This window comes from Pseudomonas fluorescens (assembly GCF_002837185.1).
Lineage (GTDB): Bacteria > Pseudomonadota > Gammaproteobacteria > Pseudomonadales > Pseudomonadaceae > Aquipseudomonas > Aquipseudomonas fluorescens_AM.
On sequence record NZ_KZ477985.1, the window covers coordinates 56413 to 111600 of the forward strand.

Annotated in this window: 54 protein-coding genes, 4 tRNA genes and 1 pseudogene (2 of these 59 cut by a window edge); 34 read left to right on the forward strand and 25 right to left on the reverse strand. The window is 60.6% G+C overall.

The features are described from left to right. The 5 genes from prfA to CIB54_RS00305 form a co-directional block, all read left to right on the forward strand. Positions 1-951 carry the 3' portion of a peptide chain release factor 1 gene (gene prfA, locus CIB54_RS00285; RefSeq protein WP_065950605.1) on the forward strand. The gene continues 132 nt to the left of window position 1, outside the view, so only the last 951 of its 1083 coding nucleotides appear in the window; its start codon lies beyond the left edge, outside the window; it ends in the stop codon at positions 949-951. After that, complete coding sequence (gene prmC, locus CIB54_RS00290) at positions 952-1782, forward strand: peptide chain release factor N(5)-glutamine methyltransferase (RefSeq protein ID WP_101218176.1); 831 nt, start codon at positions 952-954, stop codon at positions 1780-1782. Next, positions 1776-2531 carry a molybdopterin-synthase adenylyltransferase MoeB gene (locus CIB54_RS00295; protein WP_101218177.1) on the forward strand — a complete coding sequence of 252 codons (756 nt, stop codon included), beginning with the start codon at positions 1776-1778 and terminating at the stop codon, positions 2529-2531. Before prmC ends, CIB54_RS00295 begins: the two co-directional genes overlap by 7 nt. Next, complete coding sequence (gene murI, locus CIB54_RS00300) at positions 2524-3318, forward strand: glutamate racemase (protein WP_101218178.1); 795 nt, start codon at positions 2524-2526, stop codon at positions 3316-3318. Before CIB54_RS00295 ends, murI begins: the two co-directional genes overlap by 8 nt. Before the next feature lie 99 nt (positions 3319-3417). Beyond that, the gene (locus tag CIB54_RS00305; RefSeq protein ID WP_065888032.1) at positions 3418-3936 is read left to right on the forward strand and encodes an acyloxyacyl hydrolase; all 519 of its coding nucleotides are present in this window, start codon (positions 3418-3420) and stop codon (positions 3934-3936) included. Positions 3937-4083: 147 nt separating this feature from the next. Here CIB54_RS00305 and CIB54_RS00310 read toward each other — a convergent pair whose 3' ends face one another. The 12 genes from CIB54_RS00310 to CIB54_RS00365 all read right to left on the reverse strand — a co-directional run bounded on the left by CIB54_RS00310 (position 4084) and on the right by CIB54_RS00365 (position 14094). After that, the gene (locus tag CIB54_RS00310; RefSeq protein ID WP_065950609.1) at positions 4084-4389 is read right to left on the reverse strand and encodes a YkgJ family cysteine cluster protein; all 306 of its coding nucleotides are present in this window, start codon (positions 4387-4389) and stop codon (positions 4084-4086) included. A 54-nt stretch (positions 4390-4443) separates the two neighbouring features. Then, positions 4444-4953 (reverse strand): DUF2878 domain-containing protein, encoded by a 510-nt coding sequence (locus tag CIB54_RS00315; protein WP_101218179.1) that lies wholly within the window; start codon positions 4951-4953, stop codon positions 4444-4446. Further along, positions 4946-6217 carry an SAM-dependent methyltransferase gene (locus tag CIB54_RS00320; RefSeq protein ID WP_101218180.1) on the reverse strand — a complete coding sequence of 424 codons (1272 nt, stop codon included), beginning with the start codon at positions 6215-6217 and terminating at the stop codon, positions 4946-4948. Before CIB54_RS00320 ends, CIB54_RS00315 begins: the two co-directional genes overlap by 8 nt. Next, the gene (locus CIB54_RS00325) at positions 6204-7013 is read right to left on the reverse strand and encodes a DUF1365 domain-containing protein (RefSeq protein WP_065950612.1); all 810 of its coding nucleotides are present in this window, start codon (positions 7011-7013) and stop codon (positions 6204-6206) included. The genes CIB54_RS00320 and CIB54_RS00325 overlap by 14 nt, the downstream gene beginning before the upstream one ends. Continuing rightward, positions 7010-8257, reverse strand: coding sequence for an NAD(P)/FAD-dependent oxidoreductase (locus CIB54_RS00330; RefSeq protein WP_101218181.1), 1248 nt, complete (start codon positions 8255-8257; stop codon positions 7010-7012). The genes CIB54_RS00325 and CIB54_RS00330 overlap by 4 nt, the downstream gene beginning before the upstream one ends. After that, a complete protein-coding gene (locus CIB54_RS00335; protein ID WP_065950614.1) occupies positions 8254-9036 on the reverse strand; it encodes an SDR family NAD(P)-dependent oxidoreductase in 783 nt (260 codons plus the stop codon). Before CIB54_RS00335 ends, CIB54_RS00330 begins: the two co-directional genes overlap by 4 nt. Then, positions 9033-9455, reverse strand: coding sequence for a nuclear transport factor 2 family protein (locus tag CIB54_RS00340; RefSeq protein WP_101218182.1), 423 nt, complete (start codon positions 9453-9455; stop codon positions 9033-9035). The genes CIB54_RS00335 and CIB54_RS00340 overlap by 4 nt, the downstream gene beginning before the upstream one ends. Next, on the reverse strand, positions 9448-10890 hold the full coding sequence (gene phrB, locus CIB54_RS00345) for a deoxyribodipyrimidine photo-lyase (RefSeq protein WP_101218183.1): 1443 nt from the start codon (positions 10888-10890) through the stop codon (positions 9448-9450). The genes CIB54_RS00340 and phrB overlap by 8 nt, the downstream gene beginning before the upstream one ends. Then, the gene (locus CIB54_RS00350; protein WP_065950617.1) at positions 10891-11820 is read right to left on the reverse strand and encodes a MerR family transcriptional regulator; all 930 of its coding nucleotides are present in this window, start codon (positions 11818-11820) and stop codon (positions 10891-10893) included. Positions 11821-11823: 3 nt separating this feature from the next. After that, complete coding sequence (locus CIB54_RS00355) at positions 11824-12783, reverse strand: YbgA family protein (RefSeq protein WP_101218184.1); 960 nt, start codon at positions 12781-12783, stop codon at positions 11824-11826. Between the two features lie 112 nt (positions 12784-12895). Further along, positions 12896-13111, reverse strand: a complete 216-nt coding sequence (locus CIB54_RS00360) for a TIGR02450 family Trp-rich protein (protein WP_101218185.1) — start codon at positions 13109-13111, stop codon at positions 12896-12898. Next, positions 13108-14094 carry an NAD(P)/FAD-dependent oxidoreductase gene (locus tag CIB54_RS00365; protein WP_065950620.1) on the reverse strand — a complete coding sequence of 329 codons (987 nt, stop codon included), beginning with the start codon at positions 14092-14094 and terminating at the stop codon, positions 13108-13110. The genes CIB54_RS00360 and CIB54_RS00365 overlap by 4 nt, the downstream gene beginning before the upstream one ends. A gap of 213 nt (positions 14095-14307) precedes the next feature. Here CIB54_RS00365 and CIB54_RS00370 point away from each other — a divergent pair, with 213 nt between their 5' ends. Beyond that, positions 14308-15207 (forward strand): TIGR01777 family oxidoreductase, encoded by a 900-nt coding sequence (locus CIB54_RS00370; protein WP_101218186.1) that lies wholly within the window; start codon positions 14308-14310, stop codon positions 15205-15207. Positions 15208-15221: 14 nt separating this feature from the next. Beyond that, positions 15222-16247: a ferrochelatase gene (hemH, locus tag CIB54_RS00375; protein ID WP_101218187.1), complete on the forward strand. Its 1026-nt coding sequence runs from the start codon at positions 15222-15224 to the stop codon at positions 16245-16247. 298 nt (positions 16248-16545) lie between these two features. Here hemH and CIB54_RS00380 read toward each other — a convergent pair whose 3' ends face one another. Together CIB54_RS00380 and algW are read right to left on the reverse strand one after the other, a co-directional pair. After that, on the reverse strand, positions 16546-18642 hold the full coding sequence (locus CIB54_RS00380; protein WP_101218188.1) for a TonB-dependent siderophore receptor: 2097 nt from the start codon (positions 18640-18642) through the stop codon (positions 16546-16548). Between the two features lie 111 nt (positions 18643-18753). Then, a complete protein-coding gene (gene algW / locus CIB54_RS00385; protein WP_057725862.1) occupies positions 18754-19914 on the reverse strand; it encodes a Do family serine endopeptidase AlgW in 1161 nt (386 codons plus the stop codon). A gap of 101 nt (positions 19915-20015) precedes the next feature. Here algW and CIB54_RS00390 point away from each other — a divergent pair, with 101 nt between their 5' ends. The 4 genes from CIB54_RS00390 (at position 20016) to cysN (ending at position 24337) form a co-directional block, all read left to right on the forward strand. Continuing rightward, the gene (locus CIB54_RS00390) at positions 20016-20774 is read left to right on the forward strand and encodes a Nif3-like dinuclear metal center hexameric protein (protein ID WP_065950624.1); all 759 of its coding nucleotides are present in this window, start codon (positions 20016-20018) and stop codon (positions 20772-20774) included. A gap of 247 nt (positions 20775-21021) precedes the next feature. Continuing rightward, positions 21022-21939, forward strand: coding sequence for a sulfate adenylyltransferase subunit CysD (gene cysD, locus CIB54_RS00395; protein ID WP_017529888.1), 918 nt, complete (start codon positions 21022-21024; stop codon positions 21937-21939). Positions 21940-22043: 104 nt separating this feature from the next. After that, positions 22044-22385: a four helix bundle protein gene (locus tag CIB54_RS00400; RefSeq protein ID WP_065950625.1), complete on the forward strand. Its 342-nt coding sequence runs from the start codon at positions 22044-22046 to the stop codon at positions 22383-22385. Between the two features lie 53 nt (positions 22386-22438). Continuing rightward, a complete protein-coding gene (gene cysN / locus CIB54_RS00405; protein ID WP_101218189.1) occupies positions 22439-24337 on the forward strand; it encodes a sulfate adenylyltransferase subunit CysN in 1899 nt (632 codons plus the stop codon). Between the two features lie 113 nt (positions 24338-24450). On the opposite strand, the gene CIB54_RS00410 is transcribed toward cysN, so the two are convergent. The 3 genes from CIB54_RS00410 to CIB54_RS00420 form a co-directional block, all read right to left on the reverse strand. Beyond that, on the reverse strand, positions 24451-25350 hold the full coding sequence (locus CIB54_RS00410) for an acyltransferase (protein ID WP_101218190.1): 900 nt from the start codon (positions 25348-25350) through the stop codon (positions 24451-24453). Continuing rightward, positions 25351-27450: a phosphate acetyltransferase gene (gene pta, locus CIB54_RS00415; protein WP_065950628.1), complete on the reverse strand. Its 2100-nt coding sequence runs from the start codon at positions 27448-27450 to the stop codon at positions 25351-25353. A gap of 79 nt (positions 27451-27529) precedes the next feature. Continuing rightward, a complete protein-coding gene (locus tag CIB54_RS00420) occupies positions 27530-27820 on the reverse strand; it encodes a DUF3565 domain-containing protein (RefSeq protein ID WP_101218191.1) in 291 nt (96 codons plus the stop codon). Here CIB54_RS00420 and CIB54_RS00425 point away from each other — a divergent pair. After that, complete coding sequence (locus tag CIB54_RS00425) at positions 27819-28304, forward strand: FKBP-type peptidyl-prolyl cis-trans isomerase (RefSeq protein ID WP_065950630.1); 486 nt, start codon at positions 27819-27821, stop codon at positions 28302-28304. The two genes, CIB54_RS00420 and CIB54_RS00425, sit on opposite strands and share 2 nt — an antisense overlap. 271 nt (positions 28305-28575) lie before the next feature. Here CIB54_RS00425 and rpsT read toward each other — a convergent pair whose 3' ends face one another. Continuing rightward, positions 28576-28854, reverse strand: coding sequence for a 30S ribosomal protein S20 (gene rpsT / locus CIB54_RS00430; protein WP_003171647.1), 279 nt, complete (start codon positions 28852-28854; stop codon positions 28576-28578). Positions 28855-29107: 253 nt separating this feature from the next. On the opposite strand from rpsT, the gene murJ reads away from it, so the two are divergent. The 6 genes from murJ to ispH all read left to right on the forward strand — a co-directional run bounded on the left by murJ (position 29108) and on the right by ispH (position 36587). Continuing rightward, on the forward strand, positions 29108-30646 hold the full coding sequence (murJ, locus tag CIB54_RS00435) for a murein biosynthesis integral membrane protein MurJ (RefSeq protein WP_101218192.1): 1539 nt from the start codon (positions 29108-29110) through the stop codon (positions 30644-30646). Positions 30647-30765: 119 nt separating this feature from the next. Continuing rightward, positions 30766-31704: a bifunctional riboflavin kinase/FAD synthetase gene (gene ribF, locus CIB54_RS00440; RefSeq protein ID WP_065888011.1), complete on the forward strand. Its 939-nt coding sequence runs from the start codon at positions 30766-30768 to the stop codon at positions 31702-31704. A 14-nt stretch (positions 31705-31718) separates the two neighbouring features. After that, positions 31719-34550 carry an isoleucine--tRNA ligase gene (gene ileS / locus CIB54_RS00445; RefSeq protein ID WP_101218194.1) on the forward strand — a complete coding sequence of 944 codons (2832 nt, stop codon included), beginning with the start codon at positions 31719-31721 and terminating at the stop codon, positions 34548-34550. Further along, positions 34543-35055 carry a signal peptidase II gene (gene lspA / locus CIB54_RS00450; protein WP_065950633.1) on the forward strand — a complete coding sequence of 171 codons (513 nt, stop codon included), beginning with the start codon at positions 34543-34545 and terminating at the stop codon, positions 35053-35055. The genes ileS and lspA overlap by 8 nt, the downstream gene beginning before the upstream one ends. Before the next feature lie 7 nt (positions 35056-35062). Beyond that, entirely contained in the window at positions 35063-35500 is a 438-nt protein-coding gene (locus CIB54_RS00455) for an FKBP-type peptidyl-prolyl cis-trans isomerase (RefSeq protein WP_175413270.1), read from the forward strand. Positions 35501-35639: 139 nt separating this feature from the next. Beyond that, positions 35640-36587, forward strand: a complete 948-nt coding sequence (gene ispH, locus CIB54_RS00460) for a 4-hydroxy-3-methylbut-2-enyl diphosphate reductase (protein WP_065950635.1) — start codon at positions 35640-35642, stop codon at positions 36585-36587. Here ispH and CIB54_RS00465 read toward each other — a convergent pair. Next, positions 36541-37122 (reverse strand): annotated as a pseudogene (locus CIB54_RS00465) (GspH/FimT family pseudopilin). The gene ispH and the pseudogene CIB54_RS00465 overlap by 47 nt on opposite strands. A gap of 206 nt (positions 37123-37328) precedes the next feature. On the opposite strand from CIB54_RS00465, the gene pilV reads away from it, so the two are divergent. The 5 genes from pilV to thiO all read left to right on the forward strand — a co-directional run bounded on the left by pilV (position 37329) and on the right by thiO (position 40638). Then, the gene (gene pilV / locus CIB54_RS00470; RefSeq protein ID WP_101218196.1) at positions 37329-37814 is read left to right on the forward strand and encodes a type IV pilus modification protein PilV; all 486 of its coding nucleotides are present in this window, start codon (positions 37329-37331) and stop codon (positions 37812-37814) included. Next, entirely contained in the window at positions 37811-38518 is a 708-nt protein-coding gene (locus CIB54_RS00475) for a PilW family protein (protein ID WP_101218197.1), read from the forward strand. Before pilV ends, CIB54_RS00475 begins: the two co-directional genes overlap by 4 nt. A 4-nt stretch (positions 38519-38522) precedes the next feature. After that, positions 38523-39053, forward strand: a complete 531-nt coding sequence (locus tag CIB54_RS00480) for a pilus assembly PilX family protein (RefSeq protein WP_101218198.1) — start codon at positions 38523-38525, stop codon at positions 39051-39053. 11 nt (positions 39054-39064) lie between these two features. After that, on the forward strand, positions 39065-39466 hold the full coding sequence (locus CIB54_RS00485) for a type IV pilin protein (protein WP_065950640.1): 402 nt from the start codon (positions 39065-39067) through the stop codon (positions 39464-39466). A 62-nt stretch (positions 39467-39528) separates the two neighbouring features. Then, positions 39529-40638 (forward strand): glycine oxidase ThiO, encoded by a 1110-nt coding sequence (gene thiO, locus CIB54_RS00490; RefSeq protein ID WP_101218389.1) that lies wholly within the window; start codon positions 39529-39531, stop codon positions 40636-40638. Here the strand turns inward: thiO and CIB54_RS00495 are convergent. Together CIB54_RS00495 and CIB54_RS00500 are read right to left on the reverse strand one after the other, a co-directional pair. Then, the gene (locus CIB54_RS00495) at positions 40625-40858 is read right to left on the reverse strand and encodes a PP0621 family protein (protein ID WP_101218199.1); all 234 of its coding nucleotides are present in this window, start codon (positions 40856-40858) and stop codon (positions 40625-40627) included. The genes thiO and CIB54_RS00495 overlap by 14 nt on opposite strands. A 126-nt stretch (positions 40859-40984) precedes the next feature. Further along, positions 40985-42010: an outer membrane protein assembly factor BamD gene (locus CIB54_RS00500; RefSeq protein WP_065932408.1), complete on the reverse strand. Its 1026-nt coding sequence runs from the start codon at positions 42008-42010 to the stop codon at positions 40985-40987. Between the two features lie 149 nt (positions 42011-42159). Here CIB54_RS00500 and rluD point away from each other — a divergent pair, with 149 nt between their 5' ends. From rluD to CIB54_RS00535, 7 genes are all read left to right on the forward strand, one after another. Continuing rightward, positions 42160-43122, forward strand: coding sequence for a 23S rRNA pseudouridine(1911/1915/1917) synthase RluD (gene rluD / locus CIB54_RS00505; protein WP_003188422.1), 963 nt, complete (start codon positions 42160-42162; stop codon positions 43120-43122). Beyond that, positions 43119-43844 carry a peptidoglycan editing factor PgeF gene (gene pgeF, locus CIB54_RS00510; RefSeq protein ID WP_065950642.1) on the forward strand — a complete coding sequence of 242 codons (726 nt, stop codon included), beginning with the start codon at positions 43119-43121 and terminating at the stop codon, positions 43842-43844. The genes rluD and pgeF overlap by 4 nt, the downstream gene beginning before the upstream one ends. 135 nt (positions 43845-43979) lie before the next feature. Continuing rightward, positions 43980-46544, forward strand: coding sequence for an ATP-dependent chaperone ClpB (gene clpB, locus CIB54_RS00515; protein WP_057725840.1), 2565 nt, complete (start codon positions 43980-43982; stop codon positions 46542-46544). Positions 46545-46847: 303 nt separating this feature from the next. Further along, positions 46848-46923: transfer RNA gene (locus tag CIB54_RS00520), tRNA-Asn, on the forward strand. Between the two features lie 9 nt (positions 46924-46932). Then, a tRNA-Pro gene (locus CIB54_RS00525) sits at positions 46933-47009 on the forward strand. Between the two features lie 5 nt (positions 47010-47014). After that, positions 47015-47090: transfer RNA gene (locus tag CIB54_RS00530), tRNA-Lys, on the forward strand. 94 nt (positions 47091-47184) lie between these two features. Further along, positions 47185-47261 (forward strand) — tRNA-Pro (locus CIB54_RS00535). A gap of 116 nt (positions 47262-47377) precedes the next feature. On the opposite strand, the gene CIB54_RS00540 is transcribed toward CIB54_RS00535, so the two are convergent. From CIB54_RS00540 to CIB54_RS00550, 3 genes are read right to left on the reverse strand one after another with little or no spacing between them, the layout of a single operon-like run. Next, on the reverse strand, positions 47378-48676 hold the full coding sequence (locus CIB54_RS00540) for an NAD(P)/FAD-dependent oxidoreductase (protein WP_065950643.1): 1299 nt from the start codon (positions 48674-48676) through the stop codon (positions 47378-47380). Between the two features lie 60 nt (positions 48677-48736). Then, on the reverse strand, positions 48737-48910 hold the full coding sequence (locus tag CIB54_RS00545) for a DUF3094 family protein (RefSeq protein ID WP_065950644.1): 174 nt from the start codon (positions 48908-48910) through the stop codon (positions 48737-48739). 53 nt (positions 48911-48963) lie between these two features. Next, complete coding sequence (locus tag CIB54_RS00550; RefSeq protein ID WP_065950645.1) at positions 48964-49593, reverse strand: DUF1780 domain-containing protein; 630 nt, start codon at positions 49591-49593, stop codon at positions 48964-48966. A 304-nt stretch (positions 49594-49897) separates the two neighbouring features. On the opposite strand from CIB54_RS00550, the gene CIB54_RS00555 reads away from it, so the two are divergent. From CIB54_RS00555 to CIB54_RS00565, 3 genes are all read left to right on the forward strand, one after another. Continuing rightward, on the forward strand, positions 49898-50812 hold the full coding sequence (locus CIB54_RS00555; protein WP_101218200.1) for a LysR family transcriptional regulator: 915 nt from the start codon (positions 49898-49900) through the stop codon (positions 50810-50812). 332 nt (positions 50813-51144) lie between these two features. Continuing rightward, complete coding sequence (locus CIB54_RS00560; RefSeq protein ID WP_101218201.1) at positions 51145-52257, forward strand: ornithine cyclodeaminase family protein; 1113 nt, start codon at positions 51145-51147, stop codon at positions 52255-52257. Between the two features lie 17 nt (positions 52258-52274). Further along, a complete protein-coding gene (locus tag CIB54_RS00565; protein ID WP_232790510.1) occupies positions 52275-53165 on the forward strand; it encodes a DMT family transporter in 891 nt (296 codons plus the stop codon). A 40-nt stretch (positions 53166-53205) separates the two neighbouring features. On the opposite strand, the gene CIB54_RS00570 is transcribed toward CIB54_RS00565, so the two are convergent. Further along, the gene (locus CIB54_RS00570) at positions 53206-54204 is read right to left on the reverse strand and encodes a fatty acid desaturase family protein (RefSeq protein ID WP_101218203.1); all 999 of its coding nucleotides are present in this window, start codon (positions 54202-54204) and stop codon (positions 53206-53208) included. 315 nt (positions 54205-54519) lie between these two features. Between CIB54_RS00570 and CIB54_RS00575 the strand changes: the two genes are divergently transcribed. Continuing rightward, positions 54520-55188: the 5' portion of an energy-coupling factor ABC transporter permease gene (locus tag CIB54_RS00575; protein WP_065950650.1), read on the forward strand. 21 nt of this gene lie beyond the right edge of the window; the window shows 669 of its 690 coding nt (coding positions 1-669); the start codon lies at positions 54520-54522; the stop codon falls past the right edge of the window.

Here is a 55188-nt window from a genome sequence, read left to right on the forward strand (position 1 = left end):
GTTGAACCGGTCGTGACCACCTACAAAAACCTGCTGAAAGTGCAGGCCGACCTTGAGGGCGCCCAGGCGCTGCTCAAGGACAACGACCCGGACATGCGCGAAATGGCCGTGGAAGAAGTGCGCGAGGCCAAGGAAAAACTCGCTGAACTGGAAGGCGACCTGCAACGGATGTTGCTGCCCAAAGACCCTAACGATGGGCGCAACGTGTTCCTCGAAATCCGTGCCGGCACCGGCGGCGACGAAGCGGCGATCTTCTCCGGCGACCTGTTTCGCATGTACTCGCGTTATGCCGAGCGGCGCGGCTGGCGTGTGGAAATCCTGTCCGAGAACGAAGGTGAGCACGGCGGCTATAAAGAAGTCATCGCGCGGGTCGAAGGCGACAACGTCTACGGCAAGCTCAAGTTCGAGTCCGGCGCGCACCGTGTGCAGCGCGTCCCGGCGACGGAGTCCCAAGGCCGTATCCATACGTCGGCCTGTACCGTAGCAGTGTTGCCCGAGCCGGACGAGCAGGAAGCGATCGAGATCAACCCGGCGGACTTGCGCGTCGACACCTACCGCTCATCGGGCGCGGGCGGCCAGCACGTCAACAAGACCGACTCGGCGATCCGTATCACCCACTTGCCGTCGGGCATCGTGGTGGAATGCCAGGAAGAGCGTTCCCAGCACAAGAACCGCGCGCGGGCGATGTCCTGGCTGTCGGCCAAGTTGAATGACCAGCAGACCAGCGCCGCCGCCAATGCAATTGCCAGCGAGCGCAAGTTGCTGGTGGGTTCGGGCGACCGCTCCGAACGCATCCGCACCTACAATTTTGCCCAGGGCCGGGTCACCGACCATCGGGTCAACCTCACCCTGTATTCCCTGGATGAAATCCTTGCCGGTGGCGTTGACGCGGTGATCGAGCCGCTGCTCGCCGAATACCAGGCCGATCAATTGGCGGCGATAGGTGAGTAAATGACCATTATTGCCAGCCTGTTGCGCGCCGCCGACCTGCCCGACTCGCCCACCGCGCGCCTGGATGCCGAATTGCTGCTGGCCGCTGCCCTGGGCAAGTCCCGCAGCTATTTGCACACCTGGCCGGAAAAGATCGTCAGCAGCGAGCACGCCCTGACCTTTGCCGACTACCTGCAGCGCCGTCGTGGTGGTGAACCGGTGGCCTATATCCTCGGCCAGCAAGGCTTCTGGAAGCTGGACCTGGAAGTCGCCCCCCACACGCTGATCCCGCGTCCGGATACGGAGCTGCTGGTGGAAGCCGCCCTTGAACTGTTGCCGGCCATTCCCGCCAAGGTCCTGGACCTGGGCACCGGCAGCGGTGCCATTGCCCTGGCCCTGGCCAGTGAGCGTCCGATGTGGCAGGTCACGGCCGTCGACCGCGTACTGGAGGCTGTGGCCCTGGCCGAGCGCAACCGCCAGCGGCTGCATCTCAATAATGCGGTGGTGCTCAACAGCCATTGGTTCGGCGCGCTGCAAGGCCGTACCTATGACCTGATCATCAGCAACCCGCCGTATATCGCCGCCAACGACCCGCACCTGGCCGCGGGCGATGTGCGTTTCGAGCCGGCCAGCGCACTGGTGGCCGGCCATGACGGGCTGGACGACCTGCGCCTGATCATCCGACAGGCTCCGGCCTACTTGAATGCCGGTGGCCGCCTGTTGCTGGAACATGGCTACGACCAGGCCTCGGCCGTGCGTGACCTGCTGCTCAGTGAAGGCTTTGAACAGGTGCACAGCCGTATCGACCTCGGCGGCCACGAACGCATCACCCTGGGACGCCGCTCGTGCTGAGTGACCACGAGCTGTTGCGCTACAGCCGACAGATTCTGTTGCAGCAGGTCGACATCGACGGCCAGTTGCGCCTGAAAAACAGCCGCGCGTTGATCGTCGGCCTGGGAGGGCTGGGGGCGCCGGTCGCGCTGTACCTGGCCGCCGCTGGGGTCGGCGAGTTGCATCTGGCGGATTTCGACAGCGTCGATCTGACCAACCTGCAACGCCAGATTATCCATGACACCGACAGCGTCGGGCAGACCAAGGTTGATTCGGCCATGCGTCGGCTGGGCGCCATCAATCCCGAAGTCACACTGCTCGCCCACCGCACCGCGCTGGATGTCGACTCGTTGGCGGCGGCGGTTGCGGCGGTGGACGTGGTACTCGATTGCAGCGACAACTTTTCCACCCGCGAAGCGGTCAATGCCGCGTGTGTTGTCGCCGGCAAACCGTTGGTCAGTGGCGCGGCGATTCGCCTTGAAGGGCAGTTGTCGGTCTTCGACCCACGGCGCCCCGAAAGCCCGTGCTACCACTGCTTGTACGGGCACGGCAGTGACACCGAACTGAGCTGCAGCGAAGCCGGCGTCATCGGCCCGCTGGTGGGGCTGGTCGGCAGCCTGCAAGCGTTGGAAGCCTTGAAACTGCTGGCCGGGTTTGGTGAGCCGCTGGTGGGGCGCTTGTTGCTGATCGATGCGTTGACTACGCGGTTGCGTGAGCTGCGCGTCAAGCGTGACCCGGGTTGCAGCGTGTGCGGGACGCACCATGCTTAAGGACGCGCCCGTCGGTGTGTTCGATTCCGGGGTCGGCGGCCTGTCGGTACTGGACGAAATCCAACGGTTACTGCCCCATGAGTCACTGTTGTACGTGGCCGATTGCGGGCACATCCCCTATGGCGAGAAAACCCCGGCCTTCATCCGCGAGCGCTCGCGCCTGGTCGCCGAGTTTTTTCGCGGGCAGGGCGCCAAGGCGTTCGTGATTGCGTGCAACACTGCGACGGTTGCCGCCGTTGCCGATTTGCGCCAGGACTACCCCGGTTGGCCCTTGGTCGGCATGGAGCCTGCGGTAAAACCGGCGGCCGCCGCGACGCGCAGTGGCGTGGTCGGCGTGCTGGCCACCACCGGCACCCTGCAAAGCGCCAAGTTCGCCGCCTTGCTCGACCGCTTCGCCACTGACGTGCGGGTGATTACCCAGCCATGTCCGGGCCTGGTGGAGCTGATTGAAACCGGCGACCTGAACAGCCCGGCCCTGCGCCAGTTATTGCAGGGCTATATCGAACCGCTGCTCAGCGCCGGCTGCGACACCATCATCCTCGGCTGCACCCACTATCCCTTCCTCAAGCCACTGCTGGCGCAGATGCTGCCCGCGAGCATCATCCTGATCGACACCGGTGCCGCCGTCGCGCGCCAGCTCAAGCGTCTACTGGGCGAGCGAGACTTGCTGGCCGGCGGCGCACCCCTGACTGCGCAGTTCTGGACCAGCGGCGATGTGTGTCACCTCAGAAATATCCTACCAACACTTTGGAAATATCCCGGAGTTGTGCGAAGCTTCGCCTCGTGAAAATTTCGTGAAATCTCGCTGAACTTCTGGCTCTATGCTGGCTTCTATTGCGAGATGGCCTGTAAATAATCAATAACTTCGTTCGCAAAGGTAGTTTCTATGAAGCGCTTGTTCTGTATGGCTGCTATTGCGGCTGTGATGGTGGGACACTCTATTACCACCCAGGCCGCCGGCCTGGAGTTCGGGCTGGGCAGCACCAGCGATTCAACGCTGACCTACCGTCTGGGCCTGACCTCCGATTGGGACAAAAGCTGGATGCAGAGCAATGTCGGTCGCCTGACGGGCTACTGGAGCGGCGCTTATACGTATTGGGAAGGTGATGACCGTGCAGGCGCCAGCAGCCTGTCGTTCTCGCCCGTGTTTGTGTATGAGTTTGCCGGGGAATCGGTCAAGCCATACATCGAGGCCGGGATCGGGGTGGCGTTGTTCTCCCGCACCAAGCTGGAAGATAACAACATCGGCCAGTCCTTTCAGTTCGAAGACCGCCTGGGTTTCGGCCTGCGGTTTGCCGGCGGGCATGAAGTGGGTATTCGTGCCACGCATTATTCCAACGCCGGGATCAGCAGCAATAACGATGGGGTAGAGAGCTACGCGCTGCACTACACCATGCCGCTGTAAAAGAACACTGAAAAACCAATGTGGGAGGGGCGGTGCGACGATTCGACTTGCCCCCGATGGCGGCCGGTCAGTCAAATTATAGGTGACTGACCCACCGCTATCGGGGGCAAGCCCCCTCCCACATTTGGATCTGTACTCATTTGAATATCAACGGTAGACCGTGGCAATCCCTGCACGCTCTTCAAGGCACTCCGGTGCCCCCATCTCGAATTCCCGGCATATCAACGGCCTGAGCTCATAGATCGTGCACATCATCGTGTCCCGGTCCAACGCCGCACACCAGCCATCATCCAGGCGCAGCATCACTTCGCCGCCCCAGTCATCGGTGTCGATATAGCGCTGCGGCACGCCGGTGTCGGTGATCAGCATGACTTCCAGCTGGCAGCAGCAGGCCGCGCACGTCGAGCAGGTGACGGCGGGTTCGGTGATCTGGATGTGAGGGATGTGGGTCATAGGGCGGCAGCTTCAAGCTTTAAGCGGCAAGCTGCAAGCAGAAGCCGACCGGCTTCATCTTTTAAGCGTTGTTGGGAGTTCGCCACGTGTGGCTGCCGCTGCCAGCAGCGGGAAAACCATGGCCCAGAGTACCGCCAGTCCGACCATTGTAGGGCCCAGCCCATAGCCGAACTGCACGCCAGCCAGTTCGCTGCCGGCGTAATATGACAGCGGCCCACCCACCGCGCCCAACAGTGCGGCGCGCCACCAGGGGCGGGCGCTCCAGGCCAGGCAATGGCGCAAGGTGGTGGCCAGCAAGGCCCACAGCAGCATCAGCCAGAATGGAATCAACGGCCCCGGCTCGCTGAAGTGAAAAACCCCGAGGGTGCGCAACAGCGTGTCGAGCAACGTACCGGCGAGTGTCACGCCGATGATCAGCGCGCCTTCATCGGTCAATGAGCTGATCCACAGCAAATGGACGAGCAGTACCGCCAACCCTACCAGCAACCACAGGCTGTCGCCGCCGAGCACACAGGCAAACCAGCCGCATTGAAACAGCGCGGCGTTGGCCAGGGATTTAAGCACTGAAGCGCCCGAGCAACGGCGGGTTGATGGCTGCCGGCTTGGCCAGCAGCAACTGCGCGGTACCGATCGTGCGCTCCATGAAACCGCCTTCGCAGTAGCACAGGTAGAATTCCCATAAGCGCAGGAAGTACTCGTCGTAGCCAAGCTCGGCGAGGCGGCCATGGGCGCGGCGAAAGTTCTCATGCCACAGGCGCAGGGTGCGCGCGTAGTGCAGCCCGAAATCCTCCATGTGCAGCAGGTTCATGTCGGTGTCGCGGCAGACGATCTGCAGCATGTTCTGCACGCTGGGCAGGGCGCCGCCGGGAAAGATGTAGCGCTGGATAAAGTCGACGCTGTTCCTGGCCTGCTCATAACGTTGTTCGCGGATAGTGATGGCTTGCAGCAGCATCAGGCCGTCGGGTTTGAGCAACTGCGCGCACTGTTTGAAATACGTGGGCAGGAAGCGATGGCCCACCGCTTCGATCATTTCGATGGACACCAGCTTGTCGTATTTACCGCTCAGGTCGCGGTAGTCCTGCAGCAACAATGTCACCTGCGCTTGCAGGCCCGCCGCTTCGATGCGCTGCGCGGTGTAGGCGAACTGTTCCCGGGACAGGGTCGTGGTGGTGACCTTGCAACCATAATGCTGCGCCGCGTACAGCGCCATGCTGCCCCACCCGGTGCCGATTTCCAGCAGATGGTCGGTAGGCTTGAGCGACAGTTTCTGGCAGATGCGCTCCAGCTTGTTCAGTTGCGCTTGTTCCAGGGTGTCGTCGGCGCTGAGAAATTGCGCCGCCGAATACATCATGGTCGGGTCGAGAAACTCCTCGAACAGCTCGTTGCCCAGGTCGTAGTGGGCTGCGATGTTTTTCTGCGAGCCCTTGCGTGTATTGCGATTGAGCCAATGCAGGCCCTGGGTGAACGGTCGCGCCAGGCGGGCCAGGCCGCCCTCCATGGCATCGAGCACCTCCAGGTTGCTGACCATCACACGCACCACGGCGGTCAGGTCCGGGCTGCTCCAGTAGCCGTGGATAAACGCTTCGCCGGCACCGATCGAACCGTTGGCAGCCACCAGGCCCCACACCGCCGAGTCCAGGATCTGGATTTCCCCCAACAGGTGCGCTTCCCGTGCGCCGAACACGTGTCGCTCGCCATCCTCGACGATCACCAATTGGCCGTGGCGCAATTGGCCGAGTTGGCGCAGCACGCCCTTGCGCAGCAGCGCAGCGGTCATGCCATTGACGTTCAGACGATGGGTCTTGACCGATAAGCTAGGGGATTTCATGACGGCGATCCTTGGTGTACCCGACGGCGGTGCTGGAGGCGCCATCGGCGGCCCGGTGGGAAAAAATCGGGGTGCGTTTGAGCAACAGGCGCAAGGCCTGCCAGTAAATCGCCAGGCAGGTCTTGGCGGTCATCCAGGGAAAGCGCCATAAATAGCGATGCAGGCTGGCGCGGTTCAGGGTTTCTTTTTGCAGGCTCAAGGTGGCGTCGAAGACTTTCTGCGCGCCTTGCCAATCGGCCATGTGCACGCCGAGCCTGGCGGCGGGCGGGCTGAAGCTCATGCGGTATTCCAGGTCGCGCGGCAGGAAGGGCGACACATGGAACGCCTTGGCCACGGCGAAGTGCTGGTGTTCATCGGCGCCCAGCGCCTGGGCCGGCAATACGTAGTGATAACGCTCGCGCCACGGGGTGTTGGTGACTTCGCACAGGATCGCCGCCAGTTGCCCGTCGGCTTCGAAGCAATAGAAGAAGCTCACCGGATTGAATGCCAGGCCCCAGCTGCGGGCCTGGGTCAGCAGGCAGATAGGGCCTTGTGGCGTGCGCCCCAGGGCGTTGCCGACTTCATGGCGCACCGCATCGCTCAAGGACATGCCGTGGCGGGTGAACTCGCGCAGGTAATCCTGCTGGCGAAAGCCGAAGGGCGCCAGGCGACTGCTGCCTGCCAGGGGCGAGAGCCCGAGCACGGCGTCCTGTTCGCTGAGGTCCAGGTACAGCAGGCCGATGCGGTAGCGAAAGGCATGGGCCTTGGGCGCAAACCGGCGATGGGCGATCCAGCCGCTGTACAGGGCGCTGTTCACAGGGTTTCCCCGAACGCCTGGGCCACGCGCAGCGCGCTGACCACTCCGTCTTCATGGAAACCGTTGGCCCAATAGGCGCCGCAGTAGAACGTGTTGCGCGCGCCGTGCAATTCTTCCCAGCGCGCCTGCGCGGCCACCGCCGCCAGGCTGTATTGCGGATGGGCGTAGGTGTAGCGCGCCAGGATCTTCAGCGGGTTGATCATTGATGTCTGGTTGAGGCTTACGCAAAAGGTGGTGGCGCTGTCGATGCCTTGCAGGATGTTCATGTCATAAGTGACGGCGGCCTGCTGCTGTTGATTGCCGCCCAGCCGGTAATTCCAACTGGCCCAGGCCAGCGTGCGGTCGGGCAGCAGTCGCGTGTCGGTGTGCAGTACCACGTCGTTGTCGGCATAGGGCAGGGCGCCGAGGATCTGCTGTTCGGCCTCGCTGGGGTCGGCGAGCAATGCCAGGGCCTGGTCGCTGTGGCAGGCGAACACCACGCGGTCGAACGTCTCGCGGCCGACCGGGCTGTGGATAACCACGCCGGCGTCTGTGCGTTGCACGTTATGCACAGGACAGTTGAGGCGTATCTGTTCGCGAAAGCTGCGGGTCAAGGGTTCTATATAGCTGCTGGAGCCCCCCTCAATCACGCACCATTGCGGCCGGTTGCTCACCGAAAGCAGGCCGTGATTCTTGAAAAAACGCACGAAGAACTGCAACGGGAACTTGAGCATGTCGGCCAACGACATCGACCAGATCGCCGCGCCCATCGGCACGATGTAATGTCGGATAAACCGCGGGCCATAGCCGCCGGCGTCGAGATAGTCGCCCAGGGTCGTGTCGGCATTGATGCGCTGCTCTTGCAGATCCAGCGGCGCCTGGCGGTTGAAGCGCAGGATATCGCGCAGCATGCCCCAGAACCCCGGCGACAGAATGTTACGGCGCTGGGCAAACAGGCTGTTGAGGTTGTTGCCGTTGTATTCCAATCCCGTGCTTTGGTCGCACACCGAAAAACTCATTTCGGTGGGTTTGAACGTGACCCCGATCTGCCCCAGCAGGCGGATAAAGTTCGGGTAGGTCCAGTCGTTGAACACGATGAAACCGGTGTCCACCGCATAGCGCTTGCCTTCGACCGTCACGTTGGCGGTATGGGTATGCCCGCCCAGGCAGTCGCCCGCTTCGAACAGCGTGATGTCATGGCGACGACTGAGCAGGTAGGCGCTGGTCAGCCCGGCGATACCGCTGCCGATAATGGCAATCTTCACAGGTCGTCCTTTTGCGGCGGCGGGCTGCGCAACATGCGTTTGCCGATGATCAGTTGTGCGCGGTTAGGCAGCTTCGACAACGGCCACAGGGTGGCGATGAACAAGGCCGGAAAGGCGATCTCCAGGGGGCGCTTTTCCAGCTTGGCGAAGATATGTCTGGCGGCCTTGTCGGCCGGCCAGCTCAGGGGCATGGGGAAATCATTGCGTTCGGTCAGCGGCGTGTCGACAAACCCCGGGCTGATCACCGTGACGTCGATGTTCTCGGGCGACAGGCTGATGCGCAGAGACTCGAACAAATAGCGCAGCCCCGCCTTCGAGGCGCCATAGGCTTCAGCGCGGGGCATGGGCAGGTAGGTCACGGCGCTGGCCACGCCCACCAGGTGCGGCGTACGCCCGGCACGCAACAACGGCAGTGCCGCTTCGATGCAATAACTGCTGGCCAGCAGGTTGGTGCGCACCACATGTTCGATGATCGACGCATCGAATTGCCTGGCGTCGACATATTCACAGGTGCCAGCGTTGAGGATCACCGTATCCAGCGAACCCCAGACCGCGCTGATTCGCTCACCGATTTCGCGCACGGTCTGGCTGTTGGTCAGGTCGCCGGCCACCACCAGCACTTGCCCCGGGTAACGCTGGGCGAGCGCTTCCAGCGGGCCCTTGGTGCGGGAACTGAGCGCCACATGGGCGCCACTGTTGAGCAACTCCACGGCGAGCGCGGCACCGATGCCGCTGCTGGCGCCGGTCAACCAATAGCGGCGGGGCAGTGTCAGGCTCATCCCATTCTCCTTTTCAGCCAACTGATGACGCCGCCGAGGACCGGCAGGTGTTCGTAAAGCAGAGCCCCGGCATCGAAATAATCGCGATGTCGGTAAACCTTGGCGCGCCACATCAAGTGGGAACAACCCTGCACCCTGATCAGCTCGCCGCCAGCCAGGCGCGGGTGACGAAAGTTCATGGTCCAGCGCAGGTAGCCTTCGCCTTCGGCCGTTTGGTCGAAGCCGTGGAAGTCAAAGCTCAGCTGGTTGACGTTGCTGTACAGCTGCGCGAAGTAACGATGCAGCTCGGGCAGGCCGTGGACTTCATGCAGCGGGTCGGCAAACACGATGTCGTCGCTGTACAGGCTGTCGAGCAGATGCAGGTTGTGCTTGTCCAGCGTGGCAAAGGTGTGGCCGAAATGGCGCAGGAAGTCACTCATGGTCGGCCATCTCCTGACGCGAAGGCAGGCTGCGAAAGGCAGCAAGGGCACGCTCGCGGGATTTCTTCAGGTCGACAATGGCGCGCGGGTAGTCGGCCACGCCGAACAAGCCGCCAGCGGCTTCGGGGTTGTGCACCTCTTTTTTATTCAGCGCGGCCAGTTCCGGCAGCCAGTGCTTGATGAACAGACCTTCGCTGTCGAATTTTTCCGACTGGCTCAGCGGGCTGAAAATCCGGAAATATGGCGCCGAGTCGGTGCCCGTCGAGGAACTCCACTGCCAGCCACCGTTGTTGGCCGCCAGGTCGCCGTCGATCAGGTGTCGCATGAAGAAGCGCTCGCCTTCGCGCCAGTCGATGAGCAGGTTCTTGGTCAGGAACATCGCCACCACCATGCGCAGGCGGTTGTGCATCCAGCCGGTTTCCAGCAGTTGGCGCATGGCCGCATCGATGATCGGCAAGCCGGTGCGCGCTTGTTGCCAGGCGGCCAGGTCCTTGGGCGCGTCGCGCCAGGCCACGGCTTCGGTTTCAGGGCGGAACGCCCGGTGGCGGGAGACGCGTGGGTAGCCCACCAGGATATGTTTGTAGAATTCGCGCCACAGCAGTTCGTTGATCCAGGTGATCGTGCCGATGTCACCGCTTTCGAACTCGCCCTGGTTGGACTGCAACGCGGCGTGCAGGCACTGGCGCGGCGACACCACCCCGGCGGCAAGGTAGGCGGACAACTGGCTGGTGCCGGGCTTGGCGGGAAAGTCGCGCTCATCCTTGTAATAGCTGATCTGCTCATCGGCGAAGGCGTCGAGGCGCCGGCGTGCTTCGTTTTCACCGGCGGGCCAGAGGGCGCGCAAGGTTTCACTGGGTGGCGCGAAACCTTTAACGGTGGTGGGGATGGCATCGCTTTGCAGGTCGAGCCTGGCCTGGGCCTTGGGGCCTTCCACCAGGCGCGGTAAAGCACTGTGCAGGCGGGTGTAACAGACCTTGCGGAACTGGCTGAACACTTGAAAGTAGGTGCCGGACTTGGTCAACACGCTGCCCGGCTGGAAGAACAGTTGGTCGAGGTAGCTGTGGAAGGTCACGCCGTCTGCTTCCAGCGCCTGGGCCACGGCGCGGTCGCGACGGCTCTCGTGGATACCGTATTCCTCATTGGCGTGCACCGACTCTACCTTGAGCTCCCGGCATAGCTGGCTCAATACGCCTGGCGCCTGGTCCCAGGTGTCGGCGTGGCGGATCAGCAGCGGGATGTTCACGTCTGCGAGCGCCTGCTCCAACGCGTGCAGGTTGCGCAGCCAGAAATCGACCTTGCACGGCGCATCATCGTGGGCCAGCCATTGTTGCGGGGTGATCAGGTAAACGGCCGCGACCGGGCCTCGCTGGCTGGCGGCAGTCAGGGCGGTGTTGTCGTGAAGGCGCAGGTCGGTGCGCAGCCAGATCAAGTGCATTTAGACGATTCCACGCTGGATCAATATCTGGTGGGCCGCCAACGGGTCTTCGGCGACGAACAACTCGGGGATGTCACGGGTTAATACGGCCAACTCGGCGTGGTGGATGCAGACCGTCGGTCCGGCAATCAATATCGGGCAACGGATGCCTGCCAGCAGTTTTGTGAGTGCCGCGACCTGCAGCGCCTTGCTGGAATACAGCAGTACCGCGCGCGGTTGCAGATGCTCCACCGCCAGCGCCAATTCGCCGGCGGGCAGCGGCCAGTCGAACACCTCTACCGGGCAGTCGGCGCTGCTGGCCAGCCAGGCGCTGAGCCACAGGTGCGGCTCCAGGGGCAAGTCGGAGTGGTTGACCAACAGCAGCGGGGCGCCGTGGACTTGCCGGTTGTTGTGGTAAATGCGCGCGCCGAACTTGCTGCGCAACCAGGACAGGAAAAATACCCGCTCCATCTGCGCGCCGAACTGACCCTGCCATTTCTGTTCCAGCTCGCTGAGCAGTGGCAGCATCAATTGCTCGCACAAGGTGCGTGGCGGGTAGAGCGCCATGGCCTGATTGAAGGCATCGTCGACCCGACGTTCAGCCAGCTCAGCGATGGCCGTCAGCAAGGTTTGGCGCAAGGTGTGCCATTCGTTTTCCATCGGTTCGGGGGAGGCTTGGGCGGAGTCGATCAAGCCTTTTACCTGGCTGACAGGCACGCCGCGATTGAGCCAGGTGAGGATGGCATGGATGTGTTGCACGTGGTCGGCGCTGAACAAGCGATGCCCCTTGGGCGTGCGCTGGGGCACGATCAGGCCGTAACGGCGCTCCCAGGCGCGCAGGGTCACGGCATTGACGCCGGTCTGGCGCGCCACTTCGCGGATCGGCAGCCAGCCGTTTTGCAGGGCTTGGGCGATGTCTTCGCCGGGTTCGTCTTGCAGGGCAGCTGTCATGGTTTAGATCGCATTGCGCAGGCTGAGGTTTTCCGGGTGCGGTTGCAGGTAGGCCTGCTGCGCAATGTAGCGGTCCGGGTGTTGACGAAAGTGGTGCTTGAGCAACGTGAGCGGCACCACCAGCGGCACGATGCCTTGGCGGTACTGGCTGATGACGGTTTGCATTTCCTGTTTGTCATCGGCGCTGATCGCCTGCTTGAGGTAGCCGCTGATGTGTTGCAGCACATTGGTGTGGGTGCCACGGGTAGCGCACTTGGTCAGGCCGGTCATCAGGTCGCTGAAGTAGCAACTGGCCAATTCGTCCAGGTGGGTGTCCTTGGTCATGCTGCCCAGCAGGTGGCCGAGGCTTTTGTAATGCGCCGGGCTGTGGGCCATCAACAAGTATTTGTAGCGCGAATGGAAGGCCAGCAGGCGGTGACGCGTCAGGCCTTCGGCGAGCAATCCTTGCCAGCTGGCGTAGACGAATACGCGGGTGAGGAAATTTTCGCGCAACACCGGATCATTCAGGCGACCGTCCTCTTCCACCGGCAGATTGGGGTGGCGCGCGCAGAACGCCTGGGCGTAGATACCGCGCCCGCCGCCATCCACCGGGGCGCCGTTCTCCCGGTATACCTTGACCCGCTCCAGGCCACAGGAGGGCGACTTTTGCATAAAGATGTAGCCGCACAGGTCGGTGTGTTCGGCCGCCATCTGCTGGCCGTATTGATCCAGCGGCTGGGTCACGTTGAGTTCGCGGTGCACGGTGCCCACGGCCTGCGGGTTGGCCGCGTCGCCGACCAGGCGAATGGTTTCACGGGGGATGCCCAGGCCGATGGCGACTTCCGGGCACAGCGGCACGTAGTCGAAGTAGTCGGCCAGGGTCTGGGTGCACAGGAGGGATTGCTTATGCCCGCCGTTGAAACGCACGTTTTCGCCCAGCAGGCAGGCGCTGATGCCGATCTTGGGTTTCACGGAATGGGGCATGGGTAAACCTCTGCGAAATTCCTGTACAGTTTTTTATCCCTGTACAACTAATCTCATCATAGATTTGATCTTGTACAAGTCAATAATTTTGTATAGGTATTTTCGCCCTGATTTACGTCCAGCCCATTTTCCAGCTTTCAGGGTTCTGCAGGGCCTGCCATGGGAGGCGTTCGCTGCGCCGGGTCATCACCGCTTGCAGTTCGATTTCCAGTACGGTGCCTTCCTCGTCACGGAACAGCTCGGTGACGAGGAAGTGTTTTTCCTTGTTTTTTGGAGATGTCGCGGTCCATTTCGACAGCAGCAGTTTGGCCGGATTCAAGCGGTTCATTGCAGGTGCTCGATCAACCGTCGCGCCGCCTCCTGGCCACTGAGCCAGGCGCCTTCGACGCGTCCGGATAAACACCAGTCGCCGCAGACGAACAGGCCCAGGTCGGCATCGGCCAGCACGCCGAATTCATGGCTGCTGGACGGCCTGGCGTAGAGCCAGCGATGCGCCAGGCTGAATGATGGCGCGGGCATGGTGCAGTGCAGCAATTCGGCGAAGGCGCCGTGCAGGTGTTCGATCACAGCTTCCCTGGACAGGTCCAGGTGCGCCTTGCTCCAGGTGCTGGTGGCATGCAGCACCCAGGTGTCGAGGCTGACATCACGCCCGGGCTTGCTGCGGTTGCGTGCCAGCCAGTCGAGGGCGCTGTCTTGTACGAAGCAGCCTTCCATCGGCGTATCCAGCGGCGTGTCGAAGGCCAGGGCGATGGCCCAGGTCGGCTCCATTTTCACCCCGGCCACGGCGCTCGCCAGCTTCGGTGCGGCGGCCAACAGGGTGGTGGCCTGGGGCGCCGGCGTGGCGATGATCACATGGCTGAACGGACCGTGACTGCCGCCATCGGCATCGAGCAGGTTCCAGTGCTGGGTGCCCTGGAACACCTCGGTAATGCGGCAACCGAATTGCACCGGCAGGTCATCGAGCAGGGCGCGGGTAATGGCGCTCATGCGCGGCGTACCGACCCAGCGGATCTGTTCATCGGGGGAGGGCGTCAGTTGGCCGGCCTTGAAGTTATACAGCTGGGGTTTCCACTGCTCGGCCCAGCCATGGCTTTGCCAGCGCTGCACCTCGTTGACGAAGCGCCGGTCGCGGGCGGTGAAGTACTGTGCGCCCATGTCCAGCGCGCCGGCGTCGCTGCGCTTGCTGGACATACGGCCACCGCTGCCGCGGCTTTTATCGAAGAGTTGTACAACGTGCCCCGCGTCTCGTAACGCTCGGGCGGCGGAGAGACCGGCGATGCCGGCACCTATGATCGCGATGGGGACAGTCATGGGAGGCCTCGTTTTACCGTTGGGTACAGACTACGCCGACACCAATAGCTGTACAATATTGTTTTTTGGTATAAGTTTTGGCGTGCCTGATTGTGTGACGTGACCTATGGTTAAGCCAACAGGCTAAACGATCGTCACGCTCGAATATAAAATCGATCCCTGCTTATAAAATAGACCAGTGAGCGGCGGCGAACGTTACATGAGGAGAGTCCCATGCATATTTTGCTGACCGGCGGTACCGGCTTGATCGGCCGTCAACTGTGCCGGCACTGGCTTGCCCAGGGCCATCGCTTGACCGTGTTGAGCCGTACACCCGAATCCGTTGCGCGTATTTGCGGCGCGCAGGTCCTGGGCGTTGGGCGCCTGCAGGACGTGATCGGCGCGGTGGATGCGGTGGTCAACCTTGCCGGTGCGCCGATTGCCGACCGTCCCTGGACCCACAAGCGCAAGGCCTTGTTGTGGAGCAGTCGCATCAGCCTGACTGAAAATCTGCTGGCGTGGCTGGAACGCCTGGAGCAGAAACCGGCGGTGCTGATCTCAGGTTCCGCCGTGGGCTGGTATGGCGATGGCGGCGAGCGCGAATTGACTGAAGACAGCGGCCCTGTGCAGGATGATTTTCCCAGCCAGTTGTGTATCGCCTGGGAAGAAACCGCCGCGCGTGCCGAGGCCTTGGGCATTCGCGTGGTGCTGGTGCGTACCGGCCTGGTGCTGGCGGCCGAGGGCGGCTTTTTGTCGCGCCTGTTGCTGCCGTTCAAACTGGCGCTGGGCGGGCCGATCGGCAATGGCCGGCAATGGATGCCGTGGGTGCACATCCGCGATCAAATCGCCCTGATTGATTTTCTTCTGCACAAGGCTGACGCCCGTGGTCCTTATAATGCCTGCGCGCCACACCCGGTGCGCAACCGCGAGTTTGCCAAGACGTTGGGCCAGGTGTTGCACCGCCCGGCGTTCATGCCGATGCCGGCCTTTGCGCTGAAGGTCGGTTTGGGCGAGTTATCGGGCTTGTTGCTGGGCGGACAAAAGGCACTGCCCGAGCGGCTGCTGGCCGCAGGTTTCACTTTCCAGTTCACTGAGTTGCGTGCGGCCCTGGACGACTTGTCCGGCCGCCTCTAGAAATAGGATGTTGCATGAGCGATCACGCGTTGTTACTGGTCAACCTGGGCTCGCCGAAGTCCACTTCGGTGGCCGATGTGCGCAGCTACCTCAATCAGTTCCTGATGGACCCTTATGTCATCGACCTGCCGTGGCCGGTACGTCGCTTGCTGGTCTCACTGATCCTGATCAAGCGCCCCGAGCAGTCGGCCCATGCCTATGCGTCCATCTGGTGGGACGAAGGCTCGCCACTGGTGGTCCTCAGCCGTCGCCTGCAGCAGCAGATGACCGCGCAATGGACCCAAGGCCCCGTAGAACTGGCAATGCGTTATGGCGAGCCTTCGCTTGAAACGGTGCTGACGCGCCTGGCTGCCCAGGGCATTCAGAACGTGACGCTGGCGCCGCTGTACCCGCAGTTTGCCGACAGCACCGTGACCACGGTGGTAGAGGAAGCCAGGCGTGTGGTGCGCGACAAGAAACTGAAGGTGCAATTCTCCATCCTGCAGCCGTTCTACGACCAGCCTGAGTACCTCGATGCCTTGGCCGCGAGTGTACGGCCGCATGTGGAACAGGCTTACGATCACCTGCTGTTGAGTTTCCACGGCTTGCCCGAGCGTCACCTGACCAAACTCGACCCGACCGGCCAGCATTGTTTCAAGGATGCCGATTGCTGCAAGAATGCCTCGCCTGAGGTGCTTGCCACCTGTTATCGCGCGCAATGTTTCAGCGTTGCCCGCGATGTGGCTGAGCGGCTGGGGTTGCCGGACGGCAAGTGGTCGGTGGCGTTCCAGTCGCGCCTGGGCCGCGCCAAATGGATCGAACCCTACACCGAGGCGCGTCTTGAGGCCCTGGCGCAGCAAGGCGTGAAAAAACTGCTGGTGATGTGCCCCGCGTTTGTCGCCGATTGCATCGAGACCCTGGAGGAAATCGGTGATCGCGGGCTGGAGCAGTTCCGTGAGGCGGGGGGCGAAGAGTTGGTGCTGGTGCCCTGCTTGAACGATGACCCGCAGTGGGCGGAGGCGCTCAATACCCTCTGCGAAAGAGCGCCGGTTACGTTGTAATCACGCCTTGCGGTGATCCAATTGTGGGAGGGGGCTTGCCCCCGATAGCGGTGTATCAGTCAGAAATGTTGAGACTGACATACTGCTATCGGGGGCAAGCCCCCTCCCACATTGAGTCCCATGTCTGTCAAAGGTTAAGGCTCAGGCTGACGGTGACGTTGTGCGGCTCAATCAAGCCTTGCGGTGATCCAATTGTGGGAGGGGGCTTGCCCCCGATAGCAGAGTGTCAGCCTCAGCATGTTTGACTGATACACCGCCATCGGGGGCAAGCCCCCTCCCACATTTGTACGGTGCCCGTTTATAGATTGAGTGTAAGGCTGACGGTGAAGTTGCGCGGTTCGCCCGGGTTGACCCAGTAGCTGCTGTAGGACCGCTCGTAGTACTTCTCATTGAACAGGTTGTTGAGGTTCAGCCCCACGGTGACATTCTCCGTCGCCTTGTAATGCGCCAGCAGATCGACGGTGTGGTAAGCGGGCAGTTCAAAACCTGTTCCCGCCTCACCGGAGCGATCACCCACATACGTAAACGCTGCCCCCAGGTCGGAACCGCGCAACGCGCCGTCCTGAAATTCGTACACCCCCAACAGACTGCCGCTGCGTTTGGCCACGCCGAGGATGCGGCTGCCGGCAGGAAGGGTCTTATCGCCCTTGGTCACTTCGGCGTCGATGTAGGCCAAAGCGCCGATCACGCGGATGGCGTCGGTGACCTGCCCGGTCAGTTGCACATCCAGGCCCTGGCTGCGCGCCTTGCCCATGGCGCGGTTGGTGTTGGTCGCCGGGTCCAGGGTCAGCACGTTTTCCTTCTCGATATGGAAGGCGGCGACGGTGGCGCTGAGGCGGTCGTCAAACAGCTCGCTCTTGACCCCGACTTCATAGCCCACGCCTTCTTCCGGCTTGAAGGTCTTGCCACCGGCATCCAGGCCGCTGTTGGGCTTGAACGAGGTGGAGGCGTTGGCGAATACCCCAACCTGCGGCGTGAGTTGATAGAGCAGGCCGGCGCGCTGGGTGAGGGCGTCATGGGTTTGCCGGCTTTTGGCATGGTTGCGGGTGAAGTCGTCGGTGCTCTGCTCGAAATGCTCGAAGCGCGCGCCCACCATGCCGCGCAGGCGGTCGGTGAAGACGATCTGGTCTTGCAGGTTCAGCGCATGGCTTTGGGTCTGCTCGAAGAAATCGGTGCCGGTGCGCGTGCCATTGGGTTTTGGCTGGCCGTAGACCGGGTTGTGGAGATCAATGGGGTAGTTGCTGCCGCCGATAGCGGTCACCCGTTCCTTCTTGCGGTAGTCCTCGTACTCGGTGCCGACCAGTAGTTCATGCTGCCAACTGCCAATATCGAACAGCCCGCGCAGTTCCAGTTGGGTGATGCTGTCGTGCCAGCCGGTAGAGCGCTCGCGGTAGCGGCGGTTGACGGTGTGACCGTCGGCGTTCAGCGCACGGCTTTCCGAAGCGTCGCCCCACAGGCTGCCTTGTTTGTAATGACTGGCCAGGCGCAGCTTCCAGGCATCGTTGAGGTGATGCTCGAGTGCCGCCTGGATGCGGTTGTTGTGGTTGCGGATATTGCCGTCGTCGGGCTCGCCGAGGAACGTGGAGCGGGACATGCCGGTGTTGGCGACCATGCCGCGGTCAAACGTGGAGTTGTGGCGCACGAACTCGCTTTCCACCAGCAGGCTGGTGTCCGGGTCCAGTTGCCAGCTGAAGGACGGTGCGACGAACACTCGCTTGGCGTCCACGTGATCGCGAAAACTGTGGTTGTCTTCAACCGCCAGGTTCACGCGTGACAGCACGCGGCCCTCATTGTCCAGCGGAGTATTCACGTCCAGTGCGGTGCGGTAGCGATCCCAGCTGCCCGCGCTGGTTTGCAACGTGGTGAAGGCCTCGGGCTGGGGTTTCTTGCTGACGATGTTCACTGTGCCGCCGGGGTCGCCACGCCCGTACAGGCTGGCCGCAGGCCCCTTGAGCACTTCGATGCGTTCGATGTTCGCCGCGTCCGGCGTGCTCGGGTAGCCGCGGTTGGCGCTGAAGCCATCCTGGTAGAACTCGGAGGTGGTGAAGCCGCGCACGCTGTATTGGTAAAGGGTCAGGCCGCCGAAATTGTTTTGCTTGGAGACGCCGCCGGCAAACTCCAGGGCGCGTTCCACGCTGGTGCTGCCCAGGTCCTTGAGCACCGTGGCGGGAATCACGCTGATTGATTGCGGGATATCGCGCAGGGCGGTATCGGTCTTGGTGGCGCTGGCGGAGCGGGTCGCGCGGTAACCCTGCACCGGGCCGGTCGCCGCCTCATAGGCGTCGGTGGTGACGCTGATGGTGTCCAGTTCCAGGGTGTTTTCTTCGGCGTAGGCAGGGTCGAGCAGCAAACCCAGGGCCAGCCCGGCCAGGGGCGTAAACTTTCGAGACGGCATGATAGAGCGTTCCAATGTCGATATTGAAACAATATAACATGTCTAATGAGAGGGATTGCTAGGTAATATCAATGCACCAGCGCCCACTGACGGGCACTGGTGCGCTGCCGCTTATTCCTCTTCCTTCACCGGCGCCGTGGCCGGCGGCGGGCGCAGGCCGATTTCCGCCGACAGCTTGATTTCCTTGCCGTTGCGCATCACCTGGATCGCCACCTTGTCGGTCGGCTTGATCCGCGCCACCTGGTTCATCGACTTGCGGCCATCACCGGCGGGTGCGCCGTCGATGCTGAGGATCACATCGCCCAGTTGCAGGCCGGCTTTCTGCGCCGGCCCGTCGCGGAAGATCCCCGCGACCACGATGCCCGGGCGTCCGGTCAGGCCGAACGACTCGGCCAGCTCTTTGGTCAAGGGCTGGACTTCAATGCCCAGCCAGCCGCGAATCACCTGGCCGTGTTCAATGATCGACTTCATCACCTCCATCGCCAGCTTCACCGGAATCGCAAAACCGATGCCCTGGGAGCCGCCGGACTTGGAGAAAATCGCCGTGTTGATGCCTGTCAGGTTGCCGTTGGCGTCCACCAGCGCGCCGCCGGAGTTGCCGGGGTTGATCGCCGCGTCGGTCTGGATGAAGTCTTCGTAGCTGTTAAGGCCCAGTTGGTTACGCCCGGTGGCGCTGATGATGCCCATGGTCACCGTCTGGCCGACGCCGAACGGGTTGCCGATGGCCAGCGCCACGTCACCGACGCGCAGGCCGTCGGAGCGGCCGAGGGTGATCGACGGCAGGTCTTTCAGGTCGATCTTCAGTACCGCAAGATCGGTTTCCGGATCGCTGCCCACGACGCGGGCCAGGGTCTCGCGGCCGTCACGCAGGGCCACCACGATCTGGTCGGCGCCGGTGGTCACGTGATTATTGGTGAGGATGTAGCCTTCGGGGCTCATGATCACCCCGGAACCGAGGCTGGACTCCATGCGGCGCTGCTTGGGCCCGTTGTCACCGAAATAGCGGCGGAACTGCGGGTCTTCGAACAGGGGATGTGCCGGCTTGTTGATGACCTTGGTGGTGTACAGGTTGACCACGGCGGGGGCGGCGATGACCACGGCGTCCGCATAGGTCACCGGGCCTTGCACCACGGTACTGGTTTGCGGGGCCTGCTGCAGGTTCACATCCAGGCTGGGCAGGCCCACCCACTGGGGATAACGCTGAATGATCAGCATCGCGATCAGCACGCCAGCCAGCAATGGCCATCCAAAAAAACGCAGTGCCTTGAGCATCAAGTAAGTCCTGACAGGTTGCAGGGGGCGCGGGAGCGCCCATAATGTCGCGCATTATACGAGGCTGTGACGCCTGCGAACCGGATATTTAGGAGTCTTTTATGGCCGTCCCCCTTACCACCCTCGTCGAGGAAGCGGACCGCTACCTTGGCAGCCTGAAAATCGCCGACTACTGCCCAAATGGCCTGCAAGTCGAGGGCCGGCCCCAGGTGATGCGCATCGTCAGCGGCGTCACCGCCAGCCAGGCCCTGCTGGACGCCGCCGTCGAAGCCCAGGCCGACCTGATCCTGGTGCACCACGGGTATTTCTGGAAGGGTGAAAACCCCTGCGTCACCGGCATGAAGCAGCGCCGCCTGAAAACCTTGCTCAAGCACGACATCAGCCTGTTGGCCTACCACCTGCCATTGGACCTGCACCCAGAGGTAGGCAATAACGTGCAGCTTGCCAGGCAACTGGACATCACCGTCGAAGGCCCGCTGGACCCCGGCAATCCCAAAATCGTTGGCCTGGTCGGCTCGCTTGCCGAGCCGCTGTCACCGCGCGACTTTGCCCGTCGCGTGCAGGACGTGATGGGCCGTGAGCCACTGTTGATCGAAGGCGGCGAGATGATCCGCCGCGTCGGTTGGTGCACCGGAGGCGGCCAGGGTTACATCGACAACGCGATTGCCGCAGGCGTCGACTTGTTCATCAGCGGCGAAGCGTCCGAGCAGACCTTCCACAGCGCCCGCGAAAACGACATCAGCTTCATCGCCGCCGGCCATCACGCCACCGAGCGGTATGGCGTACAGGCACTGGGCGATTACCTGGCGCGACGCTTTGCCCTGGAACATCTGTTCATCGATTGCCCCAACCCGATCTAAACCTGTCGAAGGGCACAATGTGGGAGGGGGCTTGCCCCCGATTGCGGTGTGTCAGTCAGCACCTATTTCACTGTTCCACCGCTATCGGGGGCAAGCCCCCTTCCACACTCGAGGCCAAACTCAGGGGTATATTCATATACCGTTTCGATCTAGTTGGCGCCCTGAATAGAAGCAGGTGCTGTGCTAGCATGCCCCGCTCGAACACGGCCCGCTGGCCGTCCACAAGATCGTTTTTCCGTGAGTAGCCATGGTCGACAAACTGACGCATCTGAAACAGCTGGAGGCGGAAAGCATCCACATCATCCGCGAGGTCGCCGCCGAGTTCGACAACCCGGTGATGCTCTACTCGATCGGTAAAGACTCCGCCGTGATGCTGCACCTGGCACGCAAGGCCTTCTTCCCGGGCAAATTGCCGTTTCCGGTGATGCACGTCGACACCCGCTGGAAATTCCAGGAGATGTACAGGTTCCGCGACAAAATGGTCGAGGAGCTGGGCCTGGACCTGATCACCCACGTCAACCCTGACGGTGTGGCGCAGGGCATCAACCCGTTCACCCACGGCAGCGCCAAGCACACCGACATCATGAAGACTGAAGGCCTCAAGCAGGCCCTGGACAAGCATGGTTTCGACGCTGCCTTTGGCGGCGCGCGTCGCGATGAAGAGAAATCCCGTGCCAAAGAGCGCGTGTATTCATTCCGCGACAGCAAGCACCGCTGGGACCCGAAGAACCAGCGCCCGGAGCTGTGGAACGTCTACAACGGCAACGTCAACAAGGGCGAGTCGATCCGCGTGTTCCCGCTGTCCAACTGGACCGAGCTGGACATCTGGCAGTACATCTACCTGGAAGGCATCCCGATCGTGCCGTTGTATTTCGCCGCCGAGCGCGACGTGATCGAGAAGAACGGCACGTTGATCATGATCGACGACGACCGCATCCTCGAGCACCTGTCCGACGAAGACAAAGCCCGCATCGTCAAAAAGAAAGTCCGTTTCCGCACCCTTGGTTGCTACCCGTTGACGGGCGCGGTGGAGTCCGAAGCCGAGACGCTGACGGACATCATTCAGGAAATGCTCCTGACGCGAACTTCCGAGCGCCAGGGCCGTGTCATCGACCACGATGGCGCTGGCTCCATGGAAGATAAAAAACGTCAAGGGTACTTTTAAGCTTCGAGTTACAAGCGGCAAGCTGCAAGTTAAAGGCGGTATGCGTAATTTTGCAGTTTGGTGCTTGCAGCCGGTTGTTGCGAGCCGCTATTGAGTGACTCGTAATGGATTTCGAGAAGTTGGTTGTTTGGCAGAGAAGCAAATGTCTGGCGGTGGGAATTTATCGAGAGTTTGCGCAGTGTCGGGATTTTGGTTTCAAGGATCAGATTACCCGCTCGGCACTTTCGGTGCCCTCCAACATTGCTGAAGGCATGGAGCGTTGCAGTGCCAAAGAGAAGGTCCGTTTTCTTTGGATTGCTAAGGCTTCTTGTGGAGAGTTGCGTACGCAGATTCTCATCGGTAGCGACATCGCTTACATCGCTCAACCGCTGGCTGCCAACTGGATTACAGAAACTCGCGAGCTGTCTAAAATGCTCTGCGCCCTGATCAACAAAATTTCTGACTAGCTGTACGCCGACAAGCTTGCCGCTTGAAGCTTACAGCTCGGAGCTTGAACCCAATGAGCCATCAATCTGATTTGATCAGCGAGGACATCCTCGCCTATCTGGGCCAGCACGAGCGCAAGGAAATGTTGCGCTTCCTGACCTGTGGCAACGTCGACGACGGCAAGAGCACCCTGATCGGGCGCCTGCTGCACGACTCCAAGATGATCTACGAAGATCACCTGGAAGCCATCACCCGCGATTCGAAAAAATCCGGCACCACCGGCGATGACATCGACCTGGCCTTGCTGGTCGACGGCCTGCAGGCCGAGCGTGAGCAAGGCATCACCATTGATGTCGCCTACCGCTACTTCTCCACCGCCAAGCGTAAATTCATCATCGCCGACACCCCAGGCCACGAGCAGTACACCCGCAACATGGCCACCGGTGCGTCCACCTGTGACCTGGCGATCATCCTGATCGACGCCCGCTACGGCGTGCAGACCCAGACCCGGCGCCACAGCTTCATCGCCTCGCTGCTGGGCATCAAGCACATCGTGGTTGCCGTCAACAAGATGGACATCAACGGCTTTGACCAGCGCGTGTTCGAGTCGATCAAGGCCGATTACCTGAAGTTTGCCGACGGCATCGCCTTCAAGCCGAGCACCCTGGCCTTTGTGCCGATGTCGGCGCTCAAGGGTGACAACGTGGTGAACAAGAGCGAGCGATCGCCCTGGTACACCGGCCAGTCGCTGATGGAGATCCTCGAAACCGTCGAGATCGCCAACGACCGCAACTACACCGACCTGCGTTTCCCGGTGCAGTACGTCAACCGCCCGAACCTGAACTTTCGTGGTTTTGCCGGCACCCTGGCCAGCGGTATCGTGCACAAGGGCGACGAAGTCGTGGTGCTGCCGTCGGGCAAGAGCAGCCGCGTCAAATCCATCGTCACGTTCGAGGGCGAGCTGGAGCACGCAGGTCCCGGTCAGGCGGTGACGCTGACCATGGAAGACGAGATCGATATCTCCCGTGGCGACCTGCTGGTACACGCCGACAACGTGCCGCAAGTGACCGACGCCTTCGACGCCATGCTGGTGTGGATGGCCGAAGAGCCGATGCTGCCGGGCAAGAAATACGACATCAAGCGCGCCACCAGCTACGTGCCGGGTTCCATCACCAGCATCGTGCACCGTGTGGACGTGAACACCCTGGCCGAAGGCCCGGCCAGTTCCCTGCAGTTGAATGAAATTGGTCGGGTCAAGGTCAGTCTCGATGCCGCCATTGCGCTGGATGGCTATGACAGCAACCGCACCACGGGCGCCTTCATCGTCATCGACCGTTTGACCAATGGCACTGTGGCTGCGGGCATGATCATCGCGCCACCGGTCAATCATGGCGGTTCTGCGCAGCACGGCAGCCTCGCGCATGTGGCTACCGAAGAACGTGCCCTGCGCTTCGGCCAGCAGCCGGCCACCGTGTTGTTCAGCGGCCTGTCCGGCGCCGGCAAGAGCACCTTGGCTTATGCGGTCGAGCGCAAGCTGTTCGACATGGGGCGTGCGGTGTTTGTACTGGACGGCCAGAACTTGCGTCACGACCTGAACAAAGGTCTGCCGCAGGACCGCGCCGGGCGTACCGAAAACTGGCGCCGCGCCGCTCACGTGGCGCGCCAGTTCAACGAGGCTGGCTTGCTGACCCTGGCTGCGTTCGTCGCCCCGGATGCCGAAGGCCGTGAGCAGGCGAAGGCGTTGATTGGTGCTGACCGTCTGCTGACCGTCTATGTGCAGACTTCGCCGCTGGTGTGTGCCGAGCGTGATCCGCAAGGCTTGTACGCTGCCGGTGGCGATAACATCCCGGGCGAGTCGTTCCCGTACGACGTGCCGTTGAATGCCGATCTGGTGATCGACACCCAGAGCCTGTCGCTGGAAGACAGCGTCAAGCAGGTGCTGGAACTGTTGCGCCAGCGTGGCGCGATCTAAGCCAGTACTCGGTCAAATGTGGGAGGGGGCTTGCCCCCGATTGCTGAGTGTCAGTCACTGCATCTTTTGACTGGCACACCGCAATCGGGGGCAAGCCCCCTCCCACATTTTGATTATCCTTTGTCTGGGAAATCGGTGTGCAGCTTGTCCAGCAATGCATCCTTGTCTTCCCACAGCTGGTTGATCCAGCCCTGGAACGCCAACCGATACTCCCCATCCTGCTCATAATTCTTGCCAATAAACTCGGCCGGAATCCGCACTTCTTCGAACTGCACCACCACGTCCTTCACATTCCCGCACAGTAAGTCCCAATACCCCGGACGCCCGCCAGGGTAGTGAATGGTCACATTCACCAGTGACTTCAATTGCTCACCCATGGCATCCAGCACAAACGCGATTCCGCCGGCCTTGGGCTTGAGCAGATAGCGAAACGGTGAATTCTGTTGCGCATGCTTGCCCGGCGTGAACCGCGTGCCTTCGGCGAAGTTGAAGATGCCCACCGGGTTGTCGCGAAACTTTGCACAGGTCTTGCGCGTGGTTTCCAGGTCCTTGCCTTTCTTTTCCGGGTGTTTTTCCAGGTACGCCTTGCTGTAGCGCTTCATGAACGGAAAGCCCAGGGCCCACCACGCCAGGCCAATCACCGGCACCCAGATCAGTTCCTGTTTGAGAAAGAACTTCAGCGGGCGAATCCGCCGATTGAGCACGTATTGCAGCACCATGATGTCGACCCAGCTCTGGTGGTTGCTGGTCACCAGATAGGAATGCTGATAATCCAGGCCTGCAAGGCCGCTCAGGTGCCAGCGTGTGCGCCGTACCAGGTTCATCCAGCCCTTGTTGTTGGTGACCCAGGCCTCGTGGGTGTGATTCATCAGCCATTCGCTGAAGCGCTTGGCGAAGGGCAGCGCCTTGAACAGCGCGACGATAAACAGGAACGAGCACAGCAGGATCGTGTTCAGCGCCAGCAGCAGGGAAGCGATTACCCCGCGCACGGCGGCAGGTAGAAAATCCAGCATTTAGATATCCATAGGTCGGTTGGCGGCTTGGATCGCGGTGAGGGCGATGGTGTATACGATGTCGTCCACCTGGGCGCCGCGTGGCAGGTCGTTGACCGGTTTGCGCAAGCCTTGGAGCATCGGCCCCAGGCTTACGCAATCGGCGCTGCGCTGCACGGCTTTGTAGGTGGTGTTGCCAGTGTTCAGATCGGGGAACACGAATACCGTGGCCTTGCCGGCGACCTGGCTGTTGGGCGCCAATTGCCGGGCCACGCTTTCGTTGGCGGCCGCGTCGTATTGCAGCGGGCCGTCGATCAGCAGTGAGCTTTGCTGTTCGTGGGCGAGCAGGGTGGCCTCGCGGACTTTTTCCACTTCTTCGCCACTGGCCGAATCGCCGCTGGAATAACTGATCATCGCCACGCGCGGGGCGATGCCGAACGCGGCCGCCGAGTCGGCGCTTTGCAAGGCAATTTCCGCCAGCTCCGCAGCGCTGGGGTGCGGGTTCATCACACAGTCGCCGTACACCAGCACTTGCTCGGGGAACAACATGAAGAACACCGACGACACCAGGGTGCAGCCCGGTGCTGTTTTAATCAGCTGCAGGGCCGGGCGGATGGTGTTGGCGGTGGAATGGATAACGCCGGAGACCAGGCCGTCCACTTCGTCCAGGGCGAGCATCATGGTGGCGATCACCACGGTGTCTTCCAACTGCTGCTCGGCCATCGGTGCGTTCAGGCTTTTGCTCTTGCGCAGTGCCACCATTGGCTCTACGTAGCGCTGGCGGATCAGGTCCGGGTCGAGAATCTCCAGGCCTTCGGGCAAATCGATGCCGTGGGCGCGAGCGACGGCTTCCACGTCCGCCGGCTTGGCCAGCAGCACGCAGCGCGCGATGCCCCGCGCCTGGCAGATCGCGGCGGCCTGCACGGTCAGCGGCTCGCTGCCTTCGGGCAACACGATGCGTTTGTTGGCGGCCTGGGCGCGCTGGATCAACTGGTAGCGGAATACCGCAGGTGACAGGCGCATCTCCCGTGGCGTGCCGCAGCGTTGGTGCAGCCAGCGCGCATCGAGGTGGCTGGCGACGAAGTCGGTGATGATCTCCGCACGTTCGCGGTCATCGATGGGGATTTCCTTGTTGAGGCTATTGAGCTGGTTGGCGGTGTCGTAGGAACCGGTGCTCACCGACAGCACCGGCAACCCGGCCTGGAACGCACCGCGGCACAGGTCCATGATGCGCGGGTCGGGCAGGGTGTCGCTGGTCAGCAGCAGGCCGGCCAGCGGCACGCCGTTGATCGCAGCCAGGCTGACGGCGAGGATGATGTCGTCGCGATCGCCGGGTGTCACCACCAGCACGCCGGGCTTGAGCAGCTCCACGGTGTTGCGCATGGTGCGGGCGCAGATGATGATCTTGGTCATGCGCCGGGTTTCGTAGTCGCCGGCATTGAGAATCTGCGCGCCCATCAGGTCGGCCACGTCGCGGGTACGCGGCGCGTTGAGTTCGGGCTGGTAGGGAATGCAGCCGAGCAGGCGGAAATCACCGCTGCGCAACAACGGCGAGTGCTCCTTGAGACGCGCCGAGAAGGCCTCCATGCTTTCGTCGGTGCGCACTTTGTTGAGGATCACGCCGAGTACTTTCGGGTCTTTCGGGCCGCCGAACAATTGCGCCTGCAGTTCCACGCGACCGGACAGTTCGGTAAGCACTTCGTTTTCCGGGGCCGAGACCAGGATTACTTCGGCATCCAGGCTCTTGGCCAGGTGCAGGTTGACCCGGGCCGCATAACTGGCGCTGCGGGTCGGCACCATGCCTTCGACGATCAGCACATCCTTGCCCACGGCGGCTTGCTGGTACAGCGTGATGATTTCTTCGAGCAACTCATCCAGCTGGCCGTCGCCGAGCATGCGCTCGACATGGGCCAGGCCCAGGGGGTGGGGCGGTTTCAGGCCGTGGGTGCGCGCCACCAGTTCGGTGGAGCGCTCAGGGCCGGTATCGCCAGGATGTGGCTGGGCAATCGGTTTGAAAAAACCGACTTTCAGCCCGGCTCGTTCCAGGGTACGCACCAGCCCAAGGCTGATGGAGGTCAGGCCCACACCAAAATCGGTGGGCGCGATAAAAAAAGTCTGCATGCGAATTCTCTGGAGGTGCATGGCTGGGGTGGCGCTCTATGCTTGAGCGCCTACCGCGAATCAGGCGCCAAGGTTATCGTTATTCGTGCTGTTGCGCACACCAGCCGCAGGCAAAGGGTTGGCCTATTTTTTCAAGGCGTAGCGCGGGGTCGAGCACCCAGGCGCGCGACTGCCACGGCGGCTGGTGGCGCAGATGCTGAGTGTGGCCGCAGGACAGCTCGGCGACCCAGTGCAGGTCGTCGTCCTGGTGGAATCCGGTTATCGTCGAGACCGTTGGTCGGCCCCGTCCGTCCGGGTTCTGTTCGCTTTCGGGCAAATCCTTGTTTAGACTTGTCCGTTCTTCATTCTTATGCAAAAGGTCTCGCCCCATGACGATCGCCGCTAACAAGGCTGTCTCCATCGACTATACCCTGACCAACGACGCTGGTGAGGTCATCGACAGCTCAGCCGGCGGCGCGCCGCTGGTCTACCTGCAAGGCGCGGGTAACATCATCCCAGGCCTGGAAAAGGCGCTGGAAGGCAAGGCGGTTGGTGATGAACTGACCGTTGCCATAGAACCTGAAGATGCCTACGGCGAATACTCCGCCGAACTGGTCAGCACCTTGAGCCGCAGCATGTTCGAAGGTGTTGATGAGCTGGAAGTCGGCATGCAGTTCCACGCTTCCGCGCCGGACGGCCAAATGCAGATCGTGACCATCCGCGATCTGGACGGCGACGACGTGACCGTTGACGGTAACCACCCTCTGGCTGGCCAGCGCCTGAACTTCCAGGTGAAGATCGTTGCCATTCGCGACGCTTCCCAAGAAGAAGTGGCTCATGGCCACGTCCACGGTGAAGGCGGTCATCACCATTGATTGTGGTTTGATCAATCGGTAGCAAAAACGCCCCGACTGGTTCGGGGCGTTTTTTTATCTGAAATTCACCGCAATCCAAATGTGGGAGGGGGCTTGCCCCCGATGGCGGTGTGTCAGTCAAAGTATTTCTTACTGATACACCGCTATCGGGGGCAAGCCCCCTCCCACATTTTGATCTGTGTATTCCAGAAAACAAAAATGCCCCGGACCTTTCGGTACGGGGCATTTCTTAACTGTACGCAACCTGAGGTCGCGTGGCAGTTGTTACCACTTAGGCTGCAGCAGCAACGTTCAGAGCCTTGATGTGGCCATTCAGGCGGCTCTTATGACGAGCGGCCTTGTTCTTGTGGATGATGCCTTTATCGGCCATACGGTCGATAACTGGCACGGCCAGAACGTAAGCAGCTTGAGCTTTTTCAGCGTCTTTGGTGTCGATGGCTTTAACTACATTCTTGATGTAGGTACGAACCATGGAACGCAGGCTGGCGTTGTGGCTGCGACGCTTCTCAGCCTGTTTTGCACGTTTTTTGGCGGAAGGTGTGTTGGCCACCGTCGAGCTCCTCGAAAGACTTTTTAGGAAATAGCAAACAAAATAGGCCGCGAATCATGCCGATGACTTGATGGGTTGTCAAGGGCGGCTGATGCGAACTGCTGAGTGGTCGATCTGAAGAGGCGGGTGATTTATTTCCGGCGCTTGACCTGTAAACTCGCGAGCTTTGGCGCTGTGCTGTTGCAGGCGCGCAGTATCGCATAAGTAGGCGCTTTGTTCGCCTGCTCTTTATCTATAGGCGCAAACTCTTTCAATGAATCTGCTCAAATCGTTGGCCGCCGTCAGCTCTATCACGATGATTTCCCGGGTTTTGGGGTTTGTGCGTGACACCCTGCTGGCACGCATTTTTGGCGCCAGTATGGCCACGGATGCCTTCTTCATTGCCTTTAAACTGCCCAACCTGTTGCGCCGGATTTTCGCCGAAGGCGCGTTTTCCCAGGCCTTCGTGCCGATCCTGGCCGAATACAAGACGCAGCAGGGGGAGGAGGCGACCCGCACCTTTATCGCCTATGTCTCGGGCCTTCTGACGCTGGTGTTGATGCTGGTGACCGTGCTCGGCATGCTCGCCGCGCCCTGGGTGATCTGGGCCACGGCTCCCGGCTTTGCCAATACCCCGGAAAAGTTCGCACTGACCACTGATCTGCTGCGCGTGACCTTTCCTTATATATTGCTGATCTCGCTGTCATCGCTCGCCGGGGCGATTCTCAATACCTGGAACCGTTTCTCGGTGCCGGCTTTCGTGCCGACGCTGCTTAATGTCAGCATGATTATCTTTGCGCTGTTCCTTACGCCGTACTTCGATCCGCCGGTAATGGCCCTGGGGTGGGCCGTCCTGGCTGGCGGCCTGGCACAATTGCTCTACCAACTGCCGCATTTGAAAAAGATCGGCATGCTTGTACTGCCCCGGCTGAACCTCAAGGACACCGGCGTCTGGCGCGTGATGCGCAATATGCTGCCGGCGATCCTCGGCGTGTCGGTGAGTCAGATCTCCCTGATCATCAATACGGCGTTCGCGTCGTTGCTGGTGTCCGGTTCGGTGTCGTGGATGTACTACGCCGACCGCCTGATGGAATTGCCGTCCGGCGTGCTCGGGGTGGCCTTGGGCACCATTTTGCTGCCGACCCTGGCGCGCACCTATGCGAGCAAGGACCGCCAGGAATACTCGCGCATTCTCGACTGGGGCCTGCGCCTGTGCTTCCTGCTGGTGCTGCCATGCTCCATGGCCCTGGGAATCCTGGCCGAACCCCTGACAGTCTCGCTGTTTCAATACGGGCAATTCGATGCGCACGACGCCCTGATGACCCAGCATGCGCTGGTGGCGTACTCCGTGGGTTTGCTCGGCATTATCGTGATCAAAGTGCTGGCGCCGGGCTTCTATGCCCAACAAAACATCCGCACACCGGTGAAGATCGCGATTTTCACACTGGTCGTCACGCAACTGCTCAACCTGGTGTTTATCGGCCCGCTGGCCCATGCCGGCCTGGCGCTCGCGATCAGTGCCGGTGCCTGTATCAATGCCGGCCTGCTGTTTTATCAACTGCGCAAGCAGCAGATGTACCAGCCGCAGCCTGGCTGGGGGGCGTTCACCCTCAAGTTGCTGGTGGCGGTCGCCGCGATGTCGGCCGTGTTGATTGGGCTGATGCACGTGATGCCGGCCTGGGACCAGGGCCATATGCTGGAGCGCTTCATGCGCCTGGGCGTGCTGGTAGTGGCTGGCGTGGTGGTGTACTTCGGGATGTTGCTGCTGCAGGGTTTCCGCCTGCGCGATTTCAATCGCAAGTCGCTGGGGTAGAGAGTTTGCCGCGATAAAACGGCTGTTTTATCGAATCGATCCATTTGGCCTGCGGTGTTGCCTGTCGTCCGGGGCCGGGTGTGGTTATAATCGACCACTTTATGAGCAAGAAGCGCGTTATGCAGCTGGTTCGAGGTCTCCACAACCTGCGCCCCGAGCACCGGGGCTGCGTCGCCACTATTGGCAACTTTGACGGTGTTCACCGTGGCCACCAGGCTATCCTGGCCAGGCTGCGCGAGCGTGCGGTCGAGTTGGGCGTGCCCAGCTGCGTGGTGATTTTTGAGCCGCAGCCGCGGGAGTTCTTCACCCCGGAAACGGCACCGGCCCGGCTGGCCCGCCTGCGAGACAAGCTGCAACTGTTGGCTGAAGAAGGCGTAGACCGCGTCCTCTGCCTGGCTTTCAACCAGCGTCTGCAAAGCCTTAGCGCCGCCGAGTTTGTCGACCGCATCCTCGTCGATGGCCTCGGCGTGCAGCATTTGGAGGTCGGCGACGACTTTCGTTTCGGTTGCGACCGCGTCGGCGATTTCGATTTCCTGCAACACGCCGGCGTCAACCAGGGTTTTACCGTCGAAGCCGCGCAAACCGTCGAACTGGACGGCCTGCGCGTGAGCAGTACCCAGGTGCGTAACGCCCTGGCCGCTGCCGACTTCGCCTTGGCCGAGCGTTTGCTCGGTCGCCCGTTCCGCATTGCCGGGCGGGTACTGCACGGCCAGAAGCTGGCGCGCCAACTGGGTACGCCAACCGCCAACGTGCAACTCAAGCGCCGTCGTGTGCCGCTGACCGGGGTTTACCTGGTGAGTGTCGATATCGACGGCCAATCGTGGCCGGGAGTCGCCAACATAGGCGTCAGGCCCACGGTTGCAGGTGATGGCAAGGCCCACCTGGAAGTTCATCTTTTGGATTTTGCCGGTGACTTGTATGACCGGCGTTTAACGGTGGTTTTCCACCAGAAGCTGCGTGAAGAGCAGCGTTTCGCCTCCCTTGAGGCGTTGAAAACGGCGATCAATGCGGATGTCGCCGCCGCCCGTGCACTAGCCGCACCTAGCGCCCATCGCTAACCGAAGAGCCTTAAATGACCGACTATAAAGCCACGCTAAACCTTCCGGACACCGCCTTCCCAATGAAGGCCGGCCTGCCACAGCGCGAACCGCAGATCCTGCAGCGCTGGGACAGTATTGGCCTGTACGGAAAGTTGCGCGAAATTGGCAAGGATCGTCCGAAATTCGTCCTGCACGACGGCCCTCCTTACGCCAACGGCACCATTCACATCGGTCACGCGCTGAACAAGATTCTCAAGGACATGATCCTGCGTTCGAAAACCCTGTCGGGCTTCGACGCGCCGTATGTCCCGGGTTGGGACTGCCACGGCCTGCCGATCGAACACAAAGTCGAAGTGACCTACGGCAAGAACCTGGGCGCGGATAAAACCCGCGAACTGTGCCGTGCCTACGCCACCGAGCAGATCGAAGGGCAGAAGTCCGAATTCATCCGCCTGGGTGTCCTGGGCGAGTGGGACAACCCGTACAAGACCATGAACTTCAAGAACGAGGCCGGTGAAATCCGCGCCCTGGCCGAAATCGTCAAGGGCGGTTTCGTGTTCAAGGGCCTCAAGCCCGTGAACTGGTGCTTTGACTGCGGCTCGGCCCTGGCCGAGGCGGAAGTCGAGTACGAAGACAAGAAGTCCTCGACCATCGACGTGGCCTTCCCGGTTGCCGATGAGGCCAAGCTCGCCGAGGCCTTTGGCCTGGCATCGCTGGCCAAGCCGGCGGCCATCGTGATCTGGACCACCACGCCATGGACCATCCCGGCCAACCAGGCGCTGAACGTGCACCCCGAGTTCACCTACGCGCTGGTGGACGTTGGCGATCGCCTGCTGGTGCTGGCCGAAGAAATGGTCGAGTCGTGCCTGGCGCGTTACGAGCTGCAAGGTTCGGTGATCGCCACCACTACCGGCTCCGCGCTGGAACTGATCAACTTCCGCCATCCGTTCTACGACCGCCTGTCGCCGGTGTACCTGGCTGACTACGTCGAACTGGGTTCCGGCACCGGCGTGGTTCACTCCGCGCCTGCCTACGGTGTGGACGACTTCGTGACCTGCAAAGCCTACGGCATGGTCAACGACGACATCCTCAACCCGGTGCAGAGCAATGGCGTCTACGCGCCGTCGCTGGAGTTCTTCGGCGGCCAGTTCATCTTCAAGGCCAACGAGCCGATCATCGACAAGTTGCGCGAAGTCGGTTCGCTGTTGCACACCGAAACTATCAAGCACAGCTACATGCACTGCTGGCGCCACAAGACCCCGTTGATCTACCGCGCCACCGCGCAGTGGTTCATCGGCATGGACAAAGAGCCGACCCGCGGCGAAACCCTGCGCATACGCTCGCTCAAGGCCGTCGAAGGCACCAAGTTCGTCCCGGCCTGGGGCCAGGCGCGCCTGCACTCGATGATCGCCAACCGTCCGGACTGGTGCATCTCCCGCCAGCGTAACTGGGGCGTGCCGATCCCGTTCTTCCTGAACAAGGAAAGCGGCGAACTGCACCCGCGCACCGTCGAACTCATGGAGGTCGTGGCCCAGCGCGTTGAACAGGAAGGCATCGAAGCCTGGTTCAAGATGGACGCTGCCGAACTGCTCGGTGATGAAGCGCCGCAGTACGACAAGATCAGCGACACCCTCGACGTGTGGTTCGACTCGGGCACCACCCACTGGCACGTGCTGCGCGGTTCGCACCCGATGGGCCACGAGACCGGCCCGCGTGCCGACCTGTACCTGGAAGGTTCGGACCAGCACCGTGGCTGGTTCCACTCGTCGCTGCTGACCGGTTGCGCCATCGACAACCACGCGCCGTACCGGGAGCTGTTGACCCACGGCTTCACCGTCGACGAAAACGGCCGCAAGATGTCCAAGTCGTTGAAGAACGTGATCGAGCCGAAAAAGATCAACGAGACCCTGGGCGCCGATATCATGCGTCTGTGGGTCGCTTCGACCGATTACTCGGGCGAGATCGCCGTCTCCGACCAGATCCTGGCCCGCAGCGCCGATGCCTACCGTCGCATCCGTAATACCGCGCGCTTCCTGCTGTCGAACCTGACCGGTTTCAACCCGGCCACCGACCTGCTGCCGGCCGACGACATGCTCGCCCTCGACCGTTGGGCCGTGGACCGCGCCCTGTTGCTGCAGCGCGAGTTGCAGGAACACTACGGCGAGTACCGCTTCTGGAATGTCTATTCCAAGATCCACAACTTCTGCGTGCAGGAGCTCGGTGGTTTCTACCTCGACATCATCAAGGACCGCCAGTACACCACCGGTGCCAACAGCAAGGCGCGCCGCTCGGCGCAGACCGCGCTGTACCACATCAGCGAAGCGCTGGTGCGCTGGATCGCACCGATCCTCGCGTTCACCGCCGACGAATTGTGGGAGTACCTGCCGGGTGAGCGTAACGAGTCCGTCATGCTCAACACCTGGTACGAAGGCTTGACCGAACTGCCGGCCGACTTCGAACTGGGCCGCGAGTACTGGGAAGGCGTGATGGCCGTGAAGGTTGCGGTGAACAAGGAGCTGGAAGTGCAGCGCGCGGCCAAGGCCGTGGGTGGCAACCTGCAAGCCGAAGTCACCCTGTTTGCCGAGGACGGCCTGACCGCCGACCTCGCCAAGCTGAGCAACGAACTGCGCTTTGTGTTGATCACCTCCACCGCAAGCCTGGCCCCCTTCGCCCAGGCTCCGGCAGATGCCGTGGCGACCGATGTGCCGGGCTTGAAGCTCAAGGTGGTCAAGTCGGCCTTCCCTAAATGCGCCCGTTGCTGGCACTGCCGTGAAGATGTCGGCGTGAACCCCGAGCATCCGGAAATCTGCGGCCGTTGCGTTGATAACATCAGCGGCGAAGGCGAGGTTCGTCACTATGCCTAACTCTGCCAGTCGTTTCGGGCGTCTTGGCTGGCTTGTATTGAGCGTGCTGGTCCTGGTCATCGACCAGGTCAGCAAGGCTCATTTCGAAGGCAGCCTGGAGATGTTCCAGCAAATCGTGGTGATCCCGGATTACTTCAGTTGGACCCTGGCCTACAACACCGGCGCCGCTTTCAGCTTCCTCGCCGATGGCGGTGGCTGGCAGCGCTGGCTGTTCGCGCTGATCGCCGTTGTGGTCAGTGCGGTGCTGGTGGTCTGGCTCAAGCGCCTGGGCCGGGACGACACCTGGCTGGCGATCGCGCTGGCCCTGGTGCTGGGCGGCGCGCTGGGTAACCTGTACGACCGCATTGCCCTGGGCCATGTGATCGACTTCATCCTGGTGCATTGGCAGAACCGCCATTACTTCCCGGCGTTCAACTTCGCCGACAGCGCTATCACCGTCGGTGCAATCATGCTGGCGCTGGACATGTTCAAGAGCAAGAAAACCGGAGAGACCGTCAATGACTGATCAGGTATTGGCTGAGCAACGCATCGGCCAGAACACGGAAGTCACTTTGCATTTCGCATTGCGCCTGGAGAATGGCGACACGGTCGACAGCACCTTCGACAAAGCCCCTGCTACCTTCAAGGTCGGTGACGGCAACCTGTTGCCGGGGTTTGAAGCGGCTCTGTTCGGCTTCAAGGCCGGCGATAAGCGTACCCTGCAGATTCTGCCGGAAAACGCCTTCGGCCAGCCCAACCCGCAAAATGTGCAGATCATCGCGCGTTCGCAGTTCGAAGGCATGGACCTGTCGGAAGGCCTGCTGGTGATCTTCAATGATGCGGCGAATACGGAATTGCCCGGTGTGGTCAAAGCCTTCGATGACACGCAAGTGACCATCGACTTCAACCATCCGTTGGCCGGCAAGACACTGACCTTTGACGTCGAGATCATCAACGTCAAAGCGCTCTAACTGACGATTTCAGCCTATTGTAGGAGCTAGCTTGCTCGCGAAGGTCTTCAACGATAATCCTGGCATCCTGCATGATCGCGGTGCCTGTGAAATTTTCGCGAGCAAGCTCGCTCCTACATGGCAAGACACGAGGCACAGCATGCAAATCAAACTCGCCAACCCCCGTGGCTTCTGTGCCGGTGTGGACCGGGCGATCGAAATCGTCAACCGCGCCCTGGAAGTTTTCGGGCCGCCGATTTACGTGCGGCATGAAGTCGTTCACAACAAATTCGTGGTTGAAGATCTGCGTGCTCGCGGCGCCATCTTCGTCGAAGAACTCGACCAGGTGCCTGACGATGTCATCGTTATCTTCAGTGCCCACGGTGTTTCCCAGGCGGTGCGCACCGAAGCGTCCGGCCGTGGCCTGAAAGTGTTCGATGCCACATGCCCGCTGGTGACCAAGGTGCACATCGAGGTGGCGCGCTACAGCCGTGATGGTCGTGAGTGCATTCTGATCGGCCACGCCGGTCATCCGGAAGTCGAAGGCACCATGGGCCAGTACGACGCCAGCAATGGCGGCGCCATCTATCTGGTGGAAGACGAAAAAGACGTCGCCAACTTGCACGTGCAGAACCCGGAGCGCTTGGCGTTCGTTACCCAGACTACCTTGTCCATGGACGACACCAGTCGGGTTATCGATGCGCTGCGCACGCGATTCCCGGCCATTGGCGGCCCACGCAAAGACGACATCTGCTACGCCACGCAAAACCGCCAGGACGCGGTCAAGCAACTGGCCGATGAGTGTGATGTGGTGCTGGTGGTCGGCAGCCCCAATAGCTCCAACTCCAATCGCTTGCGAGAGCTGGCCGAGCGTATGGCGACACCGGCGTACCTGATCGACGGCGCCGAGGATATGCAGCGTAGCTGGTTCGACGGCGTCGAGCGCATCGGCATCACGGCGGGCGCCTCGGCCCCGGAAGTCCTGGTGCGTGGCGTCATCCAGCAATTGCACGCCTGGGGGGCCACCGGCGCCGATGAATTGGCGGGGCGCGAAGAAAATATTACGTTTTCGATGCCCAAGGAATTGCGGGTGCGCTCGCTGCTCTGAACCCCTGGCGGCTTGATTAACCGCGGCATAACGCCTGCTCGGTCTTGTCACTGCGCAGGCTGACACGCCCGCTCGGCGCCAGCACTACCTGATACAGGCTCTGCGCGTGCATCGTGTCGCACACATGCACGGTGCCGGCACGAAACCCGCCGCCGGCAAACACCGGTTCTCCCAAAGCGTTGAAACGGACCTGGCTGCTGACCGGGCCATTACCTGCCATCGGCACCCGCCCGCTGTCCTGTCGCTCCAGTAGCACCGGATTCTCGTCATCCAGATGGCCGCGACCACTGATATCCAGGATCACCCGCCACCCTTGGCTCCAGTCTTGCTCCCGCGCGTGGATGACCACTGCACGACTGCGTGTGATCGCCTCCGTGCGCGCATAACGCAGCCCGTCGGCCAGTGACTGGGCCACGCTTTGTTGCTGCTGCGCTGCCAGCAACCCCTTGAAGCCGGGTAGGGCCAGTTGCGCCAGGACGCCCGTCACGACCAGCCCCAGCAGTAATTCAATCAAGGTGAACCCTCGTTGTGTCATGTGCGCCCCTCCGTGGATGCGGGTTGATCTTCAAGTGACAGGCATAGGTATAGCGTTTGGGCCCTGATGTTGAATGATGGCCTTTACGTCCAATGTATTTCCCTTTGTTCCGATAGCGGCAGCCGCCAAAAACCGGCGCTAGTCTTGGGGGCGTGCAGCAGGGTTCTGCTGTTTTTCTAAGGCCTTCGACATGGATGACGACGGTAATGCCTTTCTGCCGGAACACCTTATTTCTACGCGCAGTTCTTCGACCTCAATCCGGCATGACCCTGATCGAGGTACTGGTAGCGGTACTGGTCCTGGCTCTCGGGCTGCTGGGGGCCGCGGCTATCCAGCTCAACGCGCTCAAATACACCGACAGTGCACGGATGACCAGCCAGGCCAGTTTCATTGCCTACGACATGCTCGATCGAATTCGCGCCAATGCCGGGGTCGATTACGCCTGGGCCCAAGCCGAGCGCGCGCCGCCCAGCACCTCGACCGCCAGCGTGCGCGACCTGGACTTGCATGATTTCGAAGCCAATATCACAGGTTTTGCCGGCAAGGACGCCAAAGGTGCCGTGGCGGTCAGCGGCAATGAAGTCACTATCAGCATCAGTTGGGCGGACAGCCGGGCGGCGAGCAGCCCGGGTGCGCGGCAAACCTTCACCCTGACCAGCCGTATCGCCAATGGCCAAGGCAGCTTGCAATGATCCGTCCTGCACGTGGTTTCGGGTTGGTGGAGTTGCTGCTGGCGCTGGCTGTCGGGCTGGTGCTGATCCTTGGCGCAAGCCAGGTGCTGATCGGTTCGCGGCTGACCCAGGCCAGCCAGCAGGCCGCTATGGTGCTGCAGGATGATGCCCGATTCGTCCTGAGCAAGTTGGTCCTGGATATTCGCCAGGCAGGCATGCTGGGGTGTTTGGCCCCGGCTTTTATCGACAATGCCCCGGCGACCTTTGATCGGCCGATTGACTGGGAAATGTCGGCAAGCGCGACGTCACTGACGCTGGTGACCGCCAATGCCGGCGACGGTGCCGGCAAGCCAGACTGGACGGTGGTGTCCGACTGCAAGGACGCGGCACAGGCTCACGCCGGCGCACCGCCTGTAATCGCGCCCGGCCAGATTCGGTTTGCCATCCGTGAGCTCACCTACACCTATGAGGCGGGGCAGTTGAAGATCAGTACCCCGTCGGTACCGGCCAAGGCAGTGCTGATAGATAACGTGCGGGCCTTCGAGATCAGTTTCGGGGTAGCGGCCAGGCCTGAATCGACGGACGTGGCGCGCTACGACAGCCACCCGGCCGACGCATCGTTGATCCGCAGCGTGCGCATCCGCATGACCCTGCGTGACCCGACCGGACGAGTGAAGGATCAGGCCTACAGCGTCGTGGCCGCACTGCGCAACCGGCTGGCGTAGGACGATGATCTCGATGGGGGGGAACGCTGTGCGCCAGGCCGGGATGGTATTGCTGATCAGCCTGGTATTTCTGCTGTTGTTGTCACTGGTGGGGTTGTCATCAATGCAGGGCGCGATCTCTCAGCAGAAGGTCGCCAGTAGCCTGTGGCAACGTAATCAATCGTTCCAGACGGCCGAAAGTGGCCTGCGGCTGGGGGAGTCGGCTGTGCGCAGGGGCGGGCTTGCGCTGCCACTTTGCCACTCGATCATCAACTGCGCGCCGCCCGCTGATGCATTTTCGGTGGTTGGCCCTGGGCCAAATCCGGTCTCGGCGGTGAATTGGGTGGCGTTCAAGGACGGGGTGTATGGCGTTCAATCCCTGGGGGTGGGGATGGGCCTGGCGCATTTACCGCCGCTTACCCCGGCCGCGCTCTTCCGGGTGACGGCCGTGGGGCTGGGTGGCCAGTCGCGCACGGTGCTTGAGACCGTGTATGCGCGGGTGGGGGAGGGCGACGGCGCGAGGTTTCGGCGAGTCTTATGGCGGCAACTTCAATAAGGAGCAATTCAATGGGCATGGATAGCCAGGGCTTTACCCTGATCGAATTGTTGATCGCGGTGGCGATCATCGCGTTGCTGGCCGGGATCGCTTACCCCGGATATACCGGCCAGGTGAAAAAGGTGTATCGGGTGCAAGTCGTCGCGCTGCTGAGCGAGCACGCTCAACATCTGGAGCGTTTTTACACTCGCAACGGCACTTTTATTGATGCAAGCGGCGTCAGTACAGGCAATGATCACTATAGAATCAGCGCCGTATTGAACCCTCATGATTTTGTCCTGCTCGCCACGCCTGCCGCGGACTCAGTCATGGCGGACGACGCCTGCGGCCAATTCAGCTTGACCAGCACCGGTGTGCGAAGCAATCCGGGAGCGACGCCGCAAATGCCGCTCAAGGCATGCTGGGGGCAGTGATGAGAGTGCTGGATGAATGGGCGCCGGGCGCGCTTTTCCCTTTTTATCGGCTGGATCAAATGATGGCTAAGCAACAGCGAGTAGTGATTGTCGGCGGCGGAGTGATTGGTTTGTTGACCGCATACAACCTGGCTGACCGGGGGCAAGCGGTCATATTGCTGGAGCGCGGCGGGCTTGGGCAGGAATCTTCGTGGGCTGGCGGCGGGATCGTTTCGCCGTTGTATCCATGGCGTTATAGCCCGGCGGTGACCGCCTTGGCTCATTGGTCCCAGGATTTCTACCCGCAACTGGCACAGCGGCTGTTCGCCTCGACCGGCGTCGATCCTGAGCTCCACACCACTGGTCTGTATTGGCTCGATCTGGATGACGAAGCCGATGCCCTGGCCTGGGCTGCGCGTGAGGGCAGGCCCTTGAGCAAAGTGGACGTATCGGCTGCCCACGATGCAGTTCCGGCGCTGGGTGGCGGTTATTCGCAGGCGATCTACATGGCCGATGTGGCCAATGTGCGCAACCCGCGCCTGGTCAAATCCCTCAAGGCGGCGTTGTCGGCGCTGCCCGATGTGACGATTCACGAGCAGTGCGAAGTCGATGGATTTATTTTGCAGGGCGACACCGTGGTAGGCGTGAATACGAGCGCCGGCGCCATGACGGGTGATCAGGTCGTGCTCGCAGCCGGTGCCTGGAGCGGGGATTTGCTGGGAAAACTAGGCTTGGCACTGCCCGTTGAGCCGGTCAAGGGTCAGATGATCCTCTACAAATGCGCGTCTGACTTCTTGTCGAGCATGGTCCTGGCTAAAGGGCGCTATGCGATCCCGCGGCGTGATGGGCATATTTTGATTGGCAGCACCCTGGAACACGAGGGATTCGACAAAACGCCGACTGAAAACGCGCTGGAAAGTCTCAAGGCCTCTGCGCAGGAGCTGCTTCCCGCCCTGGCGGACGCTGAGGTGGTGGGGCACTGGGCGGGGTTGCGGCCCGGCTCGCCGGAAGGTATCCCGTATATCGGCGAGGTACCCGGCTTCAAGGGCCTGTGGCTCAATTGCGGGCATTACCGCAATGGCCTGGTGCTTGCCCCGGCGTCCTGCCAGCTGTTTGCCGACTTGCTGCTGGGGCATGCGCCGATTATCGACCCGGCACCTTACGCGCCCGCCGGTCGAGTCAGCGCTGGATAGACTTCGGCCCCTGCTGCAGATGCGCCTGGGTGCAATACCATTGCTGGCCCAAGCTCAGCGCCCGATCCTGCGGCACGTGTACACCGCAATGGGCGCAACGCACCATCAAGGCGGCATTGGGTTCGCCGGTGCGCGGTTGCCTGGCGGCAGGGCTTTTGAATTTGCGCCAGAGCCATACCGCGGCGGCAATGACGGCGATCCAGAACAATAGACGAAGCATGATGGGCAGTTTCTCGATAAGGAATGCGCCAGTTTAGCCAAGGTCGCCGTGGGCGCACAGCGCAATAAATACTCGCCCATAAAAAAGGGAGCTCCTGAGAGCTCCCTTTTGCGTTGCGTCAAACGGTCAGTCGAACACACCGAAGGTCATGTAGCTGAACCACGAGCGGTCCTGGTTGTTACCCAGGGCTTGCGGCTCTTCTTCTTCGATCACATCGCCGTTCTCGTCGTGCGGCTTGAGGTCCGAAGGAATCGCGTCCTTGGCGTCCTGGTATTGCTTGATCACGTCCTGGTTGGCGCGTGTTTCGCCTGGCGGCAGCGGTGGGCGGGACTCGATCAGGCCCAGGGTGTACTTGCTCAGCCACGAACGGTTGTCGGCTTCGTCAACCTGAGGCACGAACTGGCCGTCTTTCAGGCTCGGGTGGTCCGGGTAGTTGAGCTTCAGGGTTTCCAGGCTGGTGGTCGCCAGCTGATCCAGGTGCAGGCGCTGGTAAGCCTCGGTCATCACGGCCAGGCCGTCACCCACGGAAGGGGTTTCCTGGAAGTTTTCCACCACATAGCGGCCACGGTTCGCAGCGGCTACGTACGCCTGACGGGTCAGGTAGTAGTGGGCCACGTGGATCTCGTAGGAAGCCAGCAGGTTGCGCAGGTAGATCATGCGCTGCTTGGCGTCCGGCGCGTAGCGGCTGTTCGGGTAGCGGCTGGTCAGCTGGGCGAACTCGTTGTAGGAGTCGCGGGCAGCGCCCGGGTCGCGCTTGGTCATGTCCAGCGGCAGGAAGCGCGCCAGCAGGCCAACGTCCTGGTCGAACGAGGTCAGGCCCTTCATGTAGTAGGCGTAGTCCACGTTCGGATGCTGCGGATGCAGGCGGATAAAACGCTCGGCGGCGGACTTGGCAGCTTCCGGCTCGGCGTTTTTATAGTTGGCGTAGATCAGCTCGAGCTGGGCCTGGTCGGCATAGCGTCCGAACGGATAGCGCGACTCCAGTGCCTTGAGCTTCGCTGTGGCGCTGGTGTAGCTATTATTATCCAAGTCTGTCTGAGCTTGCTGGTACAGCTCGACTTCGCTCAGGTTTTCGTCGACGACGTCCTTTGTTGACGAGCAAGCAGCAGTCATGGCGAGGATGGCGATCAGCAGCAGGTGTTTCACTTGCATGGCGGCTTGCGTCCCTATGACGGCCGCTGTCTTGGGCGGGGCCGTCCTGTTATGATGAGCGCCCCGTTGAAAGCCTCGGGGCAAAAGACGCCGTATTTAACCACAAGCGCGCAGCCGAAACCAAAGGCTGTGCCACGCCTAGTCTGAGCATGTCCGATAAAATTGAACTTCGCGCAGAGGTGCCGTCCGAATTGGGCGGCCAACGCCTCGATCAAGTCGCCGCACAATTATTCGCTGAGCACTCGCGCTCGCGCCTTTCCGCCTGGATCAAAGACGGCCGCCTGACTGTGGATGGAGCGGTTATCCGCCCGCGAGACATAGTTCATGGCGGTGCGATTCTTGAGCTGACTGCCGAGCAGGAAGCCCAGGGAGAATGGGTCGCCCAGGACATCGAGCTGGATATCGTCTACGAAGACGATGACATCCTGGTCATCAACAAACCCGCAGGCCTGGTGGTTCACCCGGCGGCCGGGCACGCTGATGGCACCTTGCTCAATGCCCTGTTGCACCACGTGCCGGACATCATCAACGTGCCGCGCTGCGGCATCGTGCACCGTCTGGACAAGGACACCACCGGCTTGATGGTGGTGGCCAAGACCATTCAGGCGCAGACGCAACTTGTTACTCAATTGCAGAGTCGCAGCGTCAGCCGGATCTACGAATGCATCGTGATCGGGGTGGTGGTGGCGGGTGGCAAGATCAATGCACCCATTGGTCGCCACGGCCAGCAGCGCCAGCGCATGGCGGTGATGGAGGGCGGCAAGCAGGCCGTCAGCCACTATCGCGTGCTGGAGCGTTTCCGTTCCCACACCCATGTGCGGGTCAAGCTGGAAACCGGTCGTACCCACCAGATCCGCGTGCACATGGCCCACATCAACTTCCCGTTGGTCGGCGATCCGGCCTACGGTGGTCGCTTCCGCATTCCGCCTGCGGCCAGCCAGACCATGGTTGAATCGCTCAAGACGTTCCCGCGCCAGGCGCTGCATGCACGCTTCCTGGAGCTGGATCATCCGACGAGCGGTAAGCGCATGAGCTGGGAATCTCCGCTTCCAGACGATCTGGTCTGGCTGTTGTCACTGCTCAAGCAGGATCGTGAGGCGTTTGTCGGATGAGTGACTGGCTGCTGCCTGACTGGCCCGCGCCGTCTCAGGTCAAAGCCTGCGTCACCACTCGTGCGGGCGGCGTCAGTGTGGCGCCGTTCGACAGCCTCAACCTGGGCGATCATGTGGAGGACAGCCTTGAGGCCGTGCTCGAAAATCGTCGTCGCCTTACCGAAGCGTTCGATATCCAGCCAGCCTGGTTGCGCCAGGTCCACGGCACCACGGTGGTCGAGGCCGATCCGGGCCGGATCGCCGAAGCCGATGGCAGTTGGACCAGCACGCCGGGTATCGCCTGCACCTCGATGACGGCTGATTGCCTGCCTGCATTGTTCTGTAATCGAGCGGGCACCCGTGTCGCGGCGGCTCATGCCGGTTGGCGTGGGTTGGCGGCGGGGGTGCTGGAGAAGGCTTTCGAAAGCCTTGAGAGCAAGCCCGCCGACGTTCTGGTCTGGCTCGGTCCGGCCATTGGCCCGCAGGCCTTTGAAGTCGGTCCCGAGGTGCGTGACGCGTTCATGCAGCAACTACCGGCGACTGCCCAGGCCTTCGTTCCCAGCGGTAATCCCGGCAAGTTCATGGCTGACATCTATCAGCTCGCTCGCCTGCGCCTTGCCGTGCGGGGTATTACCGCCGTCTACGGTGGCGGTTACTGCACCGTGACCGACCCGCGTTTCTTTTCCTATCGACGCAGCCCCCGTACGGGCCGATTCGCCTCCCTTGTCTGGCTTGACCGCTAGACTGTCCTGATCTGTATCAACCATCCACTGCTTGAATCCCGCAGAATCCACCCCATCTATAGGGGTATCTGGCAGGTTTCTTCATTCAGGATGTGTTTGTTCATAGCTCCGGCCTGCTCAAAAGGAAGGTGACTAATGCGTATTGATCGTTTAACCAGCAAATTGCAGTTGGCCTTATCGGACTCCCAGTCCCTGGCGGTCGGTCTCGACCACCCGGCGATTGAACCGGCGCACTTGATGCAGGCGCTCCTCGAGCAACAAGGTGGTTCTATCAAGCCCTTGTTGATGCAGGTGGGCTTTGACGTCAACAGCCTGCGCAAGGAGTTGAGCAAAGAGCTCGACCAACTGCCGAAAATCCAGAACCCTACCGGCGACGTGAATATGTCGCAGGACCTGGCGCGGCTGCTGAATCAGGCCGACCGCCTGGCCCAGCAAAAAGGTGACCAGTTCATCTCCAGCGAACTGGTGCTGCTCGCCGCCATGGACGACAACAGCAAGCTCGGCAAGTTGTTGCTGGGCCAGGGCGTGAGCAAGAAAGCCCTGGAAAACGCCATCAACAACCTGCGTGGCGGCGAGGCGGTGAATGACCCCAACCATGAGGAGTCGCGCCAGGCTCTGGATAAATACACCGTTGACCTGACCAAGCGCGCCGAAGAGGGCAAGCTTGACCCGGTTATCGGCCGTGACGACGAAATCCGCCGCACTATCCAGGTGCTGCAGCGTCGCACCAAGAACAACCCGGTGCTGATCGGTGAGCCTGGCGTGGGTAAAACCGCCATCGCCGAGGGCCTGGCCCAGCGCATCATCAATGGTGAAGTGCCGGACGGCCTTAAAGGCAAGCGCCTGCTGTCCCTGGACATGGGCTCGTTGATCGCCGGCGCCAAGTTCCGTGGCGAGTTCGAAGAGCGTCTGAAATCCCTGCTTAATGAATTATCGAAGCAGGAAGGGCAGATCATTCTGTTTATCGACGAACTGCACACCATGGTCGGCGCGGGCAAGGGCGAAGGGTCCATGGATGCCGGCAACATGCTCAAGCCCGCCCTGGCGCGAGGCGAGTTGCATTGCGTCGGTGCAACCACGCTTAACGAGTACCGTCAGTACATAGAAAAGGATGCGGCGCTTGAGCGACGTTTCCAGAAAGTCCTGGTGGAAGAGCCCAGCGAAGAAGACACCATCGCCATCCTGCGTGGCCTGAAAGAGCGCTATGAGGTTCACCATAAGGTCGCGATTACCGATGGCGCGATCATTGCGGCGGCCAAGTTGAGCCATCGCTATATCACCGATCGCCAGTTGCCCGACAAAGCCATCGACCTGATCGACGAGGCAGCCAGCCGCATCCGCATGGAGATCGATTCCAAGCCGGAAGTGCTCGACCGCCTGGACCGCCGCCTGATTCAACTGAAGGTCGAATCCCAGGCGCTGAAAAAAGAAGAGGATGAGGCGGCGAAGAAACGCCTGGAGAAACTCCAGGAAGAGATTGTGCGCCTGGAGCGCGAGTATTCGGACCTCGAAGAAATCTGGACCTCGGAAAAAGCCGAAGTGCAGGGCTCTGCGCAGATCCAGCAGAAGATCGAGCAGTCGCGCCAGGAGCTGGAAGCCGCGCGCCGTAAAGGCGACCTGAACCGCATGGCCGAGTTGCAGTACGGGGTGATCCCGGACCTGGAGCGCAGCCTGCAGATGGTCGACCAGCATGGCCATAGCGAGAACCAGCTGTTGCGCAGCAAGGTGACCGAGGAAGAAATCGCCGAGGTGGTCTCCAAGTGGACCGGTATCCCGGTGTCGAAGATGCTTGAAGGCGAACGCGACAAGCTGCTGAAGATGGAAAGTCTGCTGCATCAACGCGTCATCGGTCAGGAAGAGGCCGTGGTGGCGGTGTCCAACGCGGTAAGACGTTCCCGCGCCGGGTTGTCCGACCCGAATCGCCCGAGTGGTTCGTTCATGTTCCTTGGGCCCACCGGCGTGGGTAAGACCGAGCTGTGCAAAGCCTTGGCTGAATTTCTGTTCGATACTGAAGAGGCCATGGTGCGCATCGACATGTCCGAGTTCATGGAGAAACACTCGGTGGCTCGCCTGATCGGTGCGCCACCAGGCTATGTGGGCTATGAAGAGGGCGGTTACCTGACCGAAGCCGTGCGGCGCAAGCCCTACTCGGTGATCCTGCTGGATGAGGTCGAGAAGGCGCATCCGGATGTGTTCAACATCCTGCTGCAAGTGCTGGAGGACGGCCGCCTGACCGACAGCCACGGACGTACGGTGGATTTTCGCAACACGGTGATCGTAATGACCTCCAACCTGGGCTCGTCGCAGATCCAGGAGCTGGTAGGTGATCGCGAGGCCCAGCGGGCCGCTGTCATGGATGCGCTGACCACGCACTTCCGGCCGGAATTTATCAACCGGGTGGATGAAGTGGTGATCTTCGAGCCGTTGGCGCGGGATCAGATAGCCGGCATTACCGAGATCCAGCTGGGACGCTTGCGTGCACGTCTGGCCGAGCGCGAGCTGGCGCTGGAGCTGAGCAGCGAGGCGTTGGACAAGCTGATCGCGGTGGGCTACGACCCGGTGTATGGCGCGCGGCCGTTGAAGCGTGCGATCCAGCGCTGGATCGAGAACCCGCTGGCGCAGCTGATCCTGTCGGGCAGCTTTATGCCGGGCACCAGCGTCGAGGCGACGGTGGAGAACGACGAAATCGTCTTCCATTAAGCCCCGCGGCCAGTGCCATAAGAGAAGGCTCCGCATTGCGGGGCCTTTTTTTTCGATAGGGCGTTGAACTGTAAGGCAAAGGCTTGTAAAGTGCGCCCCGCAGCAACGTCAGCCCACGGGTTTCTTCTCCCCAAGAAGAAATCAGAAAGAAGCGCAAATCATTGTCTTAAAAGCAATTTAAAGGGTTGACAGGGGTTTTTAAGATTGTAGAATAGCGCGCCTCAGAGACGCTAACGTAGCGATACGGACAGGGTCGAAGAGAAGGTTACATGGCGGTAAATGTTGTACTTTGAAATATGTAGTTCCGTGATAGCTCAGTCGGTAGAGCAAATGACTGTTAATCATTGGGTCCCAGGTTCGAGTCCTGGTCACGGAGCCAATTTCAAACCGGGGTATAGCGCAGTCCGGTAGCGCGCCTGCTTTGGGAGCAGGATGTCGGGAGTTCGAATCCCCCTACCCCGACCATATTTGGGTCGTTAGCTCAGTTGGTAGAGCAGTTGGCTTTTAACCAATTGGTCGTAGGTTCGAATCCCACACGACCCACCATTTTTGAGACCAGCTCACGCTGGAATCAGATCTTAAGATCAGAGGCCAAAAGCGCTGATCGAGGAAGGCGACTGAAAGGTCGCCTTTTTATTACCGGGGTATAGCGCAGTCCGGTAGCGCGCCTGCTTTGGGAGCAGGATGTCGGGAGTTCGAATCCCCCTACCCCGACCATATTAAAAATCCTCGTATCGAAAGATACGGGGATTTTTTTTGCCTGCGCAAAACTTATTAACGGTGAAGATCAAATGTGGGAGAGGGCGTGCCCCCTCCCACACTGTTTTATGTTGTCAGTGCAGTTTCAGGCGCGGCTCGGTCCCGCGTCCGATCTTGCTGCCCAGCATCAGCATCGCCGTGCGGAAAAAACCATACAGCGCCATCTGGTGCATCCGGTACAGCGACACGTAGAACATCCGCGCCAACCAGCCCTCGAGCATCACACTGCCGGTCAGGTTACCCATCAAGTTACCCACCGCAGAAAAGCGCGACAGCGAGATCAGCGACCCGTAGTCGGTGTATTTGTAGGTCGGCAGCTCCTTGCCTTCAATCCGCAGCTTCAGCGACTTGGCGAGTAACGAAGCCTGTTGGTGAGCGGCTTGCGCGCGTGGCGGAACATTACGGTCGGTGCCCGGTTGCGGGCAGGCGGCGCAATCGCCGAAGGCAAAGATGTTTTCGTCGCGGGTGGTCTGCAGCGTCGGCAGCACCTGGAGCTGGTTGATGCGGTTGGTCTCCAGGCCATCGATGTCCTTGAGAAAGCCCGGTGCGCGGATCCCGGCGGCCCAGACTTTGAGGCTGGCCGGGATCACTTGGCCGCTGCTGGTGATCAGCGCGTCGGCGGTCACCTCGCTGACGGCCGAGTTGGTCAGCACGGTCACCCCGAGTTTCTCCAGGGTTTTATGCACAGGCCCGCCAATCCGCTCCGGCAGCGCGGGCAATACCCGTGGGCCGGCTTCGATCAGGGTGATGTGCATGTTTTCCGGCTTGATGCGGTCCAGGCCGTACGCCGCCAGCTCATGGGCGGCGTTATGCAGTTCAGCGGCCAGTTCAACGCCGGTGGCGCCGGCGCCGACGATGGCGACGCTGATCTGTTCAACCGTGTCGGTCTGCCCGGCGTGGGCGCGCAGGTAGTGGTTGAGCAATTGTTGATGAAAGCGTTCGGCCTGTTTACGGGTGTCAAGGAACAGGCAATGTTGCGCGGCGCCCTCGGTGCCGAAATCGTTAGTGGTGCTGCCCACTGCAATGACCAGGCTGTCGTAGCCGAGTACGCGCGCGGGCACCAGTTCCCGGCCTTCTTCGTCGAGGGTGGCGGCCAGTTGGATTTTTTTCTGTTCGCGGTCAAGCCCGCTCATACGCCCCAGTTGGAACTCGAAGTGGTTCCATTTCGCCTGGGCGACGTAATTGAGTTCGTCTTCCGAAGAGTTCAGCGAGCCGGCCGCTACTTCGTGCAGTAGCGGCTTCCAGATATGCGTCAGGTTGGCGTCCACCAGCGTGATGCTGGCTTTGCCGCGTTTGCCCAGAGTCTTACCCAGGCGGGTCGCTAGCTCCAGGCCGCCGGCACCGCCGCCGACGACAATAATACGATGGGTCATGGGGATATCTCGCAAGGCTAAAAGAAATCGGAGCAGTTACCCCCGCGAGCGCCAGGCAGCTCATAGCGTCAGGTAACTCAAAAGGCGGCTCAGCAAACCGAGCCCGATCACCACCACCAGCACCACACAGAGGAGCAGCCAGGGCCTGAAAGGCTTGCGCTCGACTCTGTGCTGGGAAAGTTGCAGGTACTCTTCGACATGCTGTTGGTCATCGGGTTTCAGGCGGCTGGTCATAAAGGCCTCGTCAGGTAGACGTTGCAAAAGGGCGCCACGTTACAGCCTGTGGATCAAAGGCTGATGCCCACATCGAACACTATGCTGCGGCCCAGGTTGTTGCGCAAGAAATCCGGCGCGTCCGGATGAGCGAACAGTACCCGCGCAAAGGTAGGCCCCACCAGTGACAGGGAGCGCCAGCCCTGGCGCAGATATTCGGTTGGCGGCGGAAAGTGGCTGTTGAGGTCCAGCACTTCGCGCTTGAGGCTGGTGAAGGCGATGAGGTCCAGCTCCCCCAGGTCCATGCCGCGTTCTTTGTAGTTATGCGCTTTCTTGCGCAGTGTCGGTGCCAGGCGCAACAGGAACTCATGGGCGGGTATCCGCCTTGGCTTGGCTTCGCGCCGCACCAGTTGGCTCAAGGAGAAAGCGCTGCGCCTGCGCAGCAATTCGTCGCGCCATTCGTCGTTCAGGCGGCGGCCTTCGTCCAATACAAAGAACACTTCAAAACTGGCGTCGCGAAACAGCACGTCCGGCGGCTCGGTGCCTGCGGCGTGGAACTCTTCGACACGATAGGGCACGTTCAAGCCTTGCAGCAGGCGCTGGCAGACCCAACGCTCACGCTCCCATTTGCGGGCATTGGACAGGAACGCGTTGGCTTGTTCGGCTGCTACGGTGAGCAACCGCAAATAATCTGAGTCGTCCATCTGCGTAGCTTAGCGTTCAAATGATGACCGCAGGAAGACTCGCTGCGACACCGCCGATGCCTGGCAGGCGATGCACCGGGTGCGCGGCGATGGTGCGGCGCATTGGCGCAAGTATTCAAGGCATTACGTCATGCACTTAAACAGTGCGCGAAGTTGCATGAGAGAGATAAAAGACCACTGCGTATATCGCATAACGGCGCCTGTGCGTTTGGCGATGAACTTAGTTTGGGGACGTCTAGGCAACACCGGTGGCTTGGGTTAGAGTCGAGACAGTGAATTTTCTATGGATAGATAAGAAACGACCATGAAGACCCCGCCACTGAATGCTGTAAAAGCGTTTGAAGCAGTCTCTCGGCATTTGAGTGTAACTAAGGCTGCAGTGGAGCTATGCGTCACTCAAGGGGCGGCCAGCCAGCAGATCAAGAATCTTGAAAACTACGTAAACTGCCCACTGTTCATTAGGGATGCCAAGGGGCTGACGCTGACTGACGCCGGACAGCGGCTCGCTGGCGTAGCGCAGAAAGCACTGGGCGAATTGGCCGCTGTCGCCGAAGAAATTATCGGTACTCAAAGAACGACGCTTTCCATCTCCGCCCCGCCTTCATTCGCCGTAAAGTGGCTCATTCCAAACTTGAACAAGTTTTACGAACAACATGTGGATCTCAATGTTGTGATTGATGCGTCTTGCGAGGTGAGGAGTTTTCGCAGTGATGGAATCGATGCCTCAATCAGGTTTGGCAAGGGTGAGAACCTCCCACCCAACAGCACGGTGCTTGGCTGTTCAGATATTATTATTGTTGGCAGCCCTGCCTATATAAATAAATCACCGGCGATCAATCATCATGCCGATCTGTATGAGCACAAGTTAATCAGTTACGAATCAAAAACTGAGGACCACAGAAAACTGCATAAAAGCTGGAGGGGCGTCTTCAGTGAACTGGGTTTATCCCTGGACCTCAGCAAGACCGCATTGATCTTTACCGAGGGGCATATGGCGTTAACCGCGGCCATACATGGACAGGGATTGGCGTTAATAGAATCTATCCTGGTCGAACATGAGTTACGCAGTGGTCAGTTGGAAAAAGTCTTGGGGACTCGCTTTCCTGGCAATAATTGCTATACCTTCCTGAAACCCGAGTACTCTCAGAAAATGCAGGCACTGGACAAGTTCGAAGCCTGGTTGACCCGTTCGCTGGCCGGTTCGCTGAGAAGCTTATGAACCCAGGGCCGCAGCGCAGGGTATTGGCCGCCCGGATCCGCTGCCGTTAGCCCTTTAGTAAATCTAATGCCCCCTGAAGAAATACTCCATCGACTCCGTTCCAAGAGTCTCGTATTTTTTGAAACAGGCGTAGGCTTGATTAAATAGCCTTTGACTTACCTGCGTGATCGCCTGAATCAAATCGCGTCAACAGTGTGCGGGTGTGCATGCCATACACCGCCTATCCCTCTATTTAAAATAACGTTCGGCGTTTTCGTTGAATCAATCACTCGACAGCATTTGGCGCCCGCCTAAGTTCTGAATCAACGCTTGCAGCCTATAGGAGCGACACCGTGGCACAACGAGCAACCATTATCCTCTCGGAGGAAAATATCGGTGAAATTGCCGCCGCAGTCGGCCTCGACACCTTGATGGACGAAACGATTGCCAGGTTACGTCATGCACTTACGCTTTTTGGTAATGGCGAAGTGGAGATCCAACCGCGTACCGGATTTGTCTATGAAACGCCGGAGATGGGCCTGATTGAATTCATGCCCGCTTACCGCCGCGACCAGAACGTTGCGCTCAAAGTGGTTGGCTACCATCCGGGCAATCCCTTCAATCGCGGCATGCCGACGGTCATGGCGACCAACTCCTTATATGACGTCAGGGACGGTCACCTTATCGCTGTGGTTGACGGCGTATTCGCGACAGCGGTGCGGACGGGGGCGTCATCGGCCGTTGCATCAAAATTGCTGGCCCATCCTGAAAGTAAAACGCTGGGACTGATCGGCGCCGGCGCCATGGCCGTGACCCAGGCCCATGCGCTCAGCCGAATGTATGATTTTGACGCGGTTTTGGTACACGACATAGATCCGACAGTGGAGGCTACGTTCGCCAAGCGCGTAGCGGCCTTGGGCATTACCCCGACCATTGCTTCCAAGGAAAGGGTGCTGGCCGAGTCCGACATTATTTGCGTGGCGACCTCTATCGGGCTTGATGCCGGGCCGGTTGTCCATGCGGGCGGCATGAAACCGCATGTGCATATCAATGCCGTAGGGGCCGACACGCCAAGAAAATATGAGTTATCGACGCAATTGCTGAAAAGCTCGTTCCTGGTTCCTGATTACCTGGAGCAGGCGTTGAACGAGGGTGAATGTCAGCAATTGACTGAGGAGGAATACGGTTGTATCGGTCCTGAATTACACAAGATCGTCAAAGCGCCGCAGGACTATGCTCACTACCAGATGAAGCCAACCATTTTCGACAGCACCGGCGTTTCGTTGGCGGATCAGATCATGACTGAAGTCTTGATCGACCAGGCGCAGGCGCTCGGACTGGGCCAGCACATTCTGATTGAAGCCGGTTGTGATGACCCTATGAACCCTTACGGCTTTTCGAATTTCACCCACGGTCTGCATGTGGTTGAAAGCGCAGCACCCGATCGTTCCATAAAGTCAGCGTGAGTGAAAAAGGACAGGCCATGAGCAGCGTGCATGCAGTCGATCGAAAAACACTTTACGTCGCAGTCTGCTTTGGGCTCCTGTCAGCGTTCATCTGGGGCGCCTGGCCTGTCCTTTCCCGTTTTGGTGTGCAAAAAACGCTGTCGGCTTATGACATAGCCGCCCTGCGTTTCATGGTTGCCGGGTTGATCCTGCTGCCTTTTGTTCTGAAGAAAGGAACCGGAACCCTCGGTTTGCCGAAGACGCTGGTTCTTACGGTGGGCCAGGGTATTCCCCACGTACTGCTTGGTATCATCGGGCTGGCTTATGCGCCAGCCGGGCATGCCGGTGTGCTTATTCCCAGTGCGATGATTGCGGTTTCCACCCTTGGAGGCTGGTTCATACTGCGCGACCGACCAGAGAAGGCCGTACTGATTGGAATTCTGGTGGTCATGGCGGGAGCTGCTCTCTCGGGCTGGCGGAGTATGACGGACAGTGGAGGGCAGGTCTGGCTGGGGGATCTGTTGTTCATTGCGGCCGGCGCGTTGTGGGGGGGTTATACCATTGCCTCGCGCGCATGGGATGTCGATGCCTTCCAGGCCACGGCGCTGGTGTCCGTAGTCTCCATGCTGCTTTACCTGCCTCTGTATGTCCTGTGGGGAACGCCGGGTATTCTGGCTGCTCCGTTGTCCGAAATCGTGTTCCAGGGACTGTTTCAAGGCGTGTTTGCCGCCATTGTCGCGCTGTTGTTCTATACCAAGGCCGTGACCGTGTTGGGCGCTACACGCGGCTCTATTTTCGGTGGGCTGGTCCCGTGCATCGCCAGTGTGCTGGGAATCTTCGTTCTTTCCGAGGTGCCCAGCACACTTGAAGTCGTCGGCGTAATCCTGGCGAGCGCAGGGATGATCTATGTCTTCGGGTATCGGAAATAATCTATGTTTCCCTGCGACGCCCGTCAGCCAGGTCGGGCGGTCATTGACTGGCGCGGTTGAATGGCTTGAGCTCGCCGGACATGACCTTGCGATAAAACGTCCAATAATCCGGCTCGATCACCTCCATGCTGGCACGAGAGCAGTCATGTAGCGTCTGGCAACGACCCATGGGCACGCTCGCCAGACTGTGGTGTGCGGTGTGCAGGTTGTTTGCATTTGTATACCAACGGGCCAACCGGGATGCTTCGATGCTTCGGGTATTCCTGTTGAAGTTCGGTTCGGTGTAGGCATCGAGGCCGAAGTGCTCCGGTAGCTCGATCAGGTAGTGGGCGGGCTCGGCAATCAACACCATTGGGATGAGCCAGGCCAGCACAAGAAACCATGAGCCGGTCAATAAGGTGAAAACGACGGCCGCAGCAACGATGAAAAAATACGCGCAATATTCCTGCCTCGTATGCTTTTGCGCTTTGCTGTCTTCTATGTCCTGCAATTTTGCTCCGGTGAGGCTTTTGAACATGAGCGCGCCCACGCGAATGAATCTGCCTGGATTGAGGGCCGCACTTGCCAGCTTCCAGGGGCTGTCCATGCCTTTTTCCGGGTAATTGAAAAACTCACTGTTTTGTGGAGTGCCCAGATGCCGGTGATGGCGAAGATGGTGATATTTATAGTGGGAAAAAGAGTTAAGCATGAACAGGCCGCAGATAAACCCCAACCCCCGGTTCAACCGTTGTGATTTAAAGGCGTGTCCATGCAGCAGTTCATGTTGTAGCTCGGTAAAGTGAGCGTAAACCAACCCCAGGATGATCATGCTCAAGCTTGCGGCATACCAGGGCAGATCAATCGTGCCATTTTCTTCCAGCAGTAGCCCGGTCATGGCGAGTGCAATGATCAATACCGCGTTGATATAAATGAGCGAGGTGCGTAGCGGTGTGCGCTTCATCAGTGTGTGTTTTAAAGTCGCATCGAGTTTCGGCGCGCCGCGGTCACTCGCTACCACGTGTTTATCGATTAAAAGCGGGTAAGTAATGCTGTCTGTCATAGATGCGCCCAGTACTCACAAGAGGCCTTGTTTTCCTGCTCCTTCGATTGGTTTAAAAGACCTCAAGGTTTTATTTGAAGGTGACAGCGGCTGCAATGGAGTAATACTACGGCTGGTATTAGTTTCTCTATCGATCCATAGCGCAATGCGGTGCCGGCTTTTTCACGTGCCTGCCTCTAACTCGTTACTCGGCAACTCGAACGTTGGCGATGTAGACTGACCACCCGGCAATGACTCTGGAAACGAGGCGTTTATGCGCAGGATCAACGCAGCCAGGCCCGTGACAGGTCGCGAGGCGGTGAGGCAGGTGAAACGGTGATCGGCGCGGCGGTGCTGGCGCCGCAAACGCTCGGCATCGGCTGGTTGTTGTATGCCCCGGTGGTGATCTGGGCGATTTTGCGTGCGCCCTGGATCGAACTGTTTGCTGATCGACGGCGCCAGCATTTGCTGTTCGGCACGGTGTTCGCGCTGTTCATGTTGTGGCTGGTGCGACGGGATTTCGATACGGGGGTGTCCTACCACTTTATCGGCATGACCGCAGTGACCCTGTTGCTGGATTGGCCGCTGGCAATCGTTGGTGGGTTTGTCGCGCAGTCGGGGTTGGTATGGCTGGGGCGGCAGGACCTCGCCGCTGTCGGCATCAATGGTCTGTTGCTGATTGGTCTTCCGGTACTCATTACCGAGTTTTGCGCGCGACTTGTGGAGCGGGCGCAACCGCGAAACCCCTTTGTGTATATCTTCTGTTCCGGCTTTTTCGCTGCGGCGCTGTCGGCATTGCTTTGCCTGTTGGTCGGGCTGGGGCTGCTGTGGTTGGACGGGCGATTTGCGATGCCGCAATGGCTGGGCGATTTTGTCGGCTACCTGTGGCTGATCATCTTTCCCGAAGCCTTTATCAACGGCATGGTGATCAGTGCCCTGGTGGTGTTCTGCCCTGAATGGCTGGAGACTTTCAACCGCACCCGCTACCTCTCGGCGCCGTGGAAA

What these genes read in the sequence shown, in the direction of transcription:
- prmC (WP_101218176.1), top strand. Translation starts at nt 952, where the DNA reads ATGACCATTATTGCCAGCCTGTTGCGCGCCGCCGACCTGCCCGACTCG.
- murI (WP_101218178.1), top strand. Translation starts at nt 2,524, where the DNA reads ATGCTTAAGGACGCGCCCGTCGGTGTGTTCGATTCCGGGGTCGGCGGC.
- CIB54_RS00305 (WP_065888032.1), top strand. Translation starts at nt 3,418, where the DNA reads ATGAAGCGCTTGTTCTGTATGGCTGCTATTGCGGCTGTGATGGTGGGA.
- CIB54_RS00310 (WP_065950609.1), bottom strand. Translation starts at nt 4,389, where the DNA reads ATGACCCACATCCCTCACATCCAGATCACCGAACCCGCCGTCACCTGC.
- CIB54_RS00320 (WP_101218180.1), bottom strand. Translation starts at nt 6,217, where the DNA reads ATGAAATCCCCTAGCTTATCGGTCAAGACCCATCGTCTGAACGTCAAT.
- CIB54_RS00335 (WP_065950614.1), bottom strand. Translation starts at nt 9,036, where the DNA reads ATGAGCCTGACACTGCCCCGCCGCTATTGGTTGACCGGCGCCAGCAGC.
- CIB54_RS00340 (WP_101218182.1), bottom strand. Translation starts at nt 9,455, where the DNA reads ATGAGTGACTTCCTGCGCCATTTCGGCCACACCTTTGCCACGCTGGAC.
- phrB (WP_101218183.1), bottom strand. Translation starts at nt 10,890, where the DNA reads ATGCACTTGATCTGGCTGCGCACCGACCTGCGCCTTCACGACAACACC.
- CIB54_RS00350 (WP_065950617.1), bottom strand. Translation starts at nt 11,820, where the DNA reads ATGACAGCTGCCCTGCAAGACGAACCCGGCGAAGACATCGCCCAAGCC.
- CIB54_RS00355 (WP_101218184.1), bottom strand. Translation starts at nt 12,783, where the DNA reads ATGCCCCATTCCGTGAAACCCAAGATCGGCATCAGCGCCTGCCTGCTG.
- CIB54_RS00360 (WP_101218185.1), bottom strand. Translation starts at nt 13,111, where the DNA reads ATGAACCGCTTGAATCCGGCCAAACTGCTGCTGTCGAAATGGACCGCG.
- CIB54_RS00365 (WP_065950620.1), bottom strand. Translation starts at nt 14,094, where the DNA reads ATGACTGTCCCCATCGCGATCATAGGTGCCGGCATCGCCGGTCTCTCC.
- CIB54_RS00370 (WP_101218186.1), top strand. Translation starts at nt 14,308, where the DNA reads ATGCATATTTTGCTGACCGGCGGTACCGGCTTGATCGGCCGTCAACTG.
- hemH (WP_101218187.1), top strand. Translation starts at nt 15,222, where the DNA reads ATGAGCGATCACGCGTTGTTACTGGTCAACCTGGGCTCGCCGAAGTCC.
- CIB54_RS00380 (WP_101218188.1), bottom strand. Translation starts at nt 18,642, where the DNA reads ATGCCGTCTCGAAAGTTTACGCCCCTGGCCGGGCTGGCCCTGGGTTTG.
- algW (WP_057725862.1), bottom strand. Translation starts at nt 19,914, where the DNA reads ATGCTCAAGGCACTGCGTTTTTTTGGATGGCCATTGCTGGCTGGCGTG.
- CIB54_RS00390 (WP_065950624.1), top strand. Translation starts at nt 20,016, where the DNA reads ATGGCCGTCCCCCTTACCACCCTCGTCGAGGAAGCGGACCGCTACCTT.
- cysD (WP_017529888.1), top strand. Translation starts at nt 21,022, where the DNA reads ATGGTCGACAAACTGACGCATCTGAAACAGCTGGAGGCGGAAAGCATC.
- CIB54_RS00400 (WP_065950625.1), top strand. Translation starts at nt 22,044, where the DNA reads ATGGATTTCGAGAAGTTGGTTGTTTGGCAGAGAAGCAAATGTCTGGCG.
- cysN (WP_101218189.1), top strand. Translation starts at nt 22,439, where the DNA reads ATGAGCCATCAATCTGATTTGATCAGCGAGGACATCCTCGCCTATCTG.
- CIB54_RS00410 (WP_101218190.1), bottom strand. Translation starts at nt 25,350, where the DNA reads ATGCTGGATTTTCTACCTGCCGCCGTGCGCGGGGTAATCGCTTCCCTG.
- pta (WP_065950628.1), bottom strand. Translation starts at nt 27,450, where the DNA reads ATGCAGACTTTTTTTATCGCGCCCACCGATTTTGGTGTGGGCCTGACC.
- CIB54_RS00425 (WP_065950630.1), top strand. Translation starts at nt 27,819, where the DNA reads ATGACGATCGCCGCTAACAAGGCTGTCTCCATCGACTATACCCTGACC.
- CIB54_RS00420 (WP_101218191.1), bottom strand. Translation starts at nt 27,820, where the DNA reads ATGGGGCGAGACCTTTTGCATAAGAATGAAGAACGGACAAGTCTAAAC.
- murJ (WP_101218192.1), top strand. Translation starts at nt 29,108, where the DNA reads ATGAATCTGCTCAAATCGTTGGCCGCCGTCAGCTCTATCACGATGATT.
- ribF (WP_065888011.1), top strand. Translation starts at nt 30,766, where the DNA reads ATGCAGCTGGTTCGAGGTCTCCACAACCTGCGCCCCGAGCACCGGGGC.
- ileS (WP_101218194.1), top strand. Translation starts at nt 31,719, where the DNA reads ATGACCGACTATAAAGCCACGCTAAACCTTCCGGACACCGCCTTCCCA.
- lspA (WP_065950633.1), top strand. Translation starts at nt 34,543, where the DNA reads ATGCCTAACTCTGCCAGTCGTTTCGGGCGTCTTGGCTGGCTTGTATTG.
- ispH (WP_065950635.1), top strand. Translation starts at nt 35,640, where the DNA reads ATGCAAATCAAACTCGCCAACCCCCGTGGCTTCTGTGCCGGTGTGGAC.
- pilV (WP_101218196.1), top strand. Translation starts at nt 37,329, where the DNA reads ATGCCTTTCTGCCGGAACACCTTATTTCTACGCGCAGTTCTTCGACCT.
- CIB54_RS00475 (WP_101218197.1), top strand. Translation starts at nt 37,811, where the DNA reads ATGATCCGTCCTGCACGTGGTTTCGGGTTGGTGGAGTTGCTGCTGGCG.
- CIB54_RS00480 (WP_101218198.1), top strand. Translation starts at nt 38,523, where the DNA reads ATGATCTCGATGGGGGGGAACGCTGTGCGCCAGGCCGGGATGGTATTG.
- CIB54_RS00485 (WP_065950640.1), top strand. Translation starts at nt 39,065, where the DNA reads ATGGGCATGGATAGCCAGGGCTTTACCCTGATCGAATTGTTGATCGCG.
- thiO (WP_101218389.1), top strand. Translation starts at nt 39,529, where the DNA reads ATGGCTAAGCAACAGCGAGTAGTGATTGTCGGCGGCGGAGTGATTGGT.
- CIB54_RS00495 (WP_101218199.1), bottom strand. Translation starts at nt 40,858, where the DNA reads ATGCTTCGTCTATTGTTCTGGATCGCCGTCATTGCCGCCGCGGTATGG.
- CIB54_RS00500 (WP_065932408.1), bottom strand. Translation starts at nt 42,010, where the DNA reads ATGCAAGTGAAACACCTGCTGCTGATCGCCATCCTCGCCATGACTGCT.
- rluD (WP_003188422.1), top strand. Translation starts at nt 42,160, where the DNA reads ATGTCCGATAAAATTGAACTTCGCGCAGAGGTGCCGTCCGAATTGGGC.
- pgeF (WP_065950642.1), top strand. Translation starts at nt 43,119, where the DNA reads ATGAGTGACTGGCTGCTGCCTGACTGGCCCGCGCCGTCTCAGGTCAAA.
- clpB (WP_057725840.1), top strand. Translation starts at nt 43,980, where the DNA reads ATGCGTATTGATCGTTTAACCAGCAAATTGCAGTTGGCCTTATCGGAC.
- CIB54_RS00540 (WP_065950643.1), bottom strand. Translation starts at nt 48,676, where the DNA reads ATGACCCATCGTATTATTGTCGTCGGCGGCGGTGCCGGCGGCCTGGAG.
- CIB54_RS00545 (WP_065950644.1), bottom strand. Translation starts at nt 48,910, where the DNA reads ATGACCAGCCGCCTGAAACCCGATGACCAACAGCATGTCGAAGAGTAC.
- CIB54_RS00550 (WP_065950645.1), bottom strand. Translation starts at nt 49,593, where the DNA reads ATGGACGACTCAGATTATTTGCGGTTGCTCACCGTAGCAGCCGAACAA.
- CIB54_RS00555 (WP_101218200.1), top strand. Translation starts at nt 49,898, where the DNA reads ATGAAGACCCCGCCACTGAATGCTGTAAAAGCGTTTGAAGCAGTCTCT.
- CIB54_RS00565 (WP_232790510.1), top strand. Translation starts at nt 52,275, where the DNA reads ATGAGCAGCGTGCATGCAGTCGATCGAAAAACACTTTACGTCGCAGTC.
- CIB54_RS00570 (WP_101218203.1), bottom strand. Translation starts at nt 54,204, where the DNA reads ATGACAGACAGCATTACTTACCCGCTTTTAATCGATAAACACGTGGTA.